General features: G+C 71.7%; 41 protein-coding genes. 21 read left to right on the top strand and 20 right to left on the bottom strand.

Going from position 1 to position 43,765, the window contains the following annotated elements:
* The 4 genes from ACX6XY_RS25515 to ACX6XY_RS25500 all read right to left on the bottom strand — a co-directional run.
* Positions 1-292, bottom strand: a 292-nt coding sequence (locus tag ACX6XY_RS25515; protein ID WP_460335297.1) for a 2-oxoglutarate dehydrogenase E1 subunit family protein, incomplete at its 3' end; no start/stop codon positions are given.
* A 260-nt stretch (positions 293-552) separates the two neighbouring features.
* A complete protein-coding gene (locus ACX6XY_RS25510; protein WP_460335306.1) occupies positions 553-1,620 on the bottom strand; it encodes a HAMP domain-containing sensor histidine kinase in 1,068 nt (355 codons plus the stop codon).
* Between the two features lie 167 nt (positions 1,621-1,787).
* Positions 1,788-2,525, bottom strand: coding sequence for a response regulator transcription factor (locus tag ACX6XY_RS25505; protein WP_460335294.1), 738 nt, complete (start codon positions 2,523-2,525; stop codon positions 1,788-1,790).
* A gap of 61 nt (positions 2,526-2,586) precedes the next feature.
* On the bottom strand, positions 2,587-3,285 hold the full coding sequence (locus ACX6XY_RS25500; RefSeq protein WP_460335291.1) for a spermidine synthase family protein: 699 nt from the start codon (positions 3,283-3,285) through the stop codon (positions 2,587-2,589).
* 223 nt (positions 3,286-3,508) lie between these two features.
* On the opposite strand from ACX6XY_RS25500, the gene ACX6XY_RS25495 reads away from it, so the two are divergent.
* The 3 genes from ACX6XY_RS25495 (at position 3,509) to ACX6XY_RS25485 (ending at position 9,082) form a co-directional block, all read left to right on the top strand.
* Positions 3,509-5,785 carry an MMPL family transporter gene (locus tag ACX6XY_RS25495; protein ID WP_460335288.1) on the top strand — a complete coding sequence of 759 codons (2,277 nt, stop codon included), beginning with the start codon at positions 3,509-3,511 and terminating at the stop codon, positions 5,783-5,785.
* A gap of 156 nt (positions 5,786-5,941) precedes the next feature.
* Positions 5,942-8,434 carry an endopeptidase La gene (lon, locus tag ACX6XY_RS25490; RefSeq protein ID WP_460335285.1) on the top strand — a complete coding sequence of 831 codons (2,493 nt, stop codon included), beginning with the start codon at positions 5,942-5,944 and terminating at the stop codon, positions 8,432-8,434.
* Positions 8,435-8,587: 153 nt separating this feature from the next.
* A complete protein-coding gene (locus ACX6XY_RS25485) occupies positions 8,588-9,082 on the top strand; it encodes a MarR family winged helix-turn-helix transcriptional regulator (RefSeq protein ID WP_460335282.1) in 495 nt (164 codons plus the stop codon).
* Positions 9,083-9,212: 130 nt separating this feature from the next.
* Here the strand turns inward: ACX6XY_RS25485 and ACX6XY_RS25480 are convergent, their stop codons facing one another.
* The gene (locus ACX6XY_RS25480) at positions 9,213-10,058 is read right to left on the bottom strand and encodes a hypothetical protein (protein WP_460335279.1); all 846 of its coding nucleotides are present in this window, start codon (positions 10,056-10,058) and stop codon (positions 9,213-9,215) included.
* A 401-nt stretch (positions 10,059-10,459) separates the two neighbouring features.
* On the opposite strand from ACX6XY_RS25480, the gene ACX6XY_RS25475 reads away from it, so the two are divergent.
* The 5 genes from ACX6XY_RS25475 to ACX6XY_RS25455 are packed head-to-tail and all read left to right on the top strand — an operon-like array spanning position 10,460 to position 16,204.
* Complete coding sequence (locus tag ACX6XY_RS25475) at positions 10,460-13,306, top strand: sensor histidine kinase (RefSeq protein ID WP_460335276.1); 2,847 nt, start codon at positions 10,460-10,462, stop codon at positions 13,304-13,306.
* A complete protein-coding gene (locus tag ACX6XY_RS25470) occupies positions 13,303-13,857 on the top strand; it encodes a roadblock/LC7 domain-containing protein (protein WP_460335272.1) in 555 nt (184 codons plus the stop codon). The genes ACX6XY_RS25475 and ACX6XY_RS25470 overlap by 4 nt, the downstream gene beginning before the upstream one ends.
* Positions 13,854-14,264, top strand: coding sequence for a DUF742 domain-containing protein (locus ACX6XY_RS25465; RefSeq protein WP_460335269.1), 411 nt, complete (start codon positions 13,854-13,856; stop codon positions 14,262-14,264). The genes ACX6XY_RS25470 and ACX6XY_RS25465 overlap by 4 nt, the downstream gene beginning before the upstream one ends.
* Before the next feature lie 52 nt (positions 14,265-14,316).
* Positions 14,317-14,922, top strand: a complete 606-nt coding sequence (locus ACX6XY_RS25460; RefSeq protein WP_460335303.1) for a GTP-binding protein — start codon at positions 14,317-14,319, stop codon at positions 14,920-14,922.
* Between the two features lie 25 nt (positions 14,923-14,947).
* Positions 14,948-16,204: a styrene monooxygenase/indole monooxygenase family protein gene (locus tag ACX6XY_RS25455; protein WP_460335266.1), complete on the top strand. Its 1,257-nt coding sequence runs from the start codon at positions 14,948-14,950 to the stop codon at positions 16,202-16,204.
* Between the two features lie 9 nt (positions 16,205-16,213).
* On the opposite strand, the gene ACX6XY_RS25450 is transcribed toward ACX6XY_RS25455, so the two are convergent.
* The 3 genes from ACX6XY_RS25450 to ACX6XY_RS25440 form a co-directional block, all read right to left on the bottom strand.
* Positions 16,214-17,383 (bottom strand): C40 family peptidase, encoded by a 1,170-nt coding sequence (locus ACX6XY_RS25450; protein WP_460335263.1) that lies wholly within the window; start codon positions 17,381-17,383, stop codon positions 16,214-16,216.
* Between the two features lie 121 nt (positions 17,384-17,504).
* Entirely contained in the window at positions 17,505-17,786 is a 282-nt protein-coding gene (locus ACX6XY_RS25445; protein WP_460335260.1) for a hypothetical protein, read from the bottom strand.
* 10 nt (positions 17,787-17,796) lie between these two features.
* On the bottom strand, positions 17,797-18,543 hold the full coding sequence (locus ACX6XY_RS25440) for a TetR/AcrR family transcriptional regulator (RefSeq protein ID WP_460335257.1): 747 nt from the start codon (positions 18,541-18,543) through the stop codon (positions 17,797-17,799).
* A 139-nt stretch (positions 18,544-18,682) separates the two neighbouring features.
* On the opposite strand from ACX6XY_RS25440, the gene ACX6XY_RS25435 reads away from it, so the two are divergent.
* The 3 genes from ACX6XY_RS25435 (at position 18,683) to ACX6XY_RS25425 (ending at position 21,627) form a co-directional block, all read left to right on the top strand.
* The gene (locus ACX6XY_RS25435) at positions 18,683-19,591 is read left to right on the top strand and encodes a helix-turn-helix domain-containing protein (protein WP_460335254.1); all 909 of its coding nucleotides are present in this window, start codon (positions 18,683-18,685) and stop codon (positions 19,589-19,591) included.
* Positions 19,588-19,842, top strand: a complete 255-nt coding sequence (locus ACX6XY_RS25430; protein ID WP_460335252.1) for a DUF397 domain-containing protein — start codon at positions 19,588-19,590, stop codon at positions 19,840-19,842. The genes ACX6XY_RS25435 and ACX6XY_RS25430 overlap by 4 nt, the downstream gene beginning before the upstream one ends.
* A 234-nt stretch (positions 19,843-20,076) precedes the next feature.
* Positions 20,077-21,627 carry a hypothetical protein gene (locus ACX6XY_RS25425; RefSeq protein WP_460335250.1) on the top strand — a complete coding sequence of 517 codons (1,551 nt, stop codon included), beginning with the start codon at positions 20,077-20,079 and terminating at the stop codon, positions 21,625-21,627.
* A 74-nt stretch (positions 21,628-21,701) separates the two neighbouring features.
* On the opposite strand, the gene ACX6XY_RS25420 is transcribed toward ACX6XY_RS25425, so the two are convergent.
* Positions 21,702-22,640 (bottom strand): AurF N-oxygenase family protein, encoded by a 939-nt coding sequence (locus ACX6XY_RS25420; RefSeq protein WP_460335247.1) that lies wholly within the window; start codon positions 22,638-22,640, stop codon positions 21,702-21,704.
* 201 nt (positions 22,641-22,841) lie between these two features.
* Here ACX6XY_RS25420 and ACX6XY_RS25415 point away from each other — a divergent pair, with 201 nt between their 5' ends.
* Entirely contained in the window at positions 22,842-23,948 is a 1,107-nt protein-coding gene (locus ACX6XY_RS25415) for a ferritin-like domain-containing protein (RefSeq protein WP_460335244.1), read from the top strand.
* Between the two features lie 323 nt (positions 23,949-24,271).
* On the opposite strand, the gene ACX6XY_RS25410 is transcribed toward ACX6XY_RS25415, so the two are convergent.
* From ACX6XY_RS25410 to ACX6XY_RS25385, 6 genes are all read right to left on the bottom strand, one after another.
* Positions 24,272-25,735: a penicillin-binding transpeptidase domain-containing protein gene (locus ACX6XY_RS25410; protein ID WP_460335241.1), complete on the bottom strand. Its 1,464-nt coding sequence runs from the start codon at positions 25,733-25,735 to the stop codon at positions 24,272-24,274.
* On the bottom strand, positions 25,732-27,150 hold the full coding sequence (locus ACX6XY_RS25405; protein ID WP_460335238.1) for an FtsW/RodA/SpoVE family cell cycle protein: 1,419 nt from the start codon (positions 27,148-27,150) through the stop codon (positions 25,732-25,734). The genes ACX6XY_RS25410 and ACX6XY_RS25405 overlap by 4 nt, the downstream gene beginning before the upstream one ends.
* 82 nt (positions 27,151-27,232) lie before the next feature.
* The gene (locus ACX6XY_RS25400) at positions 27,233-28,594 is read right to left on the bottom strand and encodes an ATP-binding protein (RefSeq protein ID WP_460335235.1); all 1,362 of its coding nucleotides are present in this window, start codon (positions 28,592-28,594) and stop codon (positions 27,233-27,235) included.
* Between the two features lie 8 nt (positions 28,595-28,602).
* A complete protein-coding gene (locus ACX6XY_RS25395; protein WP_460335232.1) occupies positions 28,603-29,397 on the bottom strand; it encodes a hypothetical protein in 795 nt (264 codons plus the stop codon).
* Positions 29,398-29,421: 24 nt separating this feature from the next.
* On the bottom strand, positions 29,422-30,054 hold the full coding sequence (locus tag ACX6XY_RS25390; protein ID WP_460335229.1) for a class F sortase: 633 nt from the start codon (positions 30,052-30,054) through the stop codon (positions 29,422-29,424).
* Positions 30,055-30,175: 121 nt separating this feature from the next.
* Positions 30,176-30,616 (bottom strand): nuclear transport factor 2 family protein, encoded by a 441-nt coding sequence (locus ACX6XY_RS25385; RefSeq protein ID WP_460335226.1) that lies wholly within the window; start codon positions 30,614-30,616, stop codon positions 30,176-30,178.
* Between the two features lie 216 nt (positions 30,617-30,832).
* On the opposite strand from ACX6XY_RS25385, the gene ACX6XY_RS25380 reads away from it, so the two are divergent.
* Both ACX6XY_RS25380 and ACX6XY_RS25375 read left to right on the top strand, forming a co-directional pair.
* Complete coding sequence (locus ACX6XY_RS25380) at positions 30,833-31,240, top strand: YciI family protein (RefSeq protein ID WP_460335223.1); 408 nt, start codon at positions 30,833-30,835, stop codon at positions 31,238-31,240.
* Positions 31,241-31,248: 8 nt separating this feature from the next.
* Positions 31,249-32,409, top strand: a complete 1,161-nt coding sequence (locus ACX6XY_RS25375; RefSeq protein ID WP_460335300.1) for an RNA polymerase sigma factor — start codon at positions 31,249-31,251, stop codon at positions 32,407-32,409.
* 379 nt (positions 32,410-32,788) lie between these two features.
* On the opposite strand, the gene ligD is transcribed toward ACX6XY_RS25375, so the two are convergent.
* Positions 32,789-33,718 (bottom strand): non-homologous end-joining DNA ligase, encoded by a 930-nt coding sequence (ligD, locus tag ACX6XY_RS25370; RefSeq protein ID WP_460335221.1) that lies wholly within the window; start codon positions 33,716-33,718, stop codon positions 32,789-32,791.
* Positions 33,719-33,778: 60 nt separating this feature from the next.
* On the opposite strand from ligD, the gene ku reads away from it, so the two are divergent.
* From ku to ACX6XY_RS25350, 4 genes are all read left to right on the top strand, one after another.
* On the top strand, positions 33,779-34,966 hold the full coding sequence (gene ku, locus ACX6XY_RS25365) for a non-homologous end joining protein Ku (RefSeq protein ID WP_460335218.1): 1,188 nt from the start codon (positions 33,779-33,781) through the stop codon (positions 34,964-34,966).
* Between the two features lie 137 nt (positions 34,967-35,103).
* On the top strand, positions 35,104-35,325 hold the full coding sequence (locus ACX6XY_RS25360; RefSeq protein ID WP_460335215.1) for a hypothetical protein: 222 nt from the start codon (positions 35,104-35,106) through the stop codon (positions 35,323-35,325).
* 113 nt (positions 35,326-35,438) lie between these two features.
* Positions 35,439-36,545 carry an NAD(P)H-dependent amine dehydrogenase family protein gene (locus tag ACX6XY_RS25355; RefSeq protein ID WP_460335212.1) on the top strand — a complete coding sequence of 369 codons (1,107 nt, stop codon included), beginning with the start codon at positions 35,439-35,441 and terminating at the stop codon, positions 36,543-36,545.
* A 26-nt stretch (positions 36,546-36,571) separates the two neighbouring features.
* The gene (locus ACX6XY_RS25350; protein WP_460335210.1) at positions 36,572-37,078 is read left to right on the top strand and encodes a carboxymuconolactone decarboxylase family protein; all 507 of its coding nucleotides are present in this window, start codon (positions 36,572-36,574) and stop codon (positions 37,076-37,078) included.
* A gap of 8 nt (positions 37,079-37,086) precedes the next feature.
* Here ACX6XY_RS25350 and ACX6XY_RS25345 read toward each other — a convergent pair whose 3' ends face one another.
* The 3 genes from ACX6XY_RS25345 to ACX6XY_RS25335 all read right to left on the bottom strand — a co-directional run bounded on the left by ACX6XY_RS25345 (position 37,087) and on the right by ACX6XY_RS25335 (position 40,083).
* On the bottom strand, positions 37,087-38,772 hold the full coding sequence (locus ACX6XY_RS25345) for a GMC oxidoreductase (protein ID WP_460335208.1): 1,686 nt from the start codon (positions 38,770-38,772) through the stop codon (positions 37,087-37,089).
* Positions 38,773-38,953: 181 nt separating this feature from the next.
* On the bottom strand, positions 38,954-39,229 hold the full coding sequence (locus ACX6XY_RS25340) for a DUF397 domain-containing protein (protein WP_460335205.1): 276 nt from the start codon (positions 39,227-39,229) through the stop codon (positions 38,954-38,956).
* On the bottom strand, positions 39,226-40,083 hold the full coding sequence (locus ACX6XY_RS25335) for a helix-turn-helix domain-containing protein (RefSeq protein ID WP_460335203.1): 858 nt from the start codon (positions 40,081-40,083) through the stop codon (positions 39,226-39,228). Before ACX6XY_RS25335 ends, ACX6XY_RS25340 begins: the two co-directional genes overlap by 4 nt.
* 126 nt (positions 40,084-40,209) lie before the next feature.
* Here ACX6XY_RS25335 and ACX6XY_RS25330 point away from each other — a divergent pair, with 126 nt between their 5' ends.
* The 3 genes from ACX6XY_RS25330 to ACX6XY_RS25320 all read left to right on the top strand — a co-directional run bounded on the left by ACX6XY_RS25330 (position 40,210) and on the right by ACX6XY_RS25320 (position 41,937).
* The gene (locus ACX6XY_RS25330; protein ID WP_460335200.1) at positions 40,210-40,719 is read left to right on the top strand and encodes an ATP-binding protein; all 510 of its coding nucleotides are present in this window, start codon (positions 40,210-40,212) and stop codon (positions 40,717-40,719) included.
* A complete protein-coding gene (locus ACX6XY_RS25325; RefSeq protein ID WP_460335197.1) occupies positions 40,712-40,927 on the top strand; it encodes a hypothetical protein in 216 nt (71 codons plus the stop codon). Before ACX6XY_RS25330 ends, ACX6XY_RS25325 begins: the two co-directional genes overlap by 8 nt.
* A gap of 320 nt (positions 40,928-41,247) precedes the next feature.
* Positions 41,248-41,937 carry an SMI1/KNR4 family protein gene (locus ACX6XY_RS25320; protein WP_460335194.1) on the top strand — a complete coding sequence of 230 codons (690 nt, stop codon included), beginning with the start codon at positions 41,248-41,250 and terminating at the stop codon, positions 41,935-41,937.
* Positions 41,938-41,974: 37 nt separating this feature from the next.
* On the opposite strand, the gene ACX6XY_RS25315 is transcribed toward ACX6XY_RS25320, so the two are convergent.
* Positions 41,975-43,765: PhnE/PtxC family ABC transporter permease (locus ACX6XY_RS25315; protein WP_460335191.1), on the bottom strand; the 1,791-nt coding region annotated here is incomplete at its 5' end.

The raw sequence follows: 43,765 nt of genomic DNA, 5'->3' as shown, positions 1-43,765 counted from the left end.
GCTTCCCAGCGGCGGGCGCGGCCGGTGCGGCCGACGGCGCCGGGGCGGCGGCCGGGGCCGCGCCCGCGGTGCCCGGCGCGGGGCTCTCGGCCGGCTTCACCGGTGCGGTGCCCGGCTTGTAGTCGGCGAAGAAGTCCCACCAAGCGCGGTCGACTGAATTCGGGTCCTGGAGGTACTGCTGGTAGATCTCGTCGACGAGCCACTCATTGGGACCGAACGCGGCCGCAGGGCTCTTGCCCTGCCCGTCCTGCTCGGTCGAGACGCTCGAGTTACTGGGGGACTGTGGCGACACGGCGGTAACCGCCCTCTTCCGCTTCACAAGGTGGTGGACAGCGGGAATCAAGGCTACGCCTCCCGCGCCGAGAGATGCAGACCGGGCGGGCCATACGTCGCGTAAGTCACACCGCACGCCGTGTTTCGGGCGTGGAAATGGCGGGAAACAAGCGAGGTTCTGGTGTGTGAGGCACGCGTGAGAGAAGGGTCGCGGCCCTGATTGTCCGCACCCTCGGCCGGGAGCTCGTCCGAACTCGCGACGTGGTTTCGAACCCTACGTCAACCTGGTGACCAGGGCATACCCGGAAGCGTGACCTGGATGCGGCAGCCGCGAGGGGATTCGGCCACACCGATCCGGCCGCCGTGCAGATCGACCGCCCAGCGGGCGATCGCGAGCCCGAGGCCCGTACCGCCGTCGCTGTCCGGACCGTGCTCGGGCGCGGCCAGGCCGCGGTTGAACCGCTCGAAGACCCGGTGCCACTCGGACCGCGGGATGCCGGGCCCCTCGTCCTGCACCTCCAGGGTGAGCGAGCCCGGCGCCGCGCCGGACCTGGCACGTATGGTGACCCGGCCGTGCGGCGGGCTGTGCTTCACCGCGTTGTCGATCAGGTTCGTCACCACCTGGTGCAGCCGCTCGGCGTCGGCGTACGCGGTCAGCTCGGGCGGCGAGACATCGAGATGCAGATGGACGTCCGTACGGGTGTGCCGCGCGGACGAGGGCAGCGCGCCGGGGCGCTGCGCGGCGGCCGCGCCCGGCAGCTGCGCCTCCCGCAGCACCCCGGACAGATACGGCCAGACCTCGAAGCGGCGGGCCCGCAGCGGTATCACGCCGTGGTCGAGACGGGACAGGTCGAGCAGGGTCTCGACCAGGCCGCCGAGGCGCTCGGTCTGTTTCAGGGCGGTCCGCATGGTCTCCGGGTCGGCGGCCGACACACCGTCCACCACGTTCTCCAGTACGGCCCGGAGCGCGGCGATCGGGGTGCGCAGCTCGTGTGAGACGTTCGCCACCAGCTCCTTGCGGTGCCGGTCCTGGGCCTCCAGGTCCTCCGCCATGCGGTTGATGGTGCAGGTCAGGTCGCCGAGCTCGTCGCGGCGGTCCGAGCCGCGCACCCGGCGGGTGTAGTCGCCGTGCGAGATGGAGCGGGCCACGGTGTTCATCTCGTCCAGCGGGGCGGTCAGCGAGTGCGCCACGAACTGGGTGATCAGCAGGGCCGCGATCACCGAGAAGACGGTGATGAAGCGCAGCTCGGTCTGGGTGCGCAGGGCGACCATCAGCAGTCCGGTGGTGATGAACACCGAGACGACCACGAGCGTGCCGAGCTTGGCCTTGATCGAGAACGGCCGCACCCCCCGCACCCACCGCCACACCGCGCGCCCCACGCCCCACACCCGGCGCGCACACGCCCCGCCTCGGCGCGCATCGCCGCCCCCGGTGGCAGCGGGGGCGGCGGTGGTCGGTGGGGGTGCTGGCGTGTGGCGGGGTGCGTCGGGGCCGGTGGGGGCGGGCCCGGTGGTCATGGCGCCGGGGTCTCCAGCGCGTAGCCGACGCCGTGCACCGTACGGATGCGCTCCGCGCCGATCTTCCGGCGCAGCGCCTTGACGTGACTGTCCACGGTCCGCGTGCCGGACGCGTCCGCCCAGTCCCAGACCTCCGCGAGCAGCTGCTCGCGGGAGAGCACCGCGCGCGGGGTGTTCGCCAGGCAGACCAGCAGGTCGAACTCGGTCGGCGTCAGATGGACGTCGTCGCCGCTCACCCGGACTCGCCGCTGCACATGGTCGATCTCCAGCTGCCCGAGCTGGAGTATCCCGCTGCGCGGCGCCGTCGCGGCGAGTGCCGCGCGCTCCACCCTGCGCAGCAGGACGTGCACCCGCGCGGCGAGCTCCCGCATCGAGAACGGCTTGGTCATGTAGTCGTCGGCGCCGACCCCGAGGCCGACCAGCATGTCGGTCTCGTCGTCCCGTGCCGTCAGCATCAGCACCGGCACCGGGCGCTGCGCCTGCACCCGGCGGCAGACCTCAAGACCGTCGAAGCCGGGCAGCATGACGTCCAGGATCAGCAGGTCGGGCTGCCACGCCTGCGCGGTCTCCACGGCCGCGGGACCGTCGCCCGCGGTCTGCACGGCGAAGCCCTCGGCGCGCAGTCTGGCGGCAATGGCATCGACGATCGTCAGGTCGTCCTCGACCACCAGCACCCGCCGCTGAGCGCCCGGCGTGGCCGCCGTGCCGTGGTGGGAGGTGTGTGTCTGCTCCATCGCCTCGTCCCTGAAGTGATCCGTGTCGGTGAGCAGAGTAAAGGCAGGGACCACGGTGCGGCTACGCAGCCATGACGCCGAGATGCACTACGTCCGGTACGCCCCGGACAACCGGCGTCTCTTCGGTACGCACCTCCCGGAATCCGGCATTCCGCATAGCCTGTTCAAAATCGGCGGACGGCTGCGCGGACCACACGGCCAGCACCCCGCCCGGCGTGAGCCGCGCCTGACAGGCGGCGAGTCCGGCGGGCGAGTACAGCCCCGCGTTGTCCTCGGTCACGGTCCAGTCCGGGCCGTTGTCGATGTCCAGACACAGCGCGTCATAGCGTTCGCCGCGCGCGTACAGATACCCGACCAGATCGGTGTGCAGGATCTCGGTACGCGGGTCCGCGAGCGCCGGACCGGACACGGCGGCCAGCGGCCCCGGCTCCCCGGTGTGCCAGTCGATGATCGCCGCCTCGCGCTCGACCACCGCGATCCGGCCCCAGCGCGGATCCGCCGCCGCGTGCGCCAGCGAGAACCCGACGCCGAGGCCGCCGATCAGCAGGCTCGGCGCCCGGCGCGCGCCGAGCGCCGCACCGGCGGCGTCGACGAGCAGCCGCTCCGAGCGCCCGTCGGAGGTGTCCATCAGAAAGCACCCGTTGGCGATGATCTGCAGCAGCTCGCCGTGCCGCCGCAGCGCGACCTCGCCGTACGGGCCCTCTCGGCGATCCAGGACGACGGGTTCGGCGGGGTTGTACGCGTCTCGCATACGTCCCATCCTGCCGCAGCCGGTCCCCGCCCCGCCGCCCTGACCCCCGCGCGGGCCGGGCGGACCCTGACGGCGACGGGGCGAACTCCCCATAGATGTAAGGGGCTTGCTTCCTCCTTTATGCGGATCTGACGGCCTCCGTGTGGAGGAGACGCCGCTCTGAGACCTCGCCAGGCAGCACGACGAACCGGCCCGCGCCCGTGCCTAGCGTCGTGGTGGGAGGTAACACCACATGAATCGAGACACGAGGGCGCGGGGGATCGCCGCCCGAGCGGGCGCCTGGAGCGCCCGGCACCGATGGGCGGCCGTCGGCATCTGGCTGGCGTTCGTCGTGCTCGCCACGGTGGGCGGCTCGGCCACCGGCCAGAAGGACGTCGACCAGAGCCAGCAGCTGAAGGGCGAGACCAGCCGCGCCGCGCAGATCATCGACGAGCTGGGCATCGAGGAACCGGTCGGCGAGACCGTCCTCATCCAGGCCGAACGCGCGGGCCTGACGGCCGCCGACGCCGAGTTCCGCGCGGCCGTGGACCAGGTCATCGCCGCCGTCCAGGGCACCGGCGAGGTCGCGGACGTGAGGTCGCCGTACGACGCCGAGACCATCACCGATGACGGGCGCAGCGCGCTCGTCCAGTTCAACGTCCGCGGCGACCCGGAGACCGCCGCCGACCGCGTGGCGCCGGTGCTCGCCGCCGTCGACGGCGTGCAGCGCGAGCGCGGAGATGAGCTGTACATCGCCGAGATCGGCGGCGCCAGCATGGGCAAGACCTTCGACGACGCCTTCGGGGACGACTTCAAGCGGGCGGAGTACTCCGCCGTGCCGGTCGCCTTCGGCATCCTGCTGATCGCCTTCGGGGCGCTGGTCGCGGCGCTGCTGCCGGTGCTGCTCGCCATCTCGGCGATCGTCGCGACGATGGGCCTGATGGCGATCGTCAGCCATGTGCAGCCCATGGGCGACGTCGCCAGCTCCGTGATGCTGCTCGTCGGGCTCGCCGTCGGCGTGGACTACTGCCTGTTCTATCTGCGCCGGGAGCGTGAGGAGCGGGCGGCGGGCAAGGACGCCCAGACCGCGCTGGAGATCGCGGCGGCCACCAGCGGCCGGGCGATCATCGTGTCCGGTGTCACGGTCTGCGTGGCGATGGCCGGGATGCTGTTCACCGGGCTCACCGAGTTCCAGGGCATGGGCCTGGCCTCGCTGATGGTCGTCGCGGTGGCGATGGCCGGCTCGGTGACCGTACTGCCCGCGCTGCTGTCGCTGCTCGGCGAGCGCGTCGAGAAGGGCCGCGTGCCGTTCATCGGCAAGCTGAAACGGTCCGACGCGAACGGCGAGAGCCGCATGTGGCACGCGGTACTCCGCACCGTGCTCAAGCGCCCGGCGGTCGCCGTGCTGGTCGCGGCGGGCGCGCTGGCCGCCGTCGCGCTGCCCGCGCTCGGCATGAAGACCCAGAACCTCACCCTGGACCAGGAGTTCGGCGACTCACTCCCGATCGTCGCCACCTACACCCGCGTCAACGAGGCCTTCCCCGGCGGCTCGGAACCGGCCGACGTGGTGGTCAAGGCCGCCGACATCTCCGCCCCCGAGACCCAGCGGGCCATCGCGGACTTCCGTGCGCAAGCGGTCCGTTCGGGCGCGTCGCACGGCCCGGTCGAGGTCGTCACACACGAAGAGCAGAACGTCGCGGTGATCTCGGTGCCGCTGGTCGGCGGCTCGGACCAGGACGAGGCGGCCGAGAGCCTGAAGCTGATCCGCGACGAGGTACGGCCCGCGACCCTGGGCCAAGTCGACGGGCTCGAAGCCCCGGTCACCGGCATGATCGCCGGATCGTATGACTTCAACCAGCAGATCGTGTCCTCCGTGGCCCCGGTCTTCGCCTTCGTCGTCGTCTTCGCGTTCCTGCTGATGCTGCTCTGCTTCAGGTCGCTGACGATCGCACTCACCTCGATCGTGCTGAACCTGCTGTCGGTGGGGGCGGCGTACGGAATCCTGGTGGCCGTCTTCCAGTACGGCTGGGGCGCGTCGCTGGTCGGCGCCGAGGGCGTCGGGGCGATCATCGCCTGGCTGCCGCTGTTCCTGTTCGTGATCCTCTTCGGCCTGTCGATGGACTACCACGTGTTCGTCGTCTCCCGGATCCGCGAGGCGAAGGTCCAGGGCCGTACGACCCGCGACGCGATCACGCACGGCGTCGTCACCACGGCCGGGGTCGTCACCAGCGCGGCCGTGATCATGGTCGCCGTGTTCGCGATCTTCGGCACGCTCTCGATGCAGTCCATGAAGCAGATGGGCGTCGGCCTCGCGGTGGCCGTGCTCATCGACGCGACGATCATCCGCGCGGTGCTGCTGCCCGCGGTGATGGCCCTGCTCGGCGATCACAACTGGTACTTCCCGCGCTGGCTGCGCTGGCTCCCGGACCTCACCCACGACGAGACCCCCCAGCCCGCATCCCATCCCGCACCCCAGTCCACGCCCCCCGGCTCCCCGGACCCGGCCCCGGTCCCGGCGCACAAGGGCTGACGCCTGCCGCGTCGTACGGGGACCGCAGGGCGCTGGACGACCGCAGGGGAGTCGTCCAGCGCCCTGATCGCCGAGAGCGAACAGGGGTGAGGGAACATCTCCAGGCTCATAAGCATTGAGTCGATACAGCTCAACTTGAGTGCCTAAGGGGAGATCATGGCTGCTGAGTCCAAGGCGTACACCTCGCTGACCCTGCCCGTACTGCCGCTCGACGGCGAAGTGGTGCTGCCCGGCATGGTGGTGCCGCTGGATCTGAGCGACGCCGATGTGCGCGCCGCGGTGGAGGCCGCGCAGGCCGCCGCGCGGGGCGATACCGGCAAGCCGCGGGTGCTGTTGGTGCCGCGGATCGACGGGACGTACGCGAGCACCGGCGTGCTCGGCACCGTCGAGCAGGTCGGGCGGCTCGCCGACGGCGACCCCGGAGCGCTGATCCGTGGGCGGCACCGGGTGAAGATCGGCGCGGGGACGACCGGGCCCGGCGCGGCGCTGTGGGTCGAGGGCGTCGAGGTCGAGGAGAGCGTGCCCGAGCCGCTGCCCGGCTCCGTCGCCGAGCTGGCCAAGGAGTACAAGGCGCTCGCCGCCAGCTGGCTGCGCAAGCGCGGGGCCTGGCAGGTCGTGGACCGGGTGCAGCAGCTCGCTGACAGCAACGACATCGCGCAGCTCGCCGACAACTCGGGGTACTCGCCCTTCCTGTCCACCGGCCAGAAGGTCGAGCTGCTGGAGACCGCCGACCCCGTCGCGCGGCTCAAGCTGGCCGTCGGCTGGCTGAGCGAACACCTCGCCGAGCAGGACGTCGCCGAGTCCATCGCCAAGGACGTACAGGACGGCGTGGACAAGCAGCAGCGCGAGTTCCTGCTGCGCCGCCAGCTCGACGCCGTACGCAAGGAGCTGCGCGAGCTGAACGGCGAGTCCGAAGGCGAGGAGTCCGACGACTACCGGGCCCGTGTGGAGGCCGCCGACCTGCCGGAGAAGGTGCGCGAGGCCGCACTCAAGGAGGTCGACAAGCTGGAGCGCGCCTCCGACCAGTCGCCGGAGGGGTCCTGGATCCAGACCTGGCTGGACACCGTGCTCGAACTGCCCTGGAACGAGCGGACCGAGGACGCGTACGACATTCCGGGCGCGCGGGCCGTGCTGGACGCCGAGCACGCGGGCCTGGAGGACGTGAAGGAGCGGATCACCGAGTACCTGGCCGTGCGCAAGCGGCGCGTCGACCGCGGTCTCGGCGTCGTCGGCGGCCGTCAGACAGGAGGGGCGGCGCGAGGCGCCTCGGTTGAGGGTGGTGGCGGGCGACGGGCGGGCGGCGCGGTGCTCGCGCTGGTCGGACCGCCCGGCGTCGGCAAGACCTCGCTCGGCGAGTCCGTCGCGCACGCGATGGGGCGCAAGTTCGTCCGGGTCGCGCTCGGCGGCGTACGGGACGAGGCGGAGATCCGCGGCCACCGGCGTACGTACGTGGGGGCGCTGCCCGGACGGATCGTGCGGGCCGTCAAGGAGGCCGGGTCGATGAACCCGGTCGTGCTGCTCGACGAGATCGACAAGGTGGGGTCGGACTTCCGCGGCGACCCGGCGGCCGCGCTGCTGGAGGTGCTCGACCCCGCGCAGAACCACACCTTCCGGGACCACTACCTGGAGGTCGAGCTGGACCTGAGCGACGTGGTCTTCCTGGCCACCGCGAACGTCCTGGAGGCCATCCCGGAGGCGCTGCTGGACCGGATGGAGCTGGTCCGGCTCGACGGCTACACCGAGGACGAGAAGGTCGTCATCGCCCGCGACCACCTGGTGAACCGGCAGCTGGAACGGGCCGGTCTGGGCGGCGAGGAAGTCACGCTCGACGAGTCCGCGCTGCGCAAGCTGGCGGGCGAGTACACCCGCGAGGCAGGCGTACGGAACCTGGAGCGGTCCATCGCGCGGCTGCTGCGGAAGGTCGCGGCGCAGCACGAACTGGGCGAGCGCGAGCTGCCGTTCACGGTCACGGACGCCGAGCTGCGGGAGCTGATCGGGCGGCCGCACCACGTGCCGGAGTCCGCCCAGGACCCGGCCGAGCGGCGGACCGCCGTGCCGGGCGTGGCGACCGGGCTGGCCGTGACGGGCGCGGGCGGCGACGTGCTGTACGTCGAGGCGTCGCTCGCGGACCCCGAGACGGGCGGGTCGGGGCTGACCCTGACGGGCCAGCTGGGCGACGTGATGAAGGAGTCCGCGCGGATCGCGCTGTCCTTCCTGCGCTCGCGGGGCGCGGAACTGGAGCTGCCGGTGGGCGACCTCAAGGACCGCGGGGTGCACATCCACTTCCCCGCGGGCGCGGTGCCCAAGGACGGGCCCAGCGCGGGCGTCACCATGACGACCGCACTCGCCTCGCTGCTGTCGGGGCGGCTGGTCCGTACGGATGTGGCGATGACCGGGGAGGTCTCGCTGACCGGGCGGGTGCTGCCGATCGGCGGCGTCAAGCAGAAGCTGCTGGCCGCGCACCGGGCCGGGATCACCACGGTGGTGATCCCCAAGCGGAACGAGCCGGACCTGGACGACGTGCCCGCCGAGATCCTGGACAAGCTGGACGTCCACCCGGTGACGGACGTCCGGCAGGTGCTGGAACTGGCGCTGGCGCCGGCGAACAGCCAGCAGCGGGCGGCGGACGCGACCCCGGTGGCCGCGTGAGGTGACGTGGGGCGACGTGAGATGACGTGACATGGGCGGCGCGGGTCCGAGGGGCCCGCGCCGCCCCTCGCGCGCGGCACCCGCCGGAGCGCGGAGGTAGCAGCCTGCGAAATACTGGAGGCGTACCGTGACGGCGTTCGGGAAGGCGAATCGGTGGGTGCTGAGGTGCACGAGAGCGGCGAGGGCCCGGAGGCTCCGGTCGGCCACGCCGATCAGGAGTTCCTCGCGCTGGAGCGCGAGCTGACGGTCTTCCTGCGCCGCGCCCGCGCCTCGTCGGGCGAGATGGCCCGCGCCGTCCACCCCGACCTGGAGCCCGCCGCGTACGGGCTGCTGGCCCGCCTCGCCGAGTACGGCGCGCAGCGGGCCACCGACCTCGCCGCGTACATCGGCGTCGGCAAGGCGACCATGAGCCGCCAGCTGCGCGCCCTGGAGCACCTCGGCCTGGTCACCAGGGAGCCGGACCCCGCCGACGGCCGCGCGTCCCTGATCCGGCTCACCGACGAGGGCCGCGAGCGCTTCGCCACGGTACGGGAGGCCCGCCGTGCCCAGTATGTGCGCACGCTCGCCGACTGGGACCGCCGCGAGGTGGCCGAACTGGCCCGGCTGCTCGGCCAGCTGAACACGCGCGCCGAGAACGCCCAGGACTGAGCACGGACCGGAACGGGATCCGAGCACGGACCGGAATGAGAACCGAGACAGGAACCGAGCGCGGAACCGGCCCGGACAGGTCCCGGACAGGTCCCGGATGGTCCCGGACAGGGGACCCGGACAGGCCCCGCTACAGCTCCGCGAAGATCGCCGCCGCGTCGTCGTGCTTCTTCCAGCGGAACGCGGGGCCCGACTCCGCCCGCGCCGTCTCCAGCGCCCTGACCCGGTCGATCAGGGACCGCGGCCCCTCCTTGCGCAGGAGGGCGAAGCAGTCCGCCCAGGTCCCCTCGGAGAACATCTCCACCCAGCGCCCGGCCCCGTCCGTGAGCGCCGCCAGCGCGGTGACCTCGTCCCGGCGCAGCGTCCCGGTGACCGCCCGCGCCGCCACGCCGGGGTCGGCGGCCGCCGTGAAGAAGCCGCCCTCCGTATTGCGCAGGGCCTCCACCGCCGCGCGGTACCCGCCCACCGCGGCCTCCCGCTCGGCCGAGCCGTCCGGCAGGGCGCGCGCCGCGGCGCCGAGTTCCCGTACCCGCGGCGGCAGCGCGTCCAGGCGGTCGTCGAGCACGGGGGTCACCGAACCGCCCGGCCCCTCGACCAGGAGCACGGAGTCGGAGAGGACCAGATACTCCACCTGACCGGCGTCCCAGCGGGCCAGCACCACGGTCGCCTGAGGCGTGCGAGGGTGAGAAAGGTCACACGTTTCGCGGTGTGCGCGGGCGGTGCGCCCGATCGCCTCGCGCAGCACCTCGCCGAGCGTCAAATCTCGCTGCGAAACGGACAGTTCGCCCAGCGCGCCGCCGAGGCGCGCGGTGAACCACGGGACGGAATGCAGACAGCCGTCGTCACCCGCCGGCGGGGTCACGCCGTCCAGCAGAACCAGCGCACCGCCCAGGCCCGACGCGGGCGACGCCAGCGACGCGTAGTCCTCGTCGGGACGGTCGGGGCGGCCGGGATCGGTGGCGAGTTCCATACGCATCCAGCCAGTCTGCACGAGCCCTTCACGGCGCGCCCGCGGACCCCTCACGGCCCGCCGTCAAGGCGGGATTTGGGCGGATTGCTGAGTTCCGGAACCGCGCGGCGGGGCATCCTGCCAAAGCCCGCCCGGCCCGTCCAACCGGCGCTCCGCGCACGGGCGGGGGAAATGCCAGGAAGACTTGCCCGCCCCCTTCTGCCGATGTTCACTCCTTCGGGTGGCCTGGCGGGTGATGGGCGGCTGCCGTTCCCGGAGCGCTGGAAGGGTCGGTACCCCGCACCAGAGGTGTCCGTGTTGACTCTTCGTCACCGGGTCGGCGGGGCACCGGGACGACACGTCCCGTGCCCTCCTCGGGCGAGGAAACGAGAACAACGAGCACATCGAGATTGCGAGCACCGGTGCAGATGAAGCGGCCGCGTGGCAAAGGTGGCAACGGCGGAGAGGCCGACGCCGGCCCCGAGCAGCCGTCGGGTGCTCAGCCGTCGGACGCCGACGCGGCAAAGAGCCCTCCGCCCGCCCCCACCGCCCCCACCGGCCGCAAGGTCCGGGTACGCAGCCGACTGATCATCGCCGTCGCCGTGGCCGCCGCCGCGGTCGCCGGAGCCGGAGCCCCCGCCCTGCTCGCGGCCTCCGACCGACTGGCCGACTCACAGAGCCTGGTCACCCTCGCCGAGCGCACCCAGCGCGCCGTCGTGCTGGCCCACGCGCTCTCCGACGAACGCGACGAGATCACGTCGTACATCGCCGCGGGCCGCCCCAAGGACGAGAGCCCCGCCGAGAGCGGCGGCGCCCGCGTCGACCGGCAGATCGCCGAACTGCGCGCCGAAGCACCCCGCGACCTGCGCGAGGACCTCGACGCGATCTCCGGCGTACGGCGGGCCGCGCTCACCGGCAAGGGCACCGCCCTGGAGACCCACACCGCGTACAGCGACGCCATCGCCGAACTGCGCGCCCTCACCGAGCGGCTCGCCGACCGGCTGCCGCCCCGCGCGGGCTCCGGCATCCGCGCGCTCGCCGACCTCGACCGCGCCGTCGAGCAGGCCGCCGCCAGCCGCGGGCTGCTGCGCGCCGCGCTCGCCACACCCCGGCCCGAGCCGGTCACCTCGTACGACCCCGTCACCGGCCAGTACGTGACCAGCGTGCCGGAATCCCCGCTGGACGCCCGCCGCGACGAACTGACCGCCGCCGCCCAGCGGGCCAGGATCGGCGAGGACCTCGCCCGCACCGACTTCGAGCGCTCCGGGCCCGGCGTCCACCAGGCCAAACTGCGCTCCACGGTCACCGGACCCGAGATCACCAAGGCGGAGAAGTACCTCGCCCGCCTCACCGACAAGCCGACCCTCACGGACGCCGAACTCGACCTGGACCGCGACCAGGTCGACGCCGCGCTGACCGCTCGCGTGGACCAGCTGCGCAGCGTCGAGAACAGCCTCACCGCCGAGCGCACCGCCACCGTCGCCCAGCTGCGCGACGACGACGTCACCGCGCTGGAGCTCCGCATCGCGATCGTCGGCGCCTGCCTGCTGCTCGCCGTGGGCGTCACGACGGCCGTCGCCCGTACCCTCACCCGGCCGCTCGCGGTCCTGCGCCTGGGCACCGCCCGGCTCGCCGACGACCCGGCCACCGACGAGCCGGTGCGCTTCACCGGCCGCAACGACGAGTTCGCCCAGGTCGTCCGCTCCGTCAACGAGCTGCACACGCACACGGCGCGGCTGCGCGAGCGCCTCACCGTCCTGGAGAGCGACCGCAAGCACCTGGTCGGCCGTCAGGAGACCCTCGCCGCCCAGTGCGAGGACCTGCGCCATGAGCTGGCCGAGGCGGGCACCCGCCTGGAGCGGGTCCGGCACGGCGTCGACGGCACCTTCGTCAACCTGGCGCTGCGCACCCTCGGCCTGGTCGAGCGGCAACTGGCCGTCATCGAGAACCTGGAGGACCGCGAGCAGGACCCCGAGCGCCTGTCCACGCTCTTCAAGCTCGACCACTTCGCCACGGTCATGCGCCGCCACAACGAGAACCTGCTGATACTCGCGGGCACCGAGCACAAGCACGCCCATCCGGGACCGGTCCCGCTGATCGACGTGCTGCGGGCCGCGGTCAGCGAGATCGAGCGCTACGAGCGGGTACGGATCTCCTCGCTGCCGCAGCACGCCCACCTCGCCGGGTTCGCGGCGGACGACATCAGCCACCTGGTCGCCGAACTCCTGGAGAACGCCACCTCGTTCTCGCCGCCGGACGCCCCGGTCGAGGTCTCCGGGTGGCTCCTGGAGAGCGGCGAGGTCATGCTCTCGGTCCAGGACCGGGGCATCGGCATCGCCGATGAACGGCTGCGCGAACTCAACACCCGCCTCACGGACTTCGACCCGGAGGAACCGCACGACCAGCAGGACGGCGGCCTCGGGCTCGGCCTGTACGTGGTCGCCCGGCTCGCCGGGCGGCACGGCGTCCGGGTCCAGCTGCGCGAGCAGAAGCAGGGCGGCGTGGCGGCGGTCGCGGTCCTGCCGAAGCAGATCCTCGCCGCGACCCCGTCCACGGCGGTGGCCGCTGAGCCCGGCGCCCCGGTCGCGGGCGCGGCCCCGGCCGTCCACCTCCCCGGCTCCGAGGCCGAGGCCAACTCCAACGTCCTACGCGCGGGCCGCACGCTGCCGCCCTCGCAGCCCTCGTCCGACGACCCCCTCATCACCGCGGCCGAACAGACCCTCACCTTCCACCGCCCCACGCCTCCGCCAGCCCCCGACGAGCCCGCCGCCGACGCCGGCACGGCCGCCGAAGCCGGGACGGTCAGCGGTACCGGCGTCTACGGGGGCGCCACGCCCCAAGCCGCACCCGACCCCGCTCCTGCGGCGGAGACCCCGGACGCCCGCACCACGCCCGTCATCCCCGCCCCCAGGACGGCCCACGCCGAACCCACGAGCGCAGACGGAGACGCCGACACCAGCACGACCACGGACACCGCGCCCCCCGCCCCGAAGTGGGAGCGCGTCACCGACAAGGGCCTGCCCAAGCGCACGCCCAGGATCACGACTCCGGCGCCGACGCCCGCCAGGGCCGTCGCCGGTTCCGTAGACGCCGAAGCGCTGCGCCGCAGACTCGGCGGGTTCCACCAGGGGGCGAGGGACGGCCGCCGCGACGTCGAGGCCGAACTCTCGGAACGCAGTGCGGACACCGACCGGACACCGGAACCCGACCGGACACCGGGCACCGGCCGGACCGCAGAAGACATGGGGGACACAGCCGAGGAGGCCCGCAGTTGACTGCGCCCATGCGTACGCCCAGTACCCCGAGCGCTCGCACCGAAACGAGTGAGCCGGGGACCCCGGACGAGGAGGCCAGGCCGCCCGAGCACCTCAGCAGCGAGGCTCGGAACCTGCACTGGCTGCTGACCAACCTCGTCGAAGAGGTCCCCGGCCTGCACTCGGTGGCCGTGGTCTCGTCCGACGGCCTGCTGCTGCTCTCGTCCGACCCCGGCCGGGAGCGGGAGCACCGCACCGCGACCAGCCCCAAGGGCCCCAAGGGCTCCAGCGCCGACCTCGCCACGGTCGTCTCCGGCATCTGCAGCCTCACCGTCGGCGCGGCCAAGCTGATGGACGGCGGCGGCGTCAAACAGACGATGATCGCCATGGCCGAAGGCAGCCTCTTCGTGATGTCGATCAGCGACGGTTCGCTGCTCGGCGTGCACGCCACGCCGGACTGCGACATGAGCGTCATCGCCTACCACATGGCGCTCTTCGTCGGCCGTGCCGGGCATGTCCTCACCCCCGAACTCCGCAGTGAACTGCGCCAGTCGATGGAGAGCGCCCAGTGAGCACAGCCGACCTCCCGATCCGCGGCGGCAACCGTAAACCCGCCCGCGTCCGCCCGTACTCCCTCACCGGCGGCCGTACTCGCTTCGGCCACGTCCTGCTCGTCGAGACGTTCGTCGCCCGTATCGACAACGCGCTCACGGCCCCCGACGAATGCCTGGAGCTGCCCGGCGGCTCGCTGGAGACCCGTGTCGTACCCGAGCTGCGGGCCATCGTGGAGCTCTGCCGCCGGATGCGTACGGTCGCCGAGATCGCCGCGCTGCTGAAGATGCCGCTGGGCGTGGTCCGCGTGCTGCTCAGCGACCTCGCCGACCAGGGAAGGATCCGCGTGTACGGGACCGGTCACGGACCGGGACAGCCGGACCGCGCGCTGCTCGAAAGGGTGCTCAGTGGGCTCCGCCGTCTCTGAAACGACCGACAAGTTCCGCACGGGAGCCACGGCAGCCGCGGCAGTCGCGGCCATCGAGGCGGCGGAGGAAGAAGGCGCCCAGCCCTGGCAGACCGACACCAGCCGAGCCCCCATCGCCACCAAGATAGTCATCGCGGGCGGCTTCGGGGTCGGCAAGACCACGCTGGTCTCGTCCGTCTCGGAGATCACCCCGTTGCAGACCGAGGCCCTGATGACCTCGGCCAGCGAGGACAGCGAGGACGACGACCTGACCGCGACCCCGGAGAAGACGACCACCACGGTCGCGATGGACTTCGGCCGCATCACGCTCGACGACGACCTGGTCCTGTACCTCTTCGGCACTCCGGGCCAGCAGCGGTTCTGGTTCATGTGGGACGACCTGGTGCGCGGCGCGATCGGCGCGGTCGTACTCGCCGACACCCGGCGGCTGCCCGACTGCTTCCCGGCCCTCGACTACTTCGAGAGCTGCGGGATCCCGTACGTCGTCGGGGTCAACCACTTCGACGGCACCGAGAAGTACGAGCCCGAGGACGTCCGCGACGCGCTGACGCTCCCCGCGCACACCCCTGTGGTGATCATGGACGCGCGCCGCCGGTACACGGTCATCGAGACCCTGCTCGCGCTGGTCGCCCACGCCTTGGACGCCACCCCCGAATAATCTCCGTCAGCAGATAGGCACACCCATGCGGAAGATACTCATCGTCGGCGCCGGGCAGTCCGGCCTCCAGCTCGCCCTGGCGCTGCAGTCGCAGGGGTACGAGATCACCCTGATGTCCAACCGCACGGCGGACGAGATCCGGTCCGGCCGGGTCATGTCGACCCAGTGCATGTTCGACACGGCGCTGGGGCACGAGCGTGACCAGCAGCTCGACTTCTGGGAGTCCCAGGCCCCGAAGATCGAGGGCCTCGGCGTCTCCGTCGCCGGTCCCGAGTCCCAGCGGGTCATCGACTGGGTCGGCAGGCTCGACGGCTTCGCGCAGTCCGTGGACCAGCGCGTGAAGATGTCCGGCTGGATGGAGACCTTCGTCCAGCGCGGCGGCCAGCTCGTCATCCACGGCGCCGCGGTCTCCGACCTCGACTACTTCTCCCGCACCTACGACCTCGTCCTGGTCTCCGCGGGCAAGGGCGAGCTGGTCTCGATGTTCGGCCGGGACGCCGCCCGCTCGCCGTACGACACCCCGCAGCGCGCCCTCGCGGTGGCGTATGTGCACGGGCTCGGCCCGCGCCCCGAGCACCCGGAGTACGACGCGGTCCGCTGCAACCTGGTCCCCGGCGTCGGCGAACTCTTCGTCATGCCCACCCTCACCACGTCCGGCCGCGCCGACATCCTGTTCTGGGAGGGCGTACCCGGCGGCCCCCTCGACGTCTTCAAGGGCGTCAAGGACCCCGCCGAACACCTCGCTCTCACCCTGGAGCTGATGGAGCGGTTCACGCCGTGGGAGTACGCCCGCGCCACCAAGGTCGAACTGACCGACGCGGGCGGCACGCTGGCCGGACGCTACGCGCCCACGGTCCGCAACCCGATCGGCCGCCTGCCGGGCGGCGGCCTGGTGCTCGGCGTCGCGGACGTCGTCGTCGCCAACGACCCGATCACCGGGCAGGGCTCCAACTCGGCGTCCAAGTGCGCCGCGTCCTACCTCTCCTCGATCATCGAACACGGCGACCGCCCGTTCGACGAGACCTGGATGCAGGCCACGTTCGACCGCTACTGGGACACCGCCCAGCACGTCACCAAGTGGACCAACGCGATGCTCGGCGTCCCCCCGGAGCACGTCCTGAACCTCATCGGCGCGGCGGGCGACCTCCCCCCGATCGCCCACCGCTTCGCCAACGGCTTCAACGACCCCGCCGACTTCGAGAACTTCTTCTACGACCCGGAGAAGGCGAACGCGTACGTCGCCCAGGTGGCAGCGGACGCACAGGACACACCCTCAGCCTGACTCCGATCCTCAACCCAGACGCGAACCCGAGCCCCCGAACCCGAGGTCCGACCCCTCCCTGGCCCCCTCGGGCAGCTCCGGCGGGCGGAAGTCCGCCACGGGCTCCCCGCCGGGGTCCGGGCGTACGACGCCGAGCAGCGGGTTCGCCGCGATCGGCGAGACCTTGACCTTCGCGCCGGGCCGCGGCGCGTGGACGACCATGCCGTCACCCAGATAGAGCGCGACGTGCGTCGCCTCGGGGAAGTACACCACCAGGTCACCGGGCCGCACCGTATCCAGCGGCACGCGCGGCAGCTCGGCCCACTGCTCCTGCGAGGTACGCGGGACCGGACGCCCGGCCCGGCCCCACGCCTGGGAGGTGAGCCCGGAGCAGTCGTACGCCGTAGGCCCCTCGGCGCCCCACTCGTACGGCTTGCCGATCTGCTCCACCGCGTACCGCAGCGCCGCGGCGCCAGCCCGCGAGGGGGGCCGCGTCGCCGGACCGCCCAGCGCCCCGGACGCGATCAGCTTTTCCTGGGCCTCGGCGGTCCTGGCCTCTTCCAGCGCGCGCAGCCGGGCGAGCTGCTCCGCGCTCAGCCCGGCGAGCAGCCGCTGCACCTCGGCCAGGCGCTCGGTGACCGTGTCCTTCTGCTCCTTCCGCTTCTCGGCCAGCGTCAGCTGCTTGTCCAGGGCCTCGCGGGACTTCGCGGCCAGCTCCTCGGCGCGGCGCTCGCCCGCGGTCAGGCGGCCCACCGTCCGCGCCCGCTCGGCCGCCGCACGCCGGATCAGACGCCCCTGGTCGAGGGCGTGCCGCGGATCGCGGGCCAGCAGCAGGCGCACATACGGGGACAGGTCGCCGGTGTTCTGGTACTGCTGCCGGGCCAGCCGCCCGGCGGCGCTCCGGCTGGCCCCCAAGGCGACCCGCGTCCTGGCCAGGGCGCGGCTGAGCCTTCGGGTCTCGGCCTTCTGGGCCTTCAGTTTCTCCGCGGTGGCGTTGTACGTCTCGGTGGCGTCCTCGGCCCTGCGGTACAGCTCCTGAAGGTCCGTCAACAGCTCAGCCACGGACGGCTCCCCACCCACCGCCGCAGCCTCGAAGCCGACATCGGGCTCGGGAACCGGCGCCGCGGCAGCGGGCCCCGCCGCCATCACCGCCGCCGCCACGGTCGCCGTACAGACCAGCCGAAGAACGTTGCCCGGCACAAAGACCACCTCCACCGCGAGCATCGCGACCGCGACGCGGGGGCCGCCTGGTGGCGGGGGCGATCCGGCGGTATCGCGTCACCCGTTCCGGGAGGCGTGGCGAGCCGGAATTGACACGACGTCAGCCGGAGGGGCCGCGCCGCGGCTTGGTCCAGGGCCACTTAGGGCCGCCGCTGGGCTCGCCCTCCGGGTCGTACGCGTACATCCAGCCCCGCGCCAGGCCGAGCCGACGGCTGTGCCCCGCGGGCACCCGCCGGTACACCAGGACGGTGGGCTTCCCGCCGTCCGGGTCCGGCACGGGGACCTCGTACACCTTGGGCGGATGCCCGGTCAGGCCGGTCAGCACCGGCAGCACCCGGCCGTCCAGCGGGCCGCCGACGAACGGGGTGTCTTCGCTCTTCACGCTGACAGTGTCACAGCAGGTGGGCCGCGTCGCCCAGCACGGGCAGCACGCGCCGGGCCAGCGCCCCGGCGCGGCCGTCGGACTCCTCCAGGCCGAGGGCCGCGCGCAGGGCGGCCGCGGTCTGCTCGTCGGACGCGGCGGTGGCGGTCATCAGGGCCATGAAGTGATCGAGCAGCCAGCCCCTGAGCTCGTCCACCGGCGGCTGCTTGCCCTCGTCCAGCCAGATCAGCGAGGCCGCCTCGACCGCCGTGATCCACATCCGCACCATCATGCGCAGCCTGGGCGCGGCCTCGGCCACCTCCAGATGGGCCAGGATCTGATCCGCGGCGACCTGTCGCACCTCGTCCACGATGGCGCTGGTATGGGACGTGGAGGCGACGCTGCCGCCCTGGAGCAGCGCGCTGAACCCGGTGTCGTGCTGGTCCACGAAGGCGAGATAGCGATCCAGGGCGCGGCTGAGCCGCTCGGTGAGCGGCCCGGTCGACGGCTCGGCGAAGCACTGCTCCAGATCGTCTGCGGCCGACCGCAGGGCGGCCTCGTACAGCTGCTGCTTGCCGCCGGGGAAGTAGCGGTACACCAGCGGCCGCGAGACCCCCGCCGCCTCGGCGACGTCGTCGATCGAGACCTCCTCGGGCGCCCGGCGCGCGAACAGGGTGAGCGCGGCGGCCAGCAGCTGGGTACGGCGCTCCTCGACGCTCAGCCGCCGATACGCCGGGGCGGACGCGCGGGCGGGCGGACGAATCGGAGCGGAGGACATGGCAGCAGCCTAGCCGTGGACCCGCACCGCGTACGCTGCGCGAGCGTACGCGCACGCAAGGTAGACAGTACTCGTCACCGCACGTGACCATGTGGCTCGTGCGGGGTGCGCAGCGGGGCAGGCGCGTGGGAGGTGTCCCATGGCAGTGGACGACGAGGACAGCAGGACGAGCGGCGCGAGCGGCACAGACGGTACGGGAGACACGGGCGGCCCGCCCGGTACGGGCTTCACGGAGCCGGAACCGTCCGACAGTCTGCGCACGTTCGGCGCGGTGGTACGGGCGCTGCGCGAGCACGCGGGGCTCAGCCGAGAGGAGTTCGCCTCGCTCGTGCGGTTCTCCAGACACACGGTGGCGTCGATCGAGCTGGTCCGCCGGATGCCGGACCTGGAATTCGTGGAGCGGGCCGAGCCGCCGCTCGGCAACACCGGCGCGCTGCGCCAGTCCGCGCCGTTTCTGTCGCGGCAGCCGGGCCTGGCGAGCTGGTTCCGGCAGTGGGCGCGGCTTGAGGCGTCGGCGATCAGCTTGTACACGTACGAATGCCGGGTGGTGCCCGGCCTGTTGCAGACCGAGCCGTACGCGCGGGCGGTGTCGCTCAGCGTGCCGCCGTTGCCGCGTCCGGACCAGCTGGGCCAGCGGATCGCCGCGCGGCTCGCGCGCCAGGAGCTGCTGTCCACGGACCGCGAGCCGCCGACCGCCTTCAGCTTCATCATCGAACAGGCGGTACTGGAGCGGAGCACGGGCGGCGAGGAGGTGACCCGGCAGCTGTTCGACCACCTGCTGGACGTGGCGGAGCGGCACTGGAACGTGGAGTTGCAGCTGATGCCCCTGCGCCAGCCCGCGCACGCCGGGCTCGACGGTCCGCTGAGGCTCGCGGAAGCCCCGGACAACCGATGGTTCGGCTACTCGGAAGGGCAGGAGAACGGCCGTCTCATCACCGGCAGGAAAGAGATCAGCGTCCTCCATCAGCGGTATGCGAAACTGCGTTCACAGGCCCTCACTCCCGAGGACTCCGTGGGCCTGCTGAAGCGGATGCGAGGAGCGCTATGAGCAGCAGCACGTCCGAACTCGCCTGGTTCAAGAGCAGTTACAGCGGCTCGCAAGGTGACGACTGTGTGGAGGTCGCCCTCGACTGGCACAAGTCCAGCTACAGCAGCGGCTCCGAGGGCGACTGCGTGGAGGTCGCCTCCTGCCCCACCACCGTCCACGTCCGCGACTCCAAGAACCAGCAGGGCAGCCCCCAACTCGCCCTCGCTCCCGCCGCCTGGACGGCCTTCGTGGGCTACGCCGCCCGGCACTGAGCCCGGCCGACTGTCAGTGCCGCCTGCCACGCTGGTCTCCCTGGCTTCACCCGTCCAGCGAAGGGGGATCAGACGATGGCGATTCTGGCAGCGGTGCTGGGTCTCTTGGTGCGCCCCAGAGGCCCGGCACCAGGCGCTGGGAGCGACCCTGGAGCCGACTCCGGTGACGCGGCTCCAGCGGCAGCCGTGGTGGAGGGCGGCCCCGCTCCCGGATCCGCCAACCGCAGAGTGCGGATGATCGTCGAGGTACTGAACGACCCGGACGAGATCGCGCGGGCTACTCAGGCCCTGTCGAAGCAGCCTGGGTGGAGCGTGCGGCCTGCCCAGCCGCGCGACGGACTCACGCCCGACGAGCGATACAGGGCGTTCGTCGTCGATGTGGCATCGCGCGGCGCGAAGTGGCGAGCGGCAGGGTCCGCACGAGAGAAGGCGACCCGGCTCGCTGACCGGCTGAAGGTCGGCATGTGGGTCACGGACGCCTGGCTGTACCGTCCGGAAGAGCGAAAGGACCTCCTTCTCGTCCATGTCCACCGTAAGGCTCCCCAGGGAGCGGGACGGCGTCTGACCTGGTTCTGGCAGCACTTGGTCCCCCTCGGAGTGACCGACACCCAGCGGTCGCTGCTGGTGCCTTATGCGCCGGAAGGGGCAGAGGGGGAGCTGGAAGAGGCAGAGGGGCCCATCAAGTCGCGAGCCTTGACAGCGCTCCAGCGGCCCGACAGGCCCGCCAGTGAGCCGCCGTTCGACTCGACACGGCACGATGTGCGCCTGCCGGTAGGTCCGCGGCCGACACGCGCGCTCTCCGCGCGGTGTGCGCTCTGGCGCGTGGCGCTCTTTCTCCTGCTGTTCGCGGGCGTTCTCGGATGCGGGATGGCGATCGCGGCGTCCTCATGGCCGTGGCGGTTCCTCGCCTTCCTGCCTCCGGTAGCCCTCGTGTGGCCGGTGGGGCGTTGGGTCACCTCGAACGCGTCCAGACCCTGGCTGTTCCGGCTCGGTGTCGGAGCCGTGGCGGTGGGGTGCCCCGTATACCTCGGATACCTGTGGGAGGACGGCCGCCCGGAGAGCGTGACCTCCCGGCTGTCCGGGATCCTGCTCATGCTGCCCATCCTCGTCATGGGAACCGGTCTGTGGCATGCGGTGGCCGACTCGTGGTTCAGCCGCAACCTGCACTGGCTGCTGCCGGTGTTGGTCGCGCCTCTGCCGTTCGTGCTTCCCTGGGCGGGCGGGTTCCTGCACGCCGTCTATCTCGAGGATGGCTTCGGCATCCCCGCGGACGCGGTACATGTCCCCTTCTACTGGACGTACTTCGTGGCCCTCAAGCCTCTGGGTAAAGTCGTGCTGGTCACGCTGATCCTGTTGGGCTGCCTCGGCTGGGCCCGCTACTTCGACTGGCAGTTGGGGTTGACCGGGATGGTCTCCTTGCTCGTCCCCCTCCTGGCCCTCCTCTCCTCACTCCTTGTCGCCATGTCCGCCCTGGACCAGGTGACCAGTGCGGCCGAGCGCGCCTTCCAGGATGTTGCTGAAGGCAGACGTCCACCGGCGTACTTCGGGGTGCAGGGCGACATCGTGTGCGTACGCCTCCTGGAGGAGGATGCCGCCGTACACGTCTCGCCAGGACCGGTGCCCACCGGGCATCCCGTGCTGGCTTTTCCCGCCGAGGGTGAGAGCATCTGGGTCTGGGACCCGGATATGGCCCGAGGTGAGGATTCCACCCAGCATGCCGTCCGGATGCGTGCGGAGGACGTCGCGCTGTTCCCGGCGAAGAACGGACGATGTGCCGCAGGCTGATCGCCGCGCAGCAGGTGGCCCGGTGGCAGTGGGTGTGACCCGCGCGTCATGTCAGCTCGGGGGAGGGGGGCGCTTCACCCCAGCAACCCGGAACTGCGCCACAGCCGCCGCCCCGGCCCCCGCAGAACCCCGATGTCGTCCAGGAAGTCCGTCAGGCGCTTCGCGCCGGTCCGCATGACGTCCCTCCGGTGCGCGCTCGCCTTCACCTGGGCGAGGGCCTCGCGCCGGTCGAGCCCCACGTTCTCGTACACCTTGGGGTTGACGAAGGCGACGGAGAAGACCCGAGCCGCCTCGCCGGAGCTGAGCCGGGTGAGCTCGCGCTGCCAGCGCGGCGCGGTGACCATCTGGCGGCGCAGCTCCTCACGCGCGTACCGCACATGGCGGGCTTCCTCGATGACATGGATCCGCGTCACCCCGCGTACCAGCGGCTGGATCCGCTCGTCGGGAAAGGTGAGCCGCTGCATCCAGTCGAGGATCTCCTCCCCGAGCAGCGTGCAGGCGAAGGAGCCGGGGGTGGTGGAGGCGGTCTTCAGGACGCGGGCGAGATTGTGGTGGAGCGTGGAGACGGGATAGGCAGGCCCCCCGGTCTTCTTGACCATGCGGGCGAACATCATCGAGTGGCGGCACTCGTCGGCGATCTCCGTCAGCGCGTACCGCACATGGGAGCTGGTCGGGGACTTGTCGTAGATGTGCCGGACCAGCAGCTGCATCAGGATGACCTCGAACCAGATGCCGAGCGAGGCGAGCGCGGCGGCCTCGTGCCGGGCCAGCTCCATCCGCTGTTCCTCGGGCATCCGGCGCCACAGCGGAGTGTCGTACAGGGACACGAGCTCCGGCGGCCAGAACCACTTGCCCTCTTCGGCGGGGGCGTCCCAGTCGAGTTCCCGGTCGGGGTCGAAGGAGTGCTTGGCGGAGGACTCCAACAGCCGTTCGGCCACTTTCTCGCGGTCCTTGAGCGGCCCGAGCGCATCTCTGAGTCCCTCGAACGCGGCGGTTTCCGTAGTGATCGTCATGGATTCTCACCCAGTCGTAGAAGTGCTGATCCCCGGCCCGCATCCCTGTTACCAGCGGTCACACCTTATGAGACTCTATGTCAGCAAGGGCGTCAATCCCCTGCGCGTGAGTTGTTGACCACGCGTCCGCCGACGTGTGAATCTGCCAACTACCCAATCTCATAAGGACGTAGCGGCAGCATCCGAGCGAAGGAGCCGTCAGTGTCGACGTACGATCGCTACACCCGAGCCCCCGCAGAACCGACCTGGCAGATCCCCGCCACCGGCTCGGCCCGTTTCAGCTGGGAGTACGACGACGGCCGGGACCGTCTCCTCGCCCTCTACCAGAAGGGCAAGGACAAGCAGTGGGACGGCGCCAAGCGCATCGACTGGGACCTGGAGGTCGACCCGCGCGACCCGCTCGGCACCCCCGACGAGGCGCTCACGCTCTACGACACCCGCCACTGGGCGAAGATGAGCGAACGCGACAAGGGCGACCTGCGCCAGCACTACGCCGCCTGGCAGTTCAGCCAGTTCCTGCACGGTGAGCAGGGCGCGATGGTGTGCGCGGCGCGCATCGTCGAGTCCGTACCCGACCTGGACGCGAAGTTCTACTCCGCGACCCAGACCATGGACGAGGCCCGGCACGCCGAGATATTCGGCCGCTTCCTGCACGACAAGGTCGGCATGGCCTACCCGATCAACGACAACCTCCAGTCGCTGCTCGGCGACACCCTGCGCGACTCCCGCTGGGACATGCCCTACCTCGGCATGCAGGTCCTGATCGAGGGCCTCGCGCTGGCCGCGTTCGGCATGATCCGGGACACCACCGACAAGCCGCTGCCGCGCCAGATCCTGGCGTACGTCATGCAGGACGAGGCGCGCCATGTCGCCTTCGGCCGGATGGCGCTGCGCGACTACTACGCGCAGCTCAGCGAGGCGGAGCTGCGCGAGCGCGAGGAGTTCGTCATCGAGGGCTGCTATCTGATGCGGGACCGGCTGCGCGGCGTCGAGGTCCTGGAGAACTTCGGCATCGGCAAGGCGGAGGCGCAGGAGTACAGCGAGCGCTCGGAGTATGTGGCGCTGTTCCGGAAACTCCTGTTCAGCCGGATCGTGCCGTGTGTGAAGGACATCGGGCTGTGGGGCAAGCGGCTTCAGCAGGCGTATGTCGACATGGGCGTCTTCGAGTTGGGCAATGCCAATCTGGACCAGCTGATGACGGAGGACGAGGAGATCGCGGAGAAGCTGGACGCGGAGAGGTTCGCGGTGGAGGAGGCGGAGCGGGTCGCGGAGGTCGCGACCACGATCGACGCGGGCCGCGCGAACTAGGCGCACTGGACCGCGCACCCCCACCGGCCCGCGGCCGCGGAGCCGACGTCCCCCACCCGAGCCGGAGTGCGCACCCCCACCCGCCCGCAGGCGCACGAGGGATCCCACCCGCCCGCAGGCGCGTACGCACGTGAGGGGGTGGGGTGGGGGGTGCGAGCGGAGCGGGGACTGTGACCTGGGCAGCACGCGGTTCGCAGCTTCCGGGCAACCAGTCGCCGTGAGCACGTACCCCCCACCCCACCCCCGCCCCACAACGAAACAGAACGCACGCACCCCGCACGCGGGGGCCGGGGCCCCACAGCGAAACAACAGCGCACCGCGGCTCACCCCGCCGCGGCCAGCGCCGCCTTCATCACCGCGTGAGCGACCGGCGCCGCGCTGCCGCCGCCGCTGATGTCGGAGCGGTTCGCCGCCGCCTCCTCGACCACCACCGCCACCGCCACCGCGGGCCGCCCCGCGTCCCGCGCCCGCGCCCACGACACGAACCACGCGTACGGCAACCCAGAGTTGCCGATGCCGTGCTGCGCCGTGCCCGTCTTGCCCCCGACGACCGCGCCAGGGATCGCCGCGTTCCGCCCCGTACCCTCCTCCACCGCGTCCACCATCATCTCCCGCAGCAACACCGCCGCCCGCTGCCCGAACGGCCGCCCCAGGGACCGCGTGTGCGTGGTCGACACCACGACACCGCGCCGACTCGTCACCCGGTCCACCAGCCGCGGCGCCTTCAGCTCACCCCCGTTGGCCACCGCCGCCGCCACCATCGCCATCTGCAACGGCGTCGCCGTCGTGTCGTACTGCCCGATCGCGGAGAGCGCCAACTGCGCGCGATCCATCGAGGTGTCGAAGTTGCTGGGGGCGACGGGCGAAGGAATCCGCAGCCCGCGGTCGTTGAACCCGAACCCCTCCGCCACGCGCACCATCTCGCGCAGTCCCACCCGGTCCCCGACCCGCGCCAGCACGGTGTTGCAGGACCACATCACGGCGTACCGCAGCGACGCGTCGGCGCAGCCGTCCACCGCGTTGGTGAGCTCGGTCGACGTACCCGGCAGGGTGTACGGATCGGGCGCGCCGGTGGGCGCGTCGATGTCCTCCACCACGCCCGACTCCAACGCGGCCGCGGCCGTCACGATCTTGAACGCGGAGCCGGGCGGGTAGGTCTGCCGGATCGCCCGGTTCAGCATCGGCTTGGTGGCGTCCGCGTTCAGCCGCCGCCAGCTCCTGGCCACCGCGCCGCCGGTCCCGGAGAGCACCGTGGGGTCGTATGACGGCGTGGAGACCAGCGCCAGCACCCGCCCCGTGGTGGGGTCGAGCGCCGCCACCGCGCCCGGCTTGCCGCCGAGCGCGGCGTACGCGGCCCGCTGCACGGACGGCTCGATGGTGGCGTGCACCCGGCCGCCGTCCGGGCGCGAGCGGGTGAGGTCGTGCCACAGCGGGATCGGCGCGAGCAGCGGGTCGGCGCCGGAGAGCGCCGCGTCCTCGGCGTCCTCCAGGAAGGTCGTGCCGTACGTCTGTGAGGCGTACCCCGTGACAGGCGCGTACAGCGGTCCGTTCTTGTACGTACGCGCGAAACGGAACCGCTCACCGGTGTCCAGCGAGCCGGTGACGGGCTTGCCGCCGACGAGGATGTCCCCGCGGGGCTGCGCGTAGCGGGCGATGGCCGCGCGCTGGTTGGCGGGGTTGTCGTCGTACTCCGCGGCCTGGAAGACCTGGACGCGGGTGGCGTTCACCAGCAGCGCGAGGATGAGCAGCAGGCTGAAGACGGCGGCCAGCCGGATATGCCGAATCAAACGACGCTCTCCCGTTCCGAACCCCGTTCCGAACCCCGTTCTGAACCCCGTTCCGAACCCCGTTCCGCAACCCGCTCCCGACGCGCCGAGTCACTGACCCTGATCAGCAGGGCGACGATGATCCAGTTGGTGACGACGGACGAGCCGCCCTGCGCGAGGAACGGCATGGCCATGCCCGTGAGCGGGATCAGCCCGGTGACCCCGCCCGCGATCACGAACACCTGGAGCGCGAGGATCGAGGCAAGCCCCGTGGCCAGCAGCCGCCCGAACGGGTCGCGCAGGGCGAGCCCGGCCCGGAAGCCGCGGCTCACCAGCAGGGCGTACAGCAGGAAGAGCGCGGACAGGCCGCTCAGGCCGAGTTCCTCGCCCGCCGTCGCCAGGATGAAGTCGGACTTCGCGGCGAAGCCGATCAGGTGGGACTCGCCGAGGCCGAGCCCGGTGCCGAGCAGCCCGCCCGCCGCGAACGCGAAGAGGGACTGCGCGAGTTGGGTGGGTCCTTCGCCCGCGTCGATGGAGGCGAAGGGGTGCAGCCAGTCCTCGACGCGGCTGTGTACGTGCGGTTCGAGCGAGCCCACGGCGAACGCGCCGACCGCGGCGAGGAGCAGGCCGACGGCGATCCAGCCGGTGCGCCCGGTGGCCACGTACAGCAGGACGACGAACAGCCCGAAGAAGAGAAGCGAGGTCCCCAGGTCGCGTTCGAGCACCAGCACGCCGACGCTGAGCAGCCAGATCGCGACGATCGGGCCGAGCACCCGTCCGGTGGGGAGCTGGAGACGCCACAGGCGGCGGCCGGTGTGGGCGAGGGCGGTGCGGTTGGCCGCGAGGTAGGCGGCGAAGAACACGGCGAGGAGGATCTTGGCGAACTCGGCGGGCTGGAGGGACAGTCCGGCGACCCTGATCCAGATGCGGGCGCCGTTCACGGCGGGGAAGAGGATCGGCAGGGCGAGCAGCGCCAGGGCGGCGGCCGCGGCCCGGTAGGCGTAGCGCTGGAGCACGCGGTGGTCGCGCAGCACCACGACCACGGCGATGAACAGCGTGACCCCGGCGGCGGACCAGACGAGCTGGGCGGGTGCGGCGGTGTCGCCGGGGGTCTCCAGGTCCAGGCGGTAGATCAGCACCAGACCGAGGCCGTTGAGCAGGACGGCGATCGGCAGCAGCAGGGGGTCGGCGCAGGGGGCGCTGGCGCGTACGGCGAGGTGCGCCAGCAGGGCGAGGGTGGCGAGCCCGGTGCCGTACGCGGCGGCGTCCGGGGGTACGGCGTGGTTCCGGCCCAGGCCGACGACCGCGTACCCGAGTACGGACAGCCCGACGGCGAGTGCGAGCAGCCCGAGTTCGGTGCCGCGCCGCCGGGGCACCCGCGCGGCCGGGAGCAGCACCTCAACCCGCTCCGTGACCATAACCCGCGTTCCGGACATACCGGGCAATTTAACAAGTGAACGGCACACCAGCGCGCACGCGCGAGGGCGCGCCCGCACCGCCCGGCGAGATGACGGCGGGTCAGCGCGGCTCCGGGCCTCCCCGGATTTCCGGGGGCGCCGGAGTCACCGGCCCCGACGCTCCCGGCGCTCCCGACGCTCCCGACGCCCCTGACGGGGCATCCGCACTCGGCGGAGCGCAGGCGCACTCCGCCGAGTCCGGGAGCGCGAGGCGGGCGACGGCACCGCCGTCCGGGGCGTTGGCGAAGGTCAGCCGGGCGCCCAGGACGGCGGCCTGGCCCACCGCGATGGTGAGCCCGAGGCCGTGCCCGCCGCGCGCCCCGCTCTCGGTGCGGAAGCGCTGCGGGCCGTGCGTGACCAGGTAGTCCGGGTAGCCGTCGCCGTGATCGCGCACGGTGATGACGGGCCCGTCGACGGTCAGGGTGACGGGTGCGCGGCCGTGGCGGTGCGCGTTGCCGACGAGGTTGCCCAGGACGCGTTCGAGCCGCCGCCGGTCCGTCTCGACGCACAGATCACGGGCGATCACCACCTCGGTGTCGGTGCCCGACGACCGGACCACGCGTTCGGCGAGCGGCCCCAACAGCTGCGCGTCCAGCTCCAGCCGCTCGGACCTGGAGTCGAGCCGGGAGATCTCCAGCAGGTCCTCGGTCAGCGAGCGCATGGTCTGTACGCGGTCCCTGACCAGCTCGGCGGGCCGCCCCGGCGGCAGCAGCTCGGCCGCCGCGTGCAGCCCGGTCAGCGGGGTGCGCAACTCGTGCGCGACATCCGCCGTGAAGCGCTGCTCGCTCTCCAGCTTGCCCTGGAGCGTCGCGGCCATCGTGTCCAGGGCCCCGGCCACCGCGGACACCTCGTCGGGGTGCCGCGTGGGGTCGTCCGTACGCGGGTCGTGGACCCGTGCGTCGAGGTCGCCCGCGCTGATCCTGCGGGCCACGGCCGCGGTCTGGTGCAGTCTGCGGGTCACGCGGGTGACGGCGAAGGCGCCGATCAGGAGCGTGGCCCCGATGGAGAGGACGGACGAGCCGATGATGGCGCGGTCCAGGCCCTCGATGGTCCTGGCGCTCTGCGTGTAGTCGATCTCGGCGGCGACCGCCCGCCCGCCGTCGGCGGGGCCCGCCGCCCACATGGTGGGGCGGCCGTCGTGGTCGGCGACCATGGTGCCGCGCTCCCCGGACGCCGCCAGGTCGCGCAGGGCGTCCGGGAGGCCCGGCGGGTCGATGCCGGAGCCCGGCGGGAGCTGGTCCCCGGCTTCGTACAGGCGACTGACGTCCTGGAGTTTGGTGAGGGCTTTCTCGCGGGCGTTGCCCACGGTCTGGCTGGTCACCGCGACATGGACGAGGGAGCCGAGCAGCGCCGCGAGTACGCAGCACATGATCGTGATGAACAGCGCGGCCTTCCAGGTGAGGGTCGCGGTCCAGGCGGGCATCCGGGGCTTCACGAGCGCGCCGCCGAAGGAGCGGGAGACGTACCGACTCCGCCGTCGGCGCGCGCGGAGATGATCTCCAGGCGCTTGGGGAGCATCGCCTTCTGCTGCGCGTCCCAGGACCACACATCCCGGTACTCGTAGTCGGCGATATGCGCTGGGGAGTGCACGACCAGATCCCGCCCCGCCACCTCCACGCTGATCACGGGCTGCGCGGTGGACATGATCCGCATCAGCCGCCCCTGGTCGTCGACGCGGTAGCAGCGGATGCCCAGGCTGCCGTCCGAGAACGTGATGCCGACGATCAGCTCGTCCCGGCCGTCGCCGGTCATGTCGCGGTAGTACGCCTTCAGAACGGGACAGTCAGCCGTATCCCCACCTCGGCCCTCATCCCCGTCCCCCTCATCCCCATCCCCATCCCCATCCCCATCCCCCTCATCCTCCTCGCCGCACCGCGCGACCGCGCGCGCCGTGTCATCGGGGAGCGCGTCCGCCCCGGTGTACGTGTCGGGGTGGGCCGCGGCCTCCGCCTGGACGATCCGGACCGGGTCGACGGAGCGCAGCTCCCCCCGCGGCACGCTGATGCCGGGCACCGCCTCGGTCATGTCGTCGGCGACGTCGTCCTGGCTCTCGGTCGGCGGTGGCGGCAGGTCGGGCCAGAGCCGGGCCGGGCCGACCGCGCTCCGGGTCGGTCCCGCGCTCTCGGCCCCGCCCGGACTGCCGCAGCCCACGGCGAGCAGGGCCGCGGCGGGCAGCGCGAGTACGGCCAGGGCCACACGGCGTCGGGCCACACGGCGTCGGGTCACGGCACTCCCGCCTGCCGCGCCCGCTCAGTTCACGAGGTCGGCGTAGAGGATGATGTTGTCGGTGCGGTGGCCTCCCGCGAGGCCGCCGCCGCAGGTGAGGAGGCGCAGCTCGGGGCCGTTCGTCTCCCCGTACACCTTATTCGTGGGGAAGTCCTTTTTCGCCACCTGCTCGATCTCGCGGACCGCGAACCGTGCCGTGCTGCCGTCCGCGCGGTCGACCTCGACGGCGTCGCCGACCCTGATGTCCTTGACGTTTCTCATCAGCGCCGGGCCGTTCGCCGTGTCGTAGTGCGCGACCAGTACGGACGCGCCCTTCTCGCCCGGCGTGGGGCCGTCCTTCCACCAGCCGGGTTCACCGGCCTTGTCCACCGGCGGCACCCCGAGCGCGCCCGAGCCGTCCGTGGTCAGGTCGAGCATCGTCTTCGCGTCGACCCCGGCCGACGGGATGCGCAGCCCGGTCGGCTTCGAGGGCTTCAGCGGCCGGGCGGGCGCCTGCTTGCCCTGGGCGGTGGCGGCCCTGGCCGTGGAACTGACGGTGACGTCGGGGCCAGGGCTCGCGGAGCCCTGGCCGCAGGCCATGAGCCCGCCGCCGAGCGCGACGGCCAGCGCGGACGCCGTGGCGATACGGGTGGTGAGGGACGGGGTGTACGTGCTCACGGGGGCTCCAGAGGGTGCGGAGGGGAGCGTGCTTCCTGCGGCACCGACGACCGTATGCACCCGTGATTACGGCCTTTCACCTGCTATGTAACGACAGCCCGTAGATGCCCGAGAGATACCGTTACGAGAGGTGCTGGAGGTTGTCACCCCAGCCGCCCTGGATCATCGTCTGGAACGCCCAGACGCCGTCCCGCTTCAGCAGGACGTCGGCGTAGCGCAGCTGGTGGCTGCCCTCTGGCGTGGTCATGGTCGAGTCCGTGAAGACCACGGCCATCGCGGCGGAGAGGAAGACCGGGGTGCGGGTCGACTCGAAGGTGATGTCCGTATCGCCCTCGCCCATCACCTGGGTCATCGTCTCCACGAACCGCTGGCGGTCCCACTGTGCCGACGCGGCGTTGCCCGCGGAGTCGTCGCTCACCAGGTTGAGCGGGAAGACCGCCATGTCGGCCATCCGCTCGACCTCGCGCTTGGCGCTCCGCGCGTCGTACTCCGCGAACCAGGCTTCCAGGCTGGCGCGGTCCTCGGCGGTCGGGGTGTATCCGGTCTCAGGAAGAAAGGTCACACGCGCTCCTGGCGACTACTAGTCAAGTTTGTCTATGTAAGGAAGGTATACCAGCCCCGCCAGCTAATCAAACTTGATTACCTCCAGCTGGGTATGACGTACATCACATCTAGGCGCCCGAAATTCTCAGCCGCCGATGTCGAGAACCCGTGGCTGGCTCCGTCCCCGGAGTGCACGCGGCCAGAATGGGCCGCACCCGCACCTGAGGAGAGAACGATGGCCAAGTACCTGCTGCTCAAGCACTACCGCGGCGCTCCGGCCTCGGTCAACGACGTGCCCATGGACCAGTGGACGCCCGACGAGGTCTCGGCGCACATGCGGTACATGAACGACTTCGCGGCCCGGCTCGAGAAGACCGGCGAGTTCGTCGACGGTCAGGCGCTCGCCCCCGAGGGGACGTTCGTCCGGTACGACGGCGAGGGACGCCCGCCGGTCACCGACGGCCCGTTCGCCGAGACCAAGGACCTCATCGCGGGCTGGATGGTGATCGACGTCGACAGCTACGAGCGCGCCGTCGAGCTGGCCGGGGAGCTCTCGGCCGCACCCGGCGCGGGCGGGAAGCCGATCCACGAGTGGCTTGAGCTGCGCCCGTTCCTGACCGCGCCGCCCACCATCACGGAGTGACTTCCGAGGTGAACGAGGCACTGCTGAGAAGCCTCACGCCGAGCGTGCTCGGGATCCTCGTCCGCCGCGGAGCCGACTTCGCGGCGGCCGAGGACGCCGTACAGGACGCGCTCGTCGAGGCGCTCCGCGTCTGGCCGACCAGCCCGGTCCGTGACCCCAAGGGCTGGCTGGTCACCGTGGCCTGGCGCAGGTTCCTGGACGCGACGCGGGCGGACGCCGCCCGCCGTCGGCGTGAGGACCTCGTCGACGAGGAGCCCGCGCCCGGACCCGCGTCCGAGGTGGACGACACGCTTCAGCTGTACTTCCTGTGCGCCCACCCGTCGCTGACGCCGTCGTCGGCGGTCGCGCTCACGCTGCGCGCCGTCGGCGGGCTGACCACCCGCCAGATCGCCCAGGCCTATCTGGTGCCCGAGGCGACCATGGCGCAGCGCATCAGCCGGGCCAAGCGCACCGTCTCGGGCGTACGGTTCGACCAGCCCGGCGATGTCGCCACCGTGCTGCGCGTCCTCTACCTGGTCTTCAACGAGGGCTACTCCGGCGACGTCGACCTCGCCGCCGAGGCCATCCGGCTCACCCGGCAGCTCGCGGCCGCGATCGACCACCCTGAGGCGGCGGGGCTGCTCGCCCTCATGCTGCTCCACCACGCCCGGCGCGCCGCCCGGACCACGCCCGACGGCGGGCTGGTGCCGCTGGCCGAACAGGACCGCGGCCGCTGGGACACGCGCCTGATCGCCGAGGGCGTCGAGATCCTGCAAAAGGCCCTCGCCCGCGACCGGCTGGGCGAGTTCCAGGCCCAGGCCGCCATCGCGGCACTCCACGCCGACGCGCCCGCCGCGGAGGAGACCGACTGGGTGCAGATCGTCGAGTGGTACGACGAGCTCGCGCGCCTGACCGACAGCCCGGTCGTACGGCTCAACCGCGCGGTGGCCGTCGGCGAGGCCGACGGCCCGCGCGCGGGCCTGGCGGCGCTCGCGGAGCTGGACGCCGCGCTGCCCCGCCACGCCGCGGTGGCGGCGTACCTCCACGAGCGCGACGGCGACCTGGCCACGGCGGCACGGCTGTACGCCGAGGCGGCCCGGAAGGCCCCCAACCTCGCCGAACGCGCCCACCTGACCCGCCAGGCCGCCAGACTCAACACCGCCGCGCCCCTTGACGGCCCACGCCCTTGACGGCCCACGCCCTTGACGGCCCACGCCCCTGACGGGCCGCCGCCGAAGACGGGATACTGCCGAGGAGAGGCCGTCGTCTCTGGGCGGACGCAGCCCAAGGCGGGGTACCGCCGCGGGCGGTTGTGCCCTTGGCGGGCGGCTGTGCCCTTGGCGGGCCCTAGCCCGAGACGGGCGCGGGCCTCACGCCCCGCCTGGGCTCTGTCCGGCGGATCAGGCCGCCGCGTCCCAGGCATGATCCGCCGGACAGGCCCTGGTGCGCACTGCCGCTCGGCCGCGCTGCCCAGCCGCGCGCCCTGGCCGCGTCGCCAGCCAGCGCGTCGGGTGGCCGCGGCCGGGAGGCGGGGTGCGGGGAGGCGGGGTGCGGGGAGGCGCCCGCGCCTCACCGGCGCCCCCGCGGCAGCGGTCTGGCCCGGTTCAGGTTGATCAGCGGGCCGAGTAGGTCGCCGTCCCGCGCCAACCGGGGCGCGATATCCGCGGCCAGGAACGACAGCTGCGCGGGCTCGGCGCAGGAGGCGACCTCGTCCCAGCTCACGGGGGCCGACACGGTCGGCTCCCGGCAGGCGCGCAGGGTGTACGGCGCGGCCGTGGTCTTGGCGGCCGCGTTCTGGCTGTAGTCCACGAAGACCTTGCCGGGGCGCAGGCTGCGCGTCATCCGGTGCAGCGCGAGGCCCGGCAGCGCGCTCTCCGCCTCCACCGCGAGCTCCTTCGCGTACGCCATGACCTCGTCGGACGGCGTCGGCTCCAGCGGCACCAGGACATGCAGCCCCTTCGAGCCCGAGGTCTTCGGGTACCCGGCGAGCCCGTCCGCGGCCAGCCGCTCCCGCAGCCAGCACGCGACCTCGCAGCACTCCACGACGGTGGCGGGCGCGCCGGGGTCCAGGTCGAAGACCATCCGGTCGGCCCGCCCCGGCGCGTCCGCCTGCCACTGCGGGGTGTGGAACTCGGTGACCAGGTTCGCCGCCCACATCAGCGTGGCCAGATCCTGGACCAGGACCTGGGCGGCCGAGTCCGGGCCGCCCGGACGGTCGCCCCAGCGGCCGTCCGACGAACGCCGCGGCACTTCGGCCGTACGCACCCATGCGGGTGTACCGGGCGGCACGTTCTTGGCGAAGAACCGCTGCCCGTCAGGACCGTCCGGGAACCGCAGGAACGACACCGGCCGGTTGTACAGATGCGCCAGCAGCGGCCCGGCCGTGGTCGCGTAGTAGTGCAGCGCCTCGCCCTTGGTGAAGCCGGTCGCCGGATACAGCACCTTGTCCAGGTTCGAGAGCGCCAGCCGCCGCCCCTCCACCTCTGTGATCGGCGTCATACGATGAGAATCCCACGCAATCGCGACAATTGCGAAGAAGTCCTACCAAAGGGGTATGACGTGCGATCCATATGGAACGGTGCCATCTCCTTCGGCCTGGTCAGCATCCCGATCAAGCTGGTGAACGCCACCGAGAGCCACGCGATCTCGTTCCGGCAGATCCACACCGCCGACGGCGGCCGCATCCGCTACCGCAAAGTGTGCGAGCTGGAGGAGAAGGAGGTCACGTCGGCCGAGATCGGCAAGGGGTACGAGGAGGCGGACGGCTCGATCGTGCCGATCACCGACGAGGACCTGGCCGCGCTGCCGATCCCGACGGCCAAGACGATCGAGATCGTCGCCTTCATCCCGGCGGACCGCATCGACCCGCTCCAGATGGGGGCGGCGTACTACCTGGCGGTGAACGGCGTGGCCGCCGCCAAGCCGTACACCCTGCTGCGCGAGGCGCTCAAGCGCAGCCAGAAGGTGGCGCTGGCGAAGTTCGCGCTGCGCGGGCGGGAGCGGCTCGGCATGCTGCGGGTCGTCGATGACGTGATCGCCATGCACGGGCTGCTCTGGCCGGACGAGATCCGCTCGCCCGAGGGGGCGGCCCCCGAGACCCATGTGACGGTACGGGAGGCCGAGCTGGACCTCGCGGACGCGCTGATGGACACGCTGGGCGAGGTCGAGCTGGACTCGCTGCACGACGACTACCAGGCGGCGGTCGAGGAGCTGATCGCGGCCAAGACCTCGGGTGCCCCGACCGCGGCGCCCGCGCCCGCGGAAGGCGGCGGCAAGGTCATCGACCTGATGGCCGCGCTGGAGAGCAGCGTTCGCGCGGCACAGGAGGCGCGCGGCGAATCGGGCGAGGGCACCGGGGGCGCAGCCGTCGCCGAGGTGACCTCGCTGCCCGCGCGCCGCGAGGCGGCCGCCACGCGTAGGTCGGCCCGCGCGGAGCCGAAGGCGGTGGGCGGGAAGAAGTCCACGGCGCGTACGGCGAAGAAGGCGACGCCCACGAGGAAGACGGCCGCGACGAAGACGGCCGCGACGAAGACGACGCCAGCGAAGACCGCCGCGAAGACCGCCGCGAAGAGCGCGACAGCCGCCAAACGCACGACGCCAGCCCGAGGCGCGTCCGGCGCAAACGCGTCCGACGCCCGCGCGTCCGTCAAGGGCGCGACCAAGAAGTCCACCACCGGAGCCAAGTCGGACGCGGCCGCGAAGAGTACGGCAAAGAAGCCCGCGCCCAGAAAGCGCGCCTCCGCCTGAGCTGCGCGCAACCCCGACAGAACCCCGCACACACGGGCAAGGCGACCACCGTCTCGGAGATCGAGACCGCTTCGTCACCGCATCGTCGCCTGACCGGCCCTGACCGAAGAGCGCTCGGGTGGCCCATACTCACACAGATGACGAAGTCATCCGCGCCCCGACGCCACCTGCCCACGAGCCCCTTCAAAGCCCCGGCCGCAGCGCCGGTGAAGCAGTTCGCCCCCGGAGACCGCGTCTCCCATGACCAGTACGGTCTCGGCAGGGTCATCGGCGTCGAGGAGGGCGTCGCCGCCCTCGTCGACTTCGGTTCCCGCCAGGCCCGGATCACCAGCCCGTACACGGCCATGGACAAACTCTGACCAAGACCCGCGACAGGGGAGCCCGAGCCCGAAGCTGAACCCCGAAGCCCGAACCCCGAACCCCGTTCCGCACGGCCCTAGGAATCGCAGGCCCCCGCCGCTAACCTCCGCGCATGATTCCCACGGTCGTCTGGGGCACCGGAAACGTGGGCCGCGCGGCCATCCGCGCCGTCCAGGCGCACCCCGCGCTGGCACTCGCATCCGTCATCGTCCACGACCCGGACAAGGCCGGCCGCGAGGCCGCCGAACTCGGCGGCCTCGATCAGCCGACCGGCGTCGTCGCCACCGACGACATCGACGCGGTATTGGCCGCCGCACCGCGCGCCGTCGTCTACGCGGCCTCCGGCGACCTCCGCCCCGACGAGGCGCTCGCCGACGTGCTCCGGGCGATCCGGGCCGGGGCCATCGTCGTCACGCCCGCCCTCTACGCGCTCTACGACCAGCGCGGCGCCCCGCCGGACCTGCGCGAGCCCGTGCTCGCCGCCATCGCGGACGGCGGCGGCTCGCTGTTCGTCTCCGGCGTCGACCCCGGCTGGGCCAACGACGTACTGCCGCTGCTGGTCAGCGGGCTCGGCAGCACGGTGGACGCGATCCGCTGCCAGGAGATCTTCGACTACTCCACCTACGACCAGGAAGAGTCCGTCCGGTACTTGGTCGGCATGGGCCAGCCCATGGACTACGAGCCGCCGATGCTCGCACCGGGCGTCCCGACCCTGGTCTGGGGCGGCCAGCTACGGCTGATGGCCCGAGCCCTCGGCGTGGAACTCGACGAGATCCGCGAGACGCTGGACCGCTGTCCCCTCGACGCGACCGTGCGCACCCGCACGATGGGCGAGTTCCCGGCCGCCACGCAGGGCGCGGTCCGCTTCGAGGTGCAGGGCTTCGTCGCGGGCGAACCCCGCATCGTGATCGAGCACGTCACCCGCGTCCACGCGTCCTGCGCGCCCCACTGGCCGACGCCGCCCGACGGCGGGGCCGGAGCGCACCGGGTGATCGTCGAGGGCCGCCCCCGTATCGAGGTCACCGTCGAGGCCGCCGACGAGGGCGAGAACCGCTCAGCGGGCGGCAACGCCACGGCGGTCGGCCGCCTGGTCGGCGCGATCGACTGGCTCGCGGCGGCGGAACCCGGCCTGTACGACGCGCTCGACGTCCCCCTGCGCCCGGCGACCGGCAGACTCGGCCCGCGCGGCTTGCCCGGCTCGCCCAGCCCGCGCGCGTAACCGTACGCCGTACGAGGAGGAGCCCCATGATCATCGACATCCCCGAAGGCAAGGACCCGATCGGCTACACCTGGGGCGAGTTGGTCCCCGGCATCGGCCCGGCCGCGTCCGGCTTCTCGCTCGCGGTGTACGAGCACACCACGCTCGGCCTGCGCGAGTTCGAGGCGGCGAGGCTCCGCATCGCCCAGATCAACGGCTGCCTCTTCTGCCTGGACTGGCGCACCGAACGCGACGACGGCCAGAAGGTCGAGGAGGGTTTCGCCGACGCGGTGACCCAGTGGCGTACCACCGACGCCTTCGACGACCGTACGCGCCTGGCCGCCGAGTACGCCGAACGGTACGCCCTGGACCACCACGGCCTGGTCGGCGACGACGGGTTCTGGTCCCGGATGACGGCCTGCTACAGCCAGCGCGAGATCGTGGAACTGAGCATGAGCATCGGATCCTGGCTGGCGTTCGGCCGCCTCAACCGCGTACTGGGCCTGGACGCGGCCTGCGTCCTGCCCTCACACAGAGGCCAGCAGGGCCGCTAGCAGGGCCGTTAGAAGTCAGCGTCGATGACCGCCTCGACGTTCCGCTCGGCGAGCGCGGTGATGGTGACGAACGGATTGACGCTCACATTGCCGGGAATCAGCGACCCGTCGACGACGTACAGCCCCGGATAGCCGTGCAGCCGCCCGTAGTTGTCGGTGGCCCGGTCCAGCACGGCACCCCCCAGCGGGTGGTACGTCAGGTGATCCCCCCAGATCTTGTACGCGCCGAAGAGGTCGGTCCGATAGATCGTCCCCTCCTTGGAGTTGATCCGGTCGAAGATCGTCTTGGCGGCGTCGATGGACGCCTGTTTCCAGGCGGTCCGCCAGTTCAACTCCACCGCGCCGGTCGCGGCGTTGTACGAGAACTCCGCGCGGTGCGGGGTGTCGGTGATCGACAGATAGAACGAGGCGTAGGTCTCGATCCCGGTCGGCAGCGGCGCGACCTCCGCGAACGCCCCACCGGAGGCCCAGTTGTCGATCCCGGCGGTGGGCATGGCGGACTGGAGCCTGCCGGTCGGGTCCCACATGTGGTTCGCGCGCCCGCACATGACGTTCCCGTTGTCGCCCCAGCCCTTGCCGATCTCGTCGTTGAGACCGGGCAGTACGCCGGTGGCCTTGAGTCTGGTCAGCAGCTTGCTGGTGCCGACGCTTCCGGCGGCGAAGAACACCCGGTCCGCGGTGACGTACTTGGTGGCGACGGTCCGGCCGCCGGTGTCGATCTGGTCCACGACGACGGCGTACCCCGCCCCGCCGCTCCCGCCGCCGCTCCCGCTCCCGCCCCCGCCCGCCGGGGCGACCGACGTGACCTTGTGCAGCGGCGAGACGGTCACCCGGCCGGTCGCCAGCGCCTCGGCGAGATAGGTCTGCCGCAGCGACTTCTTCCCGTGGTTGTTGCCGTACAGCACCTCGCCCGCCAGCGCGGACTTCGGGGCCTGACCGGCCGCCTCCCGCTCCATGTACGCCCAGTCGTACACGTTCGGCACGAAGACGAACGGGAACCCGGAGCGCTCGGCGTGCTTACGCCCGACCCGCGCGTACCGGTAGCAGTCGACCGTCTCCCACCACTCGGGGTCGACGTGCCCGACCCCGAGCCCGGCGTTGGCGCGCGGATAGTAGACGTCGTACATCTCGTCCGCGTCCACCGACGGCAGTACGGCCCCGAAGTTCTCGCGCCGGGGCGTGACCGCCATCCCCCCGTTGACCAGTGACCCGCCGCCGACGCCGCGCCCCTGGTAGACGAGGATCCCGCCGAAGTCCTCGGCGTCCAGGATCCCGGTGTAGCAGGGCACGTCCTTGTCGAGCGGGTACCCCAGGAACTGGCTGATCGGCTGCCGGGTCCTGGTCCGCAGCCAGAACGACCGGTAGTCCGGGGCGGTGGTGTTGGCGAAGATCTTCCCGTCCGGCCCCGGAGTGTCCCAGGCCATCCCCATCTCGGCCATGTGCACCTCGACCCCGGCCTGAGCGAGCCGCAGCGCGGCGACCGACCCCCCGTACCCGGTACCGATGACCAGGGCCTGGACGTGCGCGCCGGGTTCGATCGACGCGGCGGCGTACGCGGCCTTCGCGTGCGCGGCGCCGGCGGCCCCGACGTGCCCCGCGAGGGCCCCGGCCCCCAGAATAGAACCCGTTCCAGCGATGAACCCCCGGCGCGACACACCCCGATGACCCTTGTCCTGCACAACAGCAGCACACATGTGATGTTCCTCACTCTCGACGGAATGAGAACACGTATTACTGCTGCCGTGCTAAGAAGTCCCGGCATACCAACAGGTAACTTTCAGTCAGCGTGGCTTGGGGGCGACCCGAGCATGGCTGAGGGCCCGGCACGCACGTGCCGGACCCTCGACTGCTGCTGCTGCTGCTGTCGCTCGCGCCTCAGCGCACGGACAGCGAGGCCATGAACCCGGCCCAGGCGTCGGCGGTAACGCCCAGGACGGGGCCGTCGGTCTGCTTGGAGTCACGCACGAGTACAGCGGCGGGCATCGCGGCGACCTCTACGCACTCGCCGCCTTCCCCGCTGCTGTAGCTGCTCTTGAACCAGGCTGGCTCGGGCACGGCGACCTCAACACAGTCGCCCCCCTCGGCACCGCTGTAGCTGCTCTTGAACCAGGTGAGTTCCGAGCCCACGGGCAGGCCTTCTGCGGTGTTCATAGCTCTCCCAGCAACTTCTCGACGAATCCCAGGGACTCTCGTGGAGTGAGAGCCTGGCTCCGGATGATCCCATAGCGCGCGGCTGCGAGGTGCGTCTCATCCCTGTTTGTGAGGAGGTGACTTCGGCCCTGGACCTCCGCGTATACGAACTGGTCGCCGCCCTTGCGCGTGATCAGCTTGAACGGACCGTCAATACCCGCGTTGTCCTCGCGGTCCATAGGCATGGCCTGGATCTCCACGTTGCGCTTCTGCCCAAGGAGTAGGATCTGCTCAAGCTGTCCGCGCATGACGGTCCTGCCGCCAAACGGCTTGCGTAGAACGGACTCGTCCATGACGAAGCTGAGTAGCGGTGCAGGCCATCGGCTGAAGATCTCCTGACGCGCCAGCCGGGCAGTCACGCGTGACTCGATGGTCTCTGCGTCGAGGAGCGGCCGCCGCATGGTGAGCACAGCCCGCATGTAGTCCTCGGTCTGCAACAGGCCGTTGACCACGTGAGAGTCGTACGCGCACAGCTCAACCGCCTGCGCCTCCAGCCGCGCCACACCCCGAAAGAACGCTGGATACTGAGCCCTGGCGATCTCGTCCTTCATCGCCTTCAGGACGCCCCCTGTGTCCAACACCTCATCCGCCCGGTCGATGAACTGTGGTTGCGGAATCCTCCGCCCCTGCTCGATCGACGCGATCGACTGTGCGGCGTACCCCATCCGCTTTCCGAACTCCGCCCGGTCCAGGCCCGCCCGTTCGCGCAGGAGCTTCAACTGCCGTCCGAACGCGCACACCACGCCCGAGCCCGGCTCGTCCTCCGGCCGCTGCCCCACCACCTCGGCGCGCTCGTCGCCCTGATCCTGAGTCACCGTCAACGCCTCCCGCCCGCAACCACCCGCCGCGCCACGTACAGCCGCGCACCGGTCGCGTACAACGTCCCCGCGACCGCGCGTCACCGCTGGTCACGCTACGCCACCACGCCTCACCGTGGAGGCATGACCGGCAACCCCGTGCGCAACACGCAAACCACCCAACCCTCCACCCTCGTCCACCACTTCGCCATGCGCTTCACCTCTACCCCGCGCGGCGCGCGCCTCGCCCGACGCCTGTGCGGGAAGCGGCTCGCCGCCTGGGGCATCCCGTACGGCACCGAGGCGCACGACACGCTGACGCTGATCGCTGCCGAGCTGTGCGCCAACGCCGTCCGGCACGGCCGCGTCCCCGGCCGTGACTTCGGCTTCCGGCTCACCGCCGTACCCGGCGCGGGCGAACCCGCCGGGGTCGTCGTACGCGTTGCGGTCACGGACACCCGAGGCGACCGCCTTCCCGTACTCGCCCCTGTCGACCTCACCGGACCGCCCCGGCCCGGCGGCCGCGGTCTCCGCCTCGTCGGGGCGCTCGCGGACCGCTGGGACTGCGAACCCCGCGTCGGGGCTCCCGGCAAGACCGTCTGGGCCGAGTGCCTCGTCACGACCTCCGCCGCGCAGACCTCGCGGCATGGCTGACGCCGCGATCAAGGTCACCGAAGAGGCCCGCGACCGGCTGCGCGTACTGGCTGAACTCCCGACCGACGCCGAGCGAGCGGAGCGCACCGCCCGAGGGCTGACCTACGTCCGTACGAATCTCTGCCCGGACCTCACCGACGACGATGTGCGGCGCGCACAGGAATGGCGGGCTGACATCGCAGCCGGTCGAGTCGGGGACCGCAGGTGATCACCCTTGACCACACGGTGGTGCTCGCCCTGTGCAGGGGCCGCCGGTTCCTGTCCGGCCTCGCGGTGACCGGTGGACCCTCTCGTGCAACGTGAACAGCTTCGACAACTGGTGGTCGGCTCAAGGGGATCTCTTCCGTGATGCGAGTATCTACAAGCTGCGGTTCGTCTCGTTCCGGCTCGTGACAGCCGAGGGCGAAGGGCTTTCCCGAAGTGTTGGAGAACTGATTGAATAAGGACAGATCCTGATGGTGCCTCACCTCGTCCTGGGGTAAGACACCATGCCGCTTGCCTGCATCACCGCACTGGAAAGGGATCTTCATGGCAGTACCTGTCGCGCATTCCTGGGAGCGTATCGACAACTGGCTACGCCAGTTCGCTCCTTACGCCTACGGAGATCTCCTTCCCCCTGCCACGTGTGAAGAGATCGCTGCGACAGAGGAACGCCTTGGACTGCGGTTCCCGCCCGAGCTGGTGGAATCCCTGATGTGCCACAACGGCGGCGATGAAACATTCTGCCTCGCCGGTGTGTTCCGCCTGATGAGTGTAGCCAGCATCGCCGATGATCGACTGTACCAACTCGAACTGGCTGAGGAGGTCCAGGAAGATAACCGTGCTCACGGCAACTCGCAGCCGATCGAAGGGCAGTATGCCGTGTGGCATCCGATGTGGGTGCCGTTTGCCTCTAGTGGCGGGTGGTTCCTGTTCATCGACAGTCGAGCGGAACCGTACCAGAGCCCGGTGGGATACCGTGATGAACTCGGGGAAGCCGCTGTCACCCGCAAACAGAGGCAGGAATTCGGAGAAAATTTCTGCACTCCAGAGCAGATGTGGTCCTCGCTTCCTGACCTCCTGGAATGTCTAGCAGATGTGTTGGAGTCCGGGGGCGTCCTCGCGGGGAAACGGCCGATCGTGGTCGATGGAGGTCTCGAATGGGAAGACCCTGACGACCCCGAAGAAGAATCCAGCTGGGATGGGAATTGGAGGAAACTGGCGGCGCCCCCGGAATGACTCGTTGCGCTTGGCGGGGGCCTCTGAGGGGCGGGGCTCAGGACCGCAGGGCGCGGCGGACGCGGCGGCCGGTGAGTTCGACGGTGAGGCTGACCAGGAGTGAGGCCAGTAGGACGCTGGTGACCACGGGGAAGTCGAAGGCGCTCAGGCGCTCGCTGAGCAGGCGGCCCAGGCCCGCCGCGCCTACTACGCCGACGATGGCGGTGTCGCGTACGCAGATCTCGAAGCGGTAGAGCGTGTACGTGAGCAGGTGGTTCGCGGACGGGGGTGTCAGCGACGCCACGGCCGCGACCGCGCGGGGTACGCCCGCGTTCCGCAGGGTGTCCCGAGGTGCCAGGTCCATGGTCTCCCAGGCCTCGGCGACCAGGCGGCCGAGGATGCCGCCGGTGTAGAGGCCGAGGGCCAGGGCGCCGGGCAGGACGCCGGGGAAGAGGGCGAGCAGCGCGACGACGGCCCACACGGTCGGGGGAACCGAGCGCAGGGTCAGCAGCAGGAGCCGGGACAGCCAGCACAGCGCCCGTCGGCCCCAGGCCGCCGGGCCTCGGCGGTCGGCGCGCGGGCGGCTGGCCCAGGGGCCCGCCAGCAGGGTGATCACGACCGCCACGGCCATGGCGAGCACGGCCATGGCCAGCGTGTCGAGAGTGGCGTCCGCCAGTACCCGCAGCCCGCCGTCGGGGAGTGCGGGCGGCCACAGGTCGCGCAGCAGCTGGCCGGTGAGCTCGCGGGTGCGGGGCGAGACGAGCCCGGCCGGGGAGAGGCCGACCCACCACCAGGCGGCCGCGAGTGTCGGCAGCACCAGGAGCAGCGACCAGCGGGTCACGCGGGACAGGCCCTGCGGTGATCGGGCTTTTTGCGGTAGGCCCTGCGGTGACCGGGCTTTTCGCGGCAGGCTCTGTGGTGATCGGGGCTTTCGTGACGGGCCCTGTGGTGATCGGGCCGCGCGTGAGTCGCTCTGCTCGCGTGGGCGTTCGTGGCCGACTGACCAGTCGGCGCAGGTCACTACGGCGACGTCGGAGCGGACCCGGTTGCTCCACAGCTCCACGACCGCCGCCAGCGCCAGCAGGGTCGCCACCAGCGTCCAGACCTCGCCCCAGTTGCGCGACTGGAGACTCACCGTCAGCTCGAAGCCCAGGCCGCCGACCCCGGCGACCCCGAGCACGACCGTGGACCGCAGGGCGCACTCGAAGCGGTAGAAGGAGTAGGAGAGGAGGAGGGGGGCCGTGGCGGGCAGCAGCGCGTAGGCCAGGGCGGGCAGCGGCCTGGCCCCTGCGGTGCGCAGCGCGCGCAGCGGCGCGTCGGGCACGCTGTCGAAGGTCTCGCCGAAGACCTGGGCGGTCTGCGCGCCGAACGGCAGGGCGAGCGCCAGCACCGCGACGAGCGGATCGAGGCCGAGGACGCTGACGAACAGCAGCGCCCACACCAGTTCGTGCACCGAGCGGACGGCCACCAACGCGCCCCGCAGCACCAGCCGCCCCACCCGTACCGGCCAGGGCGGCGCGTGGCCCCACGCCACGTCGCTGAGGACCAGGCCGCCGACCAGGCCGATGACCAGCGCACCGGCCGCGCCCAGGAGGGCGAGGGCGAGCGTCGTCACCGTCGCGTCGAGCACCACCCGCAGGAAGGCGGGTTCGAGTGACGGGTGCAGCACTGTGGCCGCGAGGTCGTCGAGCAGGGTCAGGCCGCCCCGGTTGACCAGCTCGCCGCCCGCGGGGAGGGCGCGTCGTACGGCCCAGACCAGCAGCGCGGCCACCGCCGCCAGCGCGCCGAGCTTGCGCAGCAGCACGGTACGCCCGCTGACGGGCCGACGCGCCGGGGCGGACGCGGGCGG

This window comes from Streptomyces sp. O3 (genome assembly GCF_054788135.1).
Note: the sequence above shows the minus strand (reverse complement) of the source record. Positions and strands in the feature narration are given on the sequence as shown.

What these genes read in the sequence shown, in the direction of transcription:
- ACX6XY_RS25340 (WP_460335205.1), bottom strand. Translation starts at nt 39,229, where the DNA reads ATGAACACCGCAGAAGGCCTGCCCGTGGGCTCGGAACTCACCTGGTTC.
- ACX6XY_RS25405 (WP_460335238.1), bottom strand. Translation starts at nt 27,150, where the DNA reads ATGTCCGGAACGCGGGTTATGGTCACGGAGCGGGTTGAGGTGCTGCTC.
- ACX6XY_RS25495 (WP_460335288.1), top strand. Translation starts at nt 3,509, where the DNA reads ATGAATCGAGACACGAGGGCGCGGGGGATCGCCGCCCGAGCGGGCGCC.
- ACX6XY_RS25430 (WP_460335252.1), top strand. Translation starts at nt 19,588, where the DNA reads ATGAGCAGCAGCACGTCCGAACTCGCCTGGTTCAAGAGCAGTTACAGC.
- ACX6XY_RS25435 (WP_460335254.1), top strand. Translation starts at nt 18,683, where the DNA reads ATGGCAGTGGACGACGAGGACAGCAGGACGAGCGGCGCGAGCGGCACA.
- ACX6XY_RS25345 (WP_460335208.1), bottom strand. Translation starts at nt 38,772, where the DNA reads ATGTGTGCTGCTGTTGTGCAGGACAAGGGTCATCGGGGTGTGTCGCGC.
- ACX6XY_RS25425 (WP_460335250.1), top strand. Translation starts at nt 20,077, where the DNA reads ATGATCGTCGAGGTACTGAACGACCCGGACGAGATCGCGCGGGCTACT.
- ACX6XY_RS25360 (WP_460335215.1), top strand. Translation starts at nt 35,104, where the DNA reads ATGACGAAGTCATCCGCGCCCCGACGCCACCTGCCCACGAGCCCCTTC.
- ACX6XY_RS25355 (WP_460335212.1), top strand. Translation starts at nt 35,439, where the DNA reads ATGATTCCCACGGTCGTCTGGGGCACCGGAAACGTGGGCCGCGCGGCC.
- ACX6XY_RS25455 (WP_460335266.1), top strand. Translation starts at nt 14,948, where the DNA reads ATGCGGAAGATACTCATCGTCGGCGCCGGGCAGTCCGGCCTCCAGCTC.
- ACX6XY_RS25400 (WP_460335235.1), bottom strand. Translation starts at nt 28,594, where the DNA reads ATGCCCGCCTGGACCGCGACCCTCACCTGGAAGGCCGCGCTGTTCATC.
- ACX6XY_RS25420 (WP_460335247.1), bottom strand. Translation starts at nt 22,640, where the DNA reads ATGACGATCACTACGGAAACCGCCGCGTTCGAGGGACTCAGAGATGCG.
- ACX6XY_RS25440 (WP_460335257.1), bottom strand. Translation starts at nt 18,543, where the DNA reads ATGTCCTCCGCTCCGATTCGTCCGCCCGCCCGCGCGTCCGCCCCGGCG.
- ACX6XY_RS25380 (WP_460335223.1), top strand. Translation starts at nt 30,833, where the DNA reads ATGGCCAAGTACCTGCTGCTCAAGCACTACCGCGGCGCTCCGGCCTCG.
- ACX6XY_RS25320 (WP_460335194.1), top strand. Translation starts at nt 41,248, where the DNA reads ATGGCAGTACCTGTCGCGCATTCCTGGGAGCGTATCGACAACTGGCTA.
- ACX6XY_RS25505 (WP_460335294.1), bottom strand. Translation starts at nt 2,525, where the DNA reads ATGGAGCAGACACACACCTCCCACCACGGCACGGCGGCCACGCCGGGC.
- lon (WP_460335285.1), top strand. Translation starts at nt 5,942, where the DNA reads ATGGCTGCTGAGTCCAAGGCGTACACCTCGCTGACCCTGCCCGTACTG.
- ACX6XY_RS25500 (WP_460335291.1), bottom strand. Translation starts at nt 3,285, where the DNA reads ATGGGACGTATGCGAGACGCGTACAACCCCGCCGAACCCGTCGTCCTG.
- ACX6XY_RS25475 (WP_460335276.1), top strand. Translation starts at nt 10,460, where the DNA reads ATGAAGCGGCCGCGTGGCAAAGGTGGCAACGGCGGAGAGGCCGACGCC.
- ACX6XY_RS25325 (WP_460335197.1), top strand. Translation starts at nt 40,712, where the DNA reads ATGGCTGACGCCGCGATCAAGGTCACCGAAGAGGCCCGCGACCGGCTG.
- ACX6XY_RS25350 (WP_460335210.1), top strand. Translation starts at nt 36,572, where the DNA reads ATGATCATCGACATCCCCGAAGGCAAGGACCCGATCGGCTACACCTGG.
- ACX6XY_RS25330 (WP_460335200.1), top strand. Translation starts at nt 40,210, where the DNA reads ATGACCGGCAACCCCGTGCGCAACACGCAAACCACCCAACCCTCCACC.
- ligD (WP_460335221.1), bottom strand. Translation starts at nt 33,718, where the DNA reads ATGACGCCGATCACAGAGGTGGAGGGGCGGCGGCTGGCGCTCTCGAAC.
- ACX6XY_RS25480 (WP_460335279.1), bottom strand. Translation starts at nt 10,058, where the DNA reads ATGCGTATGGAACTCGCCACCGATCCCGGCCGCCCCGACCGTCCCGAC.